At 36.1% G+C, this 57,671-nt stretch carries 60 protein-coding genes and 11 pseudogenes (2 of these 71 cut by a window edge); 15 read left to right on the top strand and 56 right to left on the bottom strand.

The genetic code is table 11. The features are described from left to right. Positions 1 to 1,487, bottom strand: partial view of a formate--tetrahydrofolate ligase gene (locus DN392_RS18500; RefSeq protein ID WP_012644371.1) — the 5' portion only. Its footprint begins 202 nt before the window's first position; 1,487 of the gene's 1,689 nt are visible here — the first part of the coding sequence; it begins with the start codon at positions 1,485 to 1,487; its stop codon lies beyond the left edge, outside the window. A gap of 94 nt (positions 1,488 to 1,581) precedes the next feature. Then, the gene (locus DN392_RS18495; protein WP_000160052.1) at positions 1,582 to 2,262 is read right to left on the bottom strand and encodes a class I SAM-dependent methyltransferase; all 681 of its coding nucleotides are present in this window, start codon (positions 2,260 to 2,262) and stop codon (positions 1,582 to 1,584) included. A gap of 204 nt (positions 2,263 to 2,466) precedes the next feature. Between DN392_RS18495 and DN392_RS18490 the strand changes: the two genes are divergently transcribed. Beyond that, on the top strand, positions 2,467 to 2,805 hold the full coding sequence (locus DN392_RS18490; protein WP_001253209.1) for a hypothetical protein: 339 nt from the start codon (positions 2,467 to 2,469) through the stop codon (positions 2,803 to 2,805). A gap of 30 nt (positions 2,806 to 2,835) precedes the next feature. Here DN392_RS18490 and DN392_RS18485 read toward each other — a convergent pair whose 3' ends face one another. The 4 genes from DN392_RS18485 to ytfJ form a co-directional block, all read right to left on the bottom strand. Continuing rightward, on the bottom strand, positions 2,836 to 3,048 hold the full coding sequence (locus DN392_RS18485; RefSeq protein ID WP_000798748.1) for a hypothetical protein: 213 nt from the start codon (positions 3,046 to 3,048) through the stop codon (positions 2,836 to 2,838). 69 nt (positions 3,049 to 3,117) lie between these two features. Next, the gene (locus DN392_RS18480; protein ID WP_000761183.1) at positions 3,118 to 3,438 is read right to left on the bottom strand and encodes a hypothetical protein; all 321 of its coding nucleotides are present in this window, start codon (positions 3,436 to 3,438) and stop codon (positions 3,118 to 3,120) included. Between the two features lie 51 nt (positions 3,439 to 3,489). Continuing rightward, on the bottom strand, positions 3,490 to 4,266 hold the full coding sequence (locus DN392_RS18475) for an oxalate:formate antiporter (RefSeq protein WP_071742734.1): 777 nt from the start codon (positions 4,264 to 4,266) through the stop codon (positions 3,490 to 3,492). Positions 4,267 to 4,426: 160 nt separating this feature from the next. Next, the gene (ytfJ, locus tag DN392_RS18470; RefSeq protein WP_000349987.1) at positions 4,427 to 4,852 is read right to left on the bottom strand and encodes a GerW family sporulation protein; all 426 of its coding nucleotides are present in this window, start codon (positions 4,850 to 4,852) and stop codon (positions 4,427 to 4,429) included. Between the two features lie 132 nt (positions 4,853 to 4,984). On the opposite strand from ytfJ, the pseudogene DN392_RS18465 reads away from it, so the two are divergent. The 7 genes and pseudogenes from DN392_RS18465 to DN392_RS18435 all read left to right on the top strand — a co-directional run. Then, positions 4,985 to 5,584 (top strand): annotated as a pseudogene (locus DN392_RS18465) (GNAT family N-acetyltransferase); the annotation flags it as partial. Positions 5,585 to 5,746: 162 nt separating this feature from the next. After that, positions 5,747 to 6,664 carry a tyrosine-type recombinase/integrase gene (locus DN392_RS18460; RefSeq protein WP_098063806.1) on the top strand — a complete coding sequence of 306 codons (918 nt, stop codon included), beginning with the start codon at positions 5,747 to 5,749 and terminating at the stop codon, positions 6,662 to 6,664. A gap of 140 nt (positions 6,665 to 6,804) precedes the next feature. Then, entirely contained in the window at positions 6,805 to 7,557 is a 753-nt protein-coding gene (locus DN392_RS18455) for a helix-turn-helix domain-containing protein (protein WP_149238094.1), read from the top strand. A 400-nt stretch (positions 7,558 to 7,957) separates the two neighbouring features. Then, positions 7,958 to 8,221: a hypothetical protein gene (locus DN392_RS18450; protein ID WP_149238093.1), complete on the top strand. Its 264-nt coding sequence runs from the start codon at positions 7,958 to 7,960 to the stop codon at positions 8,219 to 8,221. A gap of 86 nt (positions 8,222 to 8,307) precedes the next feature. Beyond that, positions 8,308 to 8,493 carry a hypothetical protein gene (locus tag DN392_RS18445; RefSeq protein WP_000444252.1) on the top strand — a complete coding sequence of 62 codons (186 nt, stop codon included), beginning with the start codon at positions 8,308 to 8,310 and terminating at the stop codon, positions 8,491 to 8,493. A 318-nt stretch (positions 8,494 to 8,811) separates the two neighbouring features. Then, complete coding sequence (locus tag DN392_RS31275) at positions 8,812 to 9,036, top strand: hypothetical protein (RefSeq protein ID WP_000210742.1); 225 nt, start codon at positions 8,812 to 8,814, stop codon at positions 9,034 to 9,036. Beyond that, positions 9,033 to 9,311 carry a hypothetical protein gene (locus DN392_RS18435; protein WP_149238092.1) on the top strand — a complete coding sequence of 93 codons (279 nt, stop codon included), beginning with the start codon at positions 9,033 to 9,035 and terminating at the stop codon, positions 9,309 to 9,311. The genes DN392_RS31275 and DN392_RS18435 overlap by 4 nt, the downstream gene beginning before the upstream one ends. Before the next feature lie 471 nt (positions 9,312 to 9,782). Here the strand turns inward: DN392_RS18435 and DN392_RS18430 are convergent, their stop codons facing one another. From DN392_RS18430 to DN392_RS18385, 11 genes and pseudogenes are all read right to left on the bottom strand, one after another. Then, positions 9,783 to 10,091, bottom strand: coding sequence for a hypothetical protein (locus DN392_RS18430; RefSeq protein WP_149238091.1), 309 nt, complete (start codon positions 10,089 to 10,091; stop codon positions 9,783 to 9,785). Continuing rightward, positions 10,088 to 12,283 carry a hypothetical protein gene (locus DN392_RS18425; RefSeq protein WP_149238090.1) on the bottom strand — a complete coding sequence of 732 codons (2,196 nt, stop codon included), beginning with the start codon at positions 12,281 to 12,283 and terminating at the stop codon, positions 10,088 to 10,090. The genes DN392_RS18430 and DN392_RS18425 overlap by 4 nt, the downstream gene beginning before the upstream one ends. A gap of 251 nt (positions 12,284 to 12,534) precedes the next feature. Next, positions 12,535 to 12,804 (bottom strand): hypothetical protein, encoded by a 270-nt coding sequence (locus tag DN392_RS18420; RefSeq protein WP_080609427.1) that lies wholly within the window; start codon positions 12,802 to 12,804, stop codon positions 12,535 to 12,537. Between the two features lie 45 nt (positions 12,805 to 12,849). Next, a complete protein-coding gene (locus DN392_RS18415; RefSeq protein WP_149238089.1) occupies positions 12,850 to 15,171 on the bottom strand; it encodes a hypothetical protein in 2,322 nt (773 codons plus the stop codon). A gap of 79 nt (positions 15,172 to 15,250) precedes the next feature. Further along, positions 15,251 to 15,529 (bottom strand): hypothetical protein, encoded by a 279-nt coding sequence (locus tag DN392_RS30900; protein ID WP_255448025.1) that lies wholly within the window; start codon positions 15,527 to 15,529, stop codon positions 15,251 to 15,253. 123 nt (positions 15,530 to 15,652) lie between these two features. After that, positions 15,653 to 15,799: pseudogene (locus DN392_RS31095) on the bottom strand (HGGxSTG domain-containing protein); the annotation flags it as partial. A gap of 100 nt (positions 15,800 to 15,899) precedes the next feature. Further along, positions 15,900 to 16,178 carry a hypothetical protein gene (locus DN392_RS18405; RefSeq protein ID WP_149238087.1) on the bottom strand — a complete coding sequence of 93 codons (279 nt, stop codon included), beginning with the start codon at positions 16,176 to 16,178 and terminating at the stop codon, positions 15,900 to 15,902. 192 nt (positions 16,179 to 16,370) lie between these two features. Beyond that, a complete protein-coding gene (locus DN392_RS18400) occupies positions 16,371 to 17,060 on the bottom strand; it encodes a hypothetical protein (protein ID WP_255448023.1) in 690 nt (229 codons plus the stop codon). A gap of 94 nt (positions 17,061 to 17,154) precedes the next feature. Further along, the gene (locus tag DN392_RS18395; RefSeq protein ID WP_149238086.1) at positions 17,155 to 17,742 is read right to left on the bottom strand and encodes an ArsR/SmtB family transcription factor; all 588 of its coding nucleotides are present in this window, start codon (positions 17,740 to 17,742) and stop codon (positions 17,155 to 17,157) included. After that, positions 17,743 to 17,985, bottom strand: a complete 243-nt coding sequence (locus tag DN392_RS18390) for a hypothetical protein (protein WP_149238085.1) — start codon at positions 17,983 to 17,985, stop codon at positions 17,743 to 17,745. 198 nt (positions 17,986 to 18,183) lie between these two features. Beyond that, positions 18,184 to 18,393 carry a helix-turn-helix domain-containing protein gene (locus tag DN392_RS18385; RefSeq protein ID WP_087950116.1) on the bottom strand — a complete coding sequence of 70 codons (210 nt, stop codon included), beginning with the start codon at positions 18,391 to 18,393 and terminating at the stop codon, positions 18,184 to 18,186. Positions 18,394 to 19,750: 1,357 nt separating this feature from the next. Here DN392_RS18385 and DN392_RS31270 point away from each other — a divergent pair. The 4 genes from DN392_RS31270 to DN392_RS18365 all read left to right on the top strand — a co-directional run bounded on the left by DN392_RS31270 (position 19,751) and on the right by DN392_RS18365 (position 21,878). After that, complete coding sequence (locus DN392_RS31270; RefSeq protein ID WP_149238084.1) at positions 19,751 to 19,972, top strand: helix-turn-helix domain-containing protein; 222 nt, start codon at positions 19,751 to 19,753, stop codon at positions 19,970 to 19,972. 173 nt (positions 19,973 to 20,145) lie between these two features. After that, a complete protein-coding gene (locus DN392_RS18375; protein ID WP_149238083.1) occupies positions 20,146 to 20,958 on the top strand; it encodes a MarR family transcriptional regulator in 813 nt (270 codons plus the stop codon). A 69-nt stretch (positions 20,959 to 21,027) separates the two neighbouring features. Next, on the top strand, positions 21,028 to 21,414 hold the full coding sequence (locus DN392_RS18370; protein WP_149238082.1) for an NUMOD4 domain-containing protein: 387 nt from the start codon (positions 21,028 to 21,030) through the stop codon (positions 21,412 to 21,414). 143 nt (positions 21,415 to 21,557) lie between these two features. Further along, positions 21,558 to 21,878 carry a hypothetical protein gene (locus DN392_RS18365; protein WP_149238081.1) on the top strand — a complete coding sequence of 107 codons (321 nt, stop codon included), beginning with the start codon at positions 21,558 to 21,560 and terminating at the stop codon, positions 21,876 to 21,878. A 36-nt stretch (positions 21,879 to 21,914) separates the two neighbouring features. Here the strand turns inward: DN392_RS18365 and DN392_RS18360 are convergent, their stop codons facing one another. After that, positions 21,915 to 22,298: a hypothetical protein gene (locus DN392_RS18360; RefSeq protein ID WP_149238080.1), complete on the bottom strand. Its 384-nt coding sequence runs from the start codon at positions 22,296 to 22,298 to the stop codon at positions 21,915 to 21,917. 168 nt (positions 22,299 to 22,466) lie between these two features. Between DN392_RS18360 and DN392_RS18355 the strand changes: the two genes are divergently transcribed. Continuing rightward, complete coding sequence (locus tag DN392_RS18355) at positions 22,467 to 22,712, top strand: BRO-N domain-containing protein (RefSeq protein ID WP_370512826.1); 246 nt, start codon at positions 22,467 to 22,469, stop codon at positions 22,710 to 22,712. 1,604 nt (positions 22,713 to 24,316) lie between these two features. Here DN392_RS18355 and DN392_RS18350 read toward each other — a convergent pair. After that, on the bottom strand, positions 24,317 to 24,565 hold the full coding sequence (locus tag DN392_RS18350; protein ID WP_080609445.1) for a polyprotein: 249 nt from the start codon (positions 24,563 to 24,565) through the stop codon (positions 24,317 to 24,319). Between the two features lie 213 nt (positions 24,566 to 24,778). Here DN392_RS18350 and DN392_RS18345 point away from each other — a divergent pair. Beyond that, a pseudogene (locus tag DN392_RS18345) lies at positions 24,779 to 25,012 on the top strand (GNAT family N-acetyltransferase); the annotation flags it as partial. A gap of 255 nt (positions 25,013 to 25,267) precedes the next feature. Here the strand turns inward: DN392_RS18345 and DN392_RS18340 are convergent. Then, positions 25,268 to 25,594, bottom strand: a complete 327-nt coding sequence (locus tag DN392_RS18340; RefSeq protein WP_064056643.1) for a hypothetical protein — start codon at positions 25,592 to 25,594, stop codon at positions 25,268 to 25,270. A 324-nt stretch (positions 25,595 to 25,918) separates the two neighbouring features. On the opposite strand from DN392_RS18340, the gene DN392_RS31265 reads away from it, so the two are divergent. Continuing rightward, the gene (locus DN392_RS31265) at positions 25,919 to 26,227 is read left to right on the top strand and encodes a hypothetical protein (protein ID WP_306419286.1); all 309 of its coding nucleotides are present in this window, start codon (positions 25,919 to 25,921) and stop codon (positions 26,225 to 26,227) included. A gap of 330 nt (positions 26,228 to 26,557) precedes the next feature. Here DN392_RS31265 and DN392_RS31260 read toward each other — a convergent pair whose 3' ends face one another. From DN392_RS31260 to esaA, 36 genes and pseudogenes are all read right to left on the bottom strand, one after another. After that, positions 26,558 to 26,830, bottom strand: a complete 273-nt coding sequence (locus DN392_RS31260) for an SH3 domain-containing protein (protein ID WP_306419288.1) — start codon at positions 26,828 to 26,830, stop codon at positions 26,558 to 26,560. Further along, positions 26,807 to 27,403, bottom strand: a pseudogene (locus DN392_RS18330) (glycoside hydrolase family 25 protein); the annotation flags it as partial. The pseudogene DN392_RS18330 and the gene DN392_RS31260, both read right to left, overlap by 24 nt. Continuing rightward, on the bottom strand, positions 27,403 to 27,843 hold the full coding sequence (locus DN392_RS18325; RefSeq protein ID WP_061672521.1) for a phage holin family protein: 441 nt from the start codon (positions 27,841 to 27,843) through the stop codon (positions 27,403 to 27,405). The gene DN392_RS18325 and the pseudogene DN392_RS18330, both read right to left, overlap by 1 nt. A 38-nt stretch (positions 27,844 to 27,881) precedes the next feature. Further along, the gene (locus DN392_RS30455) at positions 27,882 to 28,025 is read right to left on the bottom strand and encodes a hypothetical protein (protein ID WP_000852846.1); all 144 of its coding nucleotides are present in this window, start codon (positions 28,023 to 28,025) and stop codon (positions 27,882 to 27,884) included. A 20-nt stretch (positions 28,026 to 28,045) separates the two neighbouring features. Then, positions 28,046 to 28,477 (bottom strand): hypothetical protein, encoded by a 432-nt coding sequence (locus DN392_RS18320; protein WP_061672522.1) that lies wholly within the window; start codon positions 28,475 to 28,477, stop codon positions 28,046 to 28,048. Between the two features lie 12 nt (positions 28,478 to 28,489). Continuing rightward, positions 28,490 to 29,668 (bottom strand): BppU family phage baseplate upper protein, encoded by a 1,179-nt coding sequence (locus tag DN392_RS18315; RefSeq protein ID WP_061672538.1) that lies wholly within the window; start codon positions 29,666 to 29,668, stop codon positions 28,490 to 28,492. A gap of 28 nt (positions 29,669 to 29,696) precedes the next feature. Next, positions 29,697 to 30,743: pseudogene (locus DN392_RS18310) on the bottom strand (phage tail protein); the annotation flags it as partial. A gap of 96 nt (positions 30,744 to 30,839) precedes the next feature. Beyond that, complete coding sequence (locus DN392_RS18305) at positions 30,840 to 31,613, bottom strand: DUF3952 domain-containing protein (protein WP_061672523.1); 774 nt, start codon at positions 31,611 to 31,613, stop codon at positions 30,840 to 30,842. A gap of 176 nt (positions 31,614 to 31,789) precedes the next feature. Beyond that, complete coding sequence (locus DN392_RS18300; RefSeq protein ID WP_061672524.1) at positions 31,790 to 32,566, bottom strand: hypothetical protein; 777 nt, start codon at positions 32,564 to 32,566, stop codon at positions 31,790 to 31,792. A gap of 180 nt (positions 32,567 to 32,746) precedes the next feature. Next, the gene (locus DN392_RS18295) at positions 32,747 to 33,523 is read right to left on the bottom strand and encodes a hypothetical protein (protein ID WP_016088153.1); all 777 of its coding nucleotides are present in this window, start codon (positions 33,521 to 33,523) and stop codon (positions 32,747 to 32,749) included. A gap of 62 nt (positions 33,524 to 33,585) precedes the next feature. Continuing rightward, positions 33,586 to 34,359 (bottom strand): annotated as a pseudogene (locus tag DN392_RS18290) (hypothetical protein). 61 nt (positions 34,360 to 34,420) lie between these two features. Next, a pseudogene (locus DN392_RS18285) lies at positions 34,421 to 35,162 on the bottom strand (hypothetical protein). Positions 35,163 to 35,224: 62 nt separating this feature from the next. After that, positions 35,225 to 35,995, bottom strand: a complete 771-nt coding sequence (locus tag DN392_RS18280; protein WP_061672526.1) for a hypothetical protein — start codon at positions 35,993 to 35,995, stop codon at positions 35,225 to 35,227. A 62-nt stretch (positions 35,996 to 36,057) separates the two neighbouring features. Continuing rightward, positions 36,058 to 36,819, bottom strand: coding sequence for a hypothetical protein (locus DN392_RS18275; RefSeq protein ID WP_061672527.1), 762 nt, complete (start codon positions 36,817 to 36,819; stop codon positions 36,058 to 36,060). A 227-nt stretch (positions 36,820 to 37,046) separates the two neighbouring features. Then, a pseudogene (locus DN392_RS31255) lies at positions 37,047 to 37,140 on the bottom strand (DUF3952 domain-containing protein); the annotation flags it as partial. 92 nt (positions 37,141 to 37,232) lie between these two features. Beyond that, positions 37,233 to 38,051, bottom strand: coding sequence for a DUF3952 domain-containing protein (locus DN392_RS18265; RefSeq protein WP_061672528.1), 819 nt, complete (start codon positions 38,049 to 38,051; stop codon positions 37,233 to 37,235). 204 nt (positions 38,052 to 38,255) lie between these two features. After that, entirely contained in the window at positions 38,256 to 39,044 is a 789-nt protein-coding gene (locus tag DN392_RS18260; protein ID WP_061672529.1) for a hypothetical protein, read from the bottom strand. 81 nt (positions 39,045 to 39,125) lie between these two features. Next, entirely contained in the window at positions 39,126 to 39,413 is a 288-nt protein-coding gene (locus DN392_RS18255; protein ID WP_061672530.1) for a hypothetical protein, read from the bottom strand. Between the two features lie 94 nt (positions 39,414 to 39,507). Beyond that, a complete protein-coding gene (locus DN392_RS18250) occupies positions 39,508 to 40,305 on the bottom strand; it encodes a hypothetical protein (RefSeq protein WP_061672531.1) in 798 nt (265 codons plus the stop codon). Positions 40,306 to 40,367: 62 nt separating this feature from the next. Continuing rightward, the gene (locus DN392_RS18245; protein WP_046959251.1) at positions 40,368 to 41,150 is read right to left on the bottom strand and encodes a hypothetical protein; all 783 of its coding nucleotides are present in this window, start codon (positions 41,148 to 41,150) and stop codon (positions 40,368 to 40,370) included. 236 nt (positions 41,151 to 41,386) lie between these two features. Then, entirely contained in the window at positions 41,387 to 42,184 is a 798-nt protein-coding gene (locus DN392_RS18240) for a hypothetical protein (protein ID WP_088321660.1), read from the bottom strand. A gap of 27 nt (positions 42,185 to 42,211) precedes the next feature. Continuing rightward, on the bottom strand, positions 42,212 to 43,006 hold the full coding sequence (locus tag DN392_RS18235) for a hypothetical protein (RefSeq protein ID WP_088321659.1): 795 nt from the start codon (positions 43,004 to 43,006) through the stop codon (positions 42,212 to 42,214). 100 nt (positions 43,007 to 43,106) lie between these two features. Continuing rightward, positions 43,107 to 43,928, bottom strand: a complete 822-nt coding sequence (locus tag DN392_RS18230; RefSeq protein WP_064056640.1) for a DUF3952 domain-containing protein — start codon at positions 43,926 to 43,928, stop codon at positions 43,107 to 43,109. 152 nt (positions 43,929 to 44,080) lie between these two features. Then, positions 44,081 to 44,866, bottom strand: coding sequence for a hypothetical protein (locus DN392_RS18225; protein WP_064056639.1), 786 nt, complete (start codon positions 44,864 to 44,866; stop codon positions 44,081 to 44,083). Between the two features lie 463 nt (positions 44,867 to 45,329). Then, complete coding sequence (locus DN392_RS18220) at positions 45,330 to 45,968, bottom strand: hypothetical protein (protein ID WP_071742914.1); 639 nt, start codon at positions 45,966 to 45,968, stop codon at positions 45,330 to 45,332. Between the two features lie 12 nt (positions 45,969 to 45,980). Next, positions 45,981 to 46,244, bottom strand: a complete 264-nt coding sequence (locus DN392_RS18215; protein ID WP_061673124.1) for a hypothetical protein — start codon at positions 46,242 to 46,244, stop codon at positions 45,981 to 45,983. Positions 46,245 to 46,575: 331 nt separating this feature from the next. Continuing rightward, positions 46,576 to 46,893 (bottom strand): DUF4176 domain-containing protein, encoded by a 318-nt coding sequence (locus DN392_RS18210; RefSeq protein ID WP_000656387.1) that lies wholly within the window; start codon positions 46,891 to 46,893, stop codon positions 46,576 to 46,578. Between the two features lies 1 nt (position 46,894). After that, positions 46,895 to 47,155, bottom strand: coding sequence for a hypothetical protein (locus DN392_RS18205; protein ID WP_000363091.1), 261 nt, complete (start codon positions 47,153 to 47,155; stop codon positions 46,895 to 46,897). Positions 47,156 to 47,181: 26 nt separating this feature from the next. Next, positions 47,182 to 48,657: an alpha/beta hydrolase family protein gene (locus DN392_RS18200; protein ID WP_061673125.1), complete on the bottom strand. Its 1,476-nt coding sequence runs from the start codon at positions 48,655 to 48,657 to the stop codon at positions 47,182 to 47,184. A gap of 24 nt (positions 48,658 to 48,681) precedes the next feature. Further along, positions 48,682 to 49,485, bottom strand: a complete 804-nt coding sequence (locus DN392_RS18195; RefSeq protein WP_061673126.1) for a DUF3952 domain-containing protein — start codon at positions 49,483 to 49,485, stop codon at positions 48,682 to 48,684. Further along, positions 49,482 to 53,711: pseudogene (essC, locus tag DN392_RS18190) on the bottom strand (type VII secretion protein EssC); the annotation flags it as partial. The pseudogene essC and the gene DN392_RS18195, both read right to left, overlap by 4 nt. Then, positions 53,706 to 53,987, bottom strand: a pseudogene (locus DN392_RS31395) (FtsK/SpoIIIE N-terminal domain-containing protein); the annotation flags it as partial. The pseudogenes DN392_RS31395 and essC, both read right to left, overlap by 6 nt. A 39-nt stretch (positions 53,988 to 54,026) precedes the next feature. Beyond that, positions 54,027 to 55,226, bottom strand: a complete 1,200-nt coding sequence (gene essB / locus DN392_RS18185) for a type VII secretion protein EssB (RefSeq protein ID WP_000137022.1) — start codon at positions 55,224 to 55,226, stop codon at positions 54,027 to 54,029. 73 nt (positions 55,227 to 55,299) lie between these two features. Then, the gene (locus DN392_RS18180; RefSeq protein WP_001007572.1) at positions 55,300 to 55,551 is read right to left on the bottom strand and encodes an EsaB/YukD family protein; all 252 of its coding nucleotides are present in this window, start codon (positions 55,549 to 55,551) and stop codon (positions 55,300 to 55,302) included. 4 nt (positions 55,552 to 55,555) lie between these two features. Further along, complete coding sequence (essA, locus tag DN392_RS18175) at positions 55,556 to 56,059, bottom strand: type VII secretion protein EssA (RefSeq protein WP_000595665.1); 504 nt, start codon at positions 56,057 to 56,059, stop codon at positions 55,556 to 55,558. Further along, positions 56,031 to 57,671: pseudogene (gene esaA, locus DN392_RS18170) on the bottom strand (type VII secretion protein EsaA) (it continues 1,982 nt past the right edge of the window). The gene essA and the pseudogene esaA overlap by 29 nt, the downstream one beginning before the upstream one ends.

The raw sequence follows: 57,671 nt of genomic DNA, 5'->3' as shown, positions 1-57,671 counted from the left end.
TGTGTTTTAGCCATACAAATTGGTAGGTTACTCCATCCTTCTCCTTCATATTGAGCTAATTGCTTACGTGCTTTCGGAGCAAACTCAATATCTTTTGCACCATACACTTTTTGAGCAATTGTACGAATTTTTTCTTCTAATGGTAATTCTAATTCATAAAGTGGTGCGTAGTTGTTCTCACCTTTTTCGATTTCTTTTAATACTTTTTCAGCAAGGTCAACTCCGCCTTGGCCACCCTTTTCCCAAACTTCCGTTAAGGATACTGCATAGCCACGCTCATTGCACCACTCTTGTAAGTATGCAACTTCTGCATCTGTATCTGTAATAAATTTATTAATTGCAATTACGAAAGGTACACCGAAGCTTTGAATTGTTTCAACATGCTTCTGTAAGTTTTCCATACCTTTTGCTAATGCGTCTACATTTTCTTCTTTTAATTGATCTTTTGCTACGCCGCCATGCATTTTAAGCGCACGAATAGTCGCAACAATAACAACTGCTTCTGGTTTAATGCCAGCTGCTCGAGCTTTAATATCTAAAAACTTCTCTGCACCTAAATCAGCACCGAATCCAGCTTCTGTAATAACATAATCACCTAATTTTGCTGCCATTGTTGTAGCGATAACACTGTTACAACCGTGAGCGATATTCGCAAATGGTCCGCCGTGAATGATAGCTGGTGTATTTTCTAACGTTTGTACTAAGTTTGGTTTTAATGCGTCTTTTAATAATAATGTTAACGCACCTTCTACACCTAAATCTTTAACCGTTACAGGTTGATTTGCAAAGTTATAAGCAACTACGATGCGAGATAGACGTGCTTTTAAATCTTGAATATCTGTTGCAAGGCAGAATACGGCCATAATTTCAGATGCCACTGTAATATCGAAACCATCTTCACGTGGTACACCTTGAACTGGTCCACCAAGACCAATTACTACGTTACGTAGGGCACGATCATTTAAGTCAACACAGCGTTTCCAAACTATTTTACGCGTATCAATCCCAAGTGTGTTTCCTTGTTGGATATGATTATCAATAAACGCCGCTAACGCGTTATTAGCAGTTGTGATCGCATGAATATCTCCAGTAAAGTGAAGGTTAATGTCTTCCATAGGTACAACCTGTGAAAAACCACCACCTGCTGCTCCACCTTTTAGCCCCATCGTTGGTCCAAGAGATGGTTCGCGAAGTGCAATTACTGTTTTCTTACCAATTTTATTAAAAGCTTGACCTAAACCAACTGTTACTGTTGATTTACCTTCTCCAGCTGGAGTTGGGTTAATCGCTGTTACTAAAACAACTTTACCGTCTTTCTCGTTCTGTAAGCGCTTAAAAATATCAAGAGATAACTTACCTTTATAATGTCCGTATGGCTCTAATTCATCTTCTAAAATATTTAATTCAGCTGCAATTTCTTGAATCTTCTTCATACTCGCTTCTTGTGCGATTTCAATGTCGGATTTAACTGTTGTAGTAGTTGTCATATACCCTAGTCCCCCTTTAATTGGTTCTGATGATATTGTATCAGTTTTTTGTATTTTCTGCACTTATTTACCTCCTAAAAATTCTTTCATTTCTTTATACGTTTTTTAACATAAATACCCATAAGAATGTTAACGATTGTTGTAACTCGATAGGTAGTTGACCTAGCATCTTCTCATTTACTCCGCGCTTATATACACCGATGCCATCTACAACTTCAAAACCTTGTTCTTTCGCTAACTGTTCAAATTCCCAAGGCATCATCGTATTACAAACAACGTCTTTGCCGTATAAACGAGGATAGCTGTTCTCTCGAGGTTTTGCTGTCGGTCCTAAAATTGCAATACATGCATACCCATCGCTTTTTAAAATGCGCTTTATCTCATTTAATGCTCGTAATGGTTCCTCGGTCCATTCTAAAGAATTAATTGCCATAATTGATTCAAATTGCTCATTTTCAAATGGTAAGGAAGAAAGATCCCCTTTTATAAAAGATAAATTCGGTCCTTCTCCGCGCTCCTTCCCTTTTTGAATCATCACTTCTGATAAGTCTACTCCAACTGCTTTGTAGCCCGCTCGACTTAATTTATATGTACCGTATCCATCCCCACAACCAACATCGAGCACCTGAGCTTCTTTCTTCACATACTGTTCAAAAAATGGAATAATTGTACTCCTACTCCCGCTATCCCACATCTCCTGACTATTTTGAGTCCAAAATTCTGCACTACTATCCCATTTTTTCTCTGCTGATTCATGCCAATTAAATTTCGTCATACATTCCCCCGCCTTCACGTTTTATCACTCATTTCATTCTACATCATTTTCCAAAATTCCTGTTTATCTTCACTAGGAGATGTACAAGCTAATAATGGAATCTTTATTCTCCAATTTTTGCTTTACTTGGGTTTAACTCATACTCATGTTCTTCTCTTTATGTAAGATACTATAGGTACACCCAATTGAAAGAGAGGGATGTACATGCGAAGAAAGAGAAATCATCATTTTAAAAGTGGTGAAAAAAACGAAGAGTATGCAGCTGAAATATCACCAACTGGCATACCAATTAGACATAAGCGTAAAGAAATTGCAAATGAAATAGAAGGTACAAATACCGGTGCAATGGTAGGCTATGTCGCTTTATTTCTTTCGCTTTTCTCAATTGCATTTTATCCGGTTACACTCGGCTCTCTTGCGATTTTAGTCGGCTTATTAGCTGTCAATTTCGGCGCAAGAACACTTGGATATACAGCAATTGGTTTTGGTAGTTTTTCTGTTTTATTTACTTTACTCTATCCGCTTGCTTTGTCAGCGTTTTAAAAAAAACACACCAAGTTATACTTGGTGTGTTCATTCGTGGTACAACATAATATGACCGCATCCACAGCAATGTTTCGCTGTAATTTCTTGAAACACTGGATAATTTTCTTCATCCCGATGCTCAATAAACACCTTTTCAAATCGATACATATTTTGTGCATATGCCCAATCTTGTTTCGTACGGGCATACAAAGTTGAGGAAAAAAACTCCTCACCACCGCAAACGATACATGTATTCTTCATTACTACCCCTCCTATGCTTGTCTTACTTCATCTATATGAACATAAGCATAAGAAAAAGACCTTCTATTACTAGAAAGTCTTCTCTGAAACAAAAAGAAATGTACCAAACATTCCTACTCCGCTATATTCTTTCGTAACACCAGCTTCTGTTTTAAATGTTTGCTTTACAGTCATAAAAAATACACCATTTCGTGCATCTGCACTTTCAAATTGTAATCTTTCTTTTTTACCATCTACATTTTGTGTGCATTCAAAACTACTCTCATTACATTTCAATGCATACTTATCTTCTAGATACAATTTAAAATCTGATTCTTTCGGACAAGTTATAAGTAATATCGCCACGAGAATAATACTTACAATACCCACAATTGTATAATATTTCTTCATTTGTACTCCTTTCAAATGACAAGAAAACTTGACTGCATGCGCCAAGTTTTCTTAGTCCACAACCCATTGCCACTCTTGTTCTTTCTTATCAAAAATGAGCCAACCTGTCTCTGGTGCTTCTTCTTTCAATTCGTCAATATTATCTAGTACCTCATCCGTACTTTCATACGAACCAACTACATATACCGGAATTTCAAGACCTCTTCTTGACTCAATTTTCCCTGCTAGATCAATATAAAGACCATCTTCCATTAATGGAAGAAGCCCCATGATCACTTCTTTCGAAATTGCTGGGAAAATTTTTGATTTTTGGAACAAAGAAAAACGTTTCTTACCGAAAGCACCGAGTTTATAAGGAATGACTTTACTTAACATTCCTACAAAGTCAGCAATTCTACGATAATACACTTTGTTGTACCATCCGTCATCATGTGAAAAATAAACAAATCTATTTTTCAATAGCGGAAAGAATGTTCTTGCAAGTGGTTCTTTTTTGTGAGCCAAATATAAAAGCTCTGCAATTTCTTTTGGCTCTAATTCATCTAAATCGCTTGCATCATCAAAATCTACCCAACAAAATTCATCAAATTCATCAATCTCTGCTTGAATTAGCTTATGTATATTTTCTTCCTCAACATATTCAAATAAAGTATGATAATGAAAATCTGTCCATTCAAAGTTATGCTTCAAAAGCAACACTTGATGAAGCGGTGAAGGGATGTTACTTGCAAACTCTTTAAACGTAATTCCTGATGTAATAAAACAATGACCCCGACGATTACCATTAATATATATCATATTCTTTACTTGGTCAGATCCTCCAGACAAAGCACCTAGCCACCTTCGTTTTATATGTTTCAATTCTATAGCATATTTTAACATGAAAAATTTTAGAAACATAGAAAAAAATTCAAAAACTATTTACAATTTCATGTGTTTTATTACATAGTGATTACAAGAAAAAACACCTGCTCGTGAGCAGGCGTTTTTAAAGGATTTCATCTGGGTTTTGAGGATGATGATTTCCCTCTTTCTTTTCATCTTTTTGGAACATCGATTGAATTTTATCAATTGTTTGTGGAGCTAACTCAATCATTTTTTCTGCTAAATGTGTCGCATTTTGTAGATGCAGAATATTTACTCCATCTTTATTCACTACAAGAAATGCTACTGGTGTAATAGAAACACCACCCGCGCTACCGCCACCAAATGCAGGGTTACCGTTCGCTCTTTGTCCATCATTCGTTTGGAAATCAGAACCTCCTGCTCCAAACCCGAACGCTACTTTAGAAACCGTTAACACTACACCACCGTCAGCCGTTTGAACAGGCTCTCCAACAATCGTATTTACATCGACCATTTCTTTTAAATTTTCCATTGCCGCTTTCATTAACCCTTGAATTGGATGATCCACCGTTCATAACCTCCTTTGTCATATCTTTCCTAGTTTTTCCGAAAGTTTGTGAACTAAACATAAAATTTTATATTGATTTCAAAAAACTTAAGTTGTAATATTTAGAAAAATAAAAAAAGAGGTCGATTCGTTATGATGCGAAAATTAACAAAGAAAGATCATGAACAAGTATTCGCTTACCTAAAAGAAGAAGCAGCCATTAACTTGTTTATTATTGGAGATGTTGAAGCTTTCGGTTATGACACAGATTTTCAAGAATTATGGGGCATATTTAAAGAGAATGGAACATTAAAATCAATTTTACTCCGCTTCCACGATTCATTTATCCCCTATAGTAAAGAAGACTTTGTTACCATTGATTATGAGACACTTCTTTCCGCATATAAGCCGCTTAAACTCTCTGGCAAGTCAACTATTGTAGAAAGATTTGAAACTGCTCCAAGTCTACAATTAGGCGCCAAAAATGAAATGTATTTTTGCGAATGTCTAAATGACAACAACTTACCTAGCACACCAATTTATGAAACAATTAAACTTGCCTCACTCGATGATATAGAACGAATTATGCAATTAAGAAGTGACATCGCTGAATTTCCGACTACTAATGAATCAGAGAAAATATTAAGGCAGGCTATCGAAACAAATACAGGACGCACATACTATATTGAAAAAGACGGTGCAATCATCGCATCCGCCTCTACTTCCGCTGAAAATTCATTATCCGCTATGGTTAAACAGGCGAGTTGAAGCTACCGAGGCAGGACAAGCCTCACAAGGTGTTGCTGAATGGTTATCTATGACAGAAACAATATTCTCACAAGAGACCACTTTCTAGGTTACTCACAAGTAGCCTATGGAGGTGGTCTTTTTGTGCGTACTCAAGGAGGAAACTAAATGGCACTACTTAGATTTATGATAAAGGATTACCTAGAGGATAAAGAACTCAGTGGGCTAGCTCCTAGGACAATACAGAGCTACGGAGATACACTCAATGAGTTTTCTCACTGGCTCACTACCGAGAAGGAAATCATTAACATCGAGGATATCACTCCACAGGTTATAAAGAGCTACCTCCTCTACTGTTCCAAAGAGAGAGGAAACGCCGTAGTTACTCGTAATGGTAAGCTCCAGCACTTGAAGACATTCTTTAGATACCTAGAGGATGAGGACATTATAGAGATCCGTAGCAATCCCACTAATAAAATTAAGCCTGCTAAGACGGACAAGACAATCAAGGTGTACTCCGACGAACAGATAAAGCAGATGCTTAGATACTACAGGAGAATGCGCTCTCGGGAAAACACGTTGTATAGCTACAGAGGTCATACCGTGATAGTCGTCCTCGCGGGTACAGGCATAAGACTAGGCGAGCTGGTATCAATGAGGTGGGACTCTGTAGATCTACTCAATAAGACTATCACTATCTTTGGGAAGAATCGTAAGAGCCTGTCTACTCCATTAACAGATAAGGTGGCTCGGGAGTTGTACGAGTGGAGATTATTCTGCGAGAAGTACTACATTAAGTTGCCTGCTCATGTGTTTAATGACCACAGAGGTAACCCACTCACAGTGAATGCTGTCAAGTTAATGTTCACCAGGCTGTCAGTTCGTATGGGATTCAAAACTACAGCTCACATGTTTAGACATACCTATGCGAGTAACTGCTTGAGAGCTGGAATGGACATATACACCTTGAGTAAGCTGATGCATCACTCCCAGATAAGGACTACTGAGGTTTACCTACATGCTTTCGGTAACTCGTTAGCTGAATCCAACGATAAGTATAACCCTCTCAATAGGTTCGACCTATAAGTAAACACAAAAAGAGCCCTGCTCTAGTTTGGCGGCCAGACAGGACTCTTTCACACAAAATAACTATGGAGTTATTTGCTTATATTGTACTCTCCTAAGGTACACTCTGCAAGTAGCTCCTATTAAGGAGATTATTTACTATGAAGGAACTACGAAAATACCAATCTTTTAATTCAATTACTGAGATGGACAATTCTATTAGTGAATACCTGTCTGTGTACAAACTTAAAGAGTCAGAACGCACAGTACTATGGAAGATTGCTTGTTACTCATGCAAATTCATAGGAGTCAGCTACCTCAAAGTAGACTCTTTAGCTGACCTCACAGGATACTCTAAACGCACTATACAGCGTGCTCTTAAGGGTTTATCTGAGTTAGGAATCATTACTCGTATCAACCAATTTAAGCCTGTTAAAGGCGGCTATAGCGCTTCAATAACAGTGATCAATCCCTATGAGAGTCACCTCGCTAAGTCACCTTGCGAGGAAGCTGTAGAGCCTACTCCTGAGTGTGCTGAGGAGCCTCCATCTCCTACAGATACAATTAATTACAAAACTAAAAGCTCTAAAGATAATACATACGTAGCCGAGTTAGGCATAGACCACTTAGTAGCTGCTGGTGTTCCTACTGAGTTCGCTAGCTCGGCTATCTCCTACTTTGATGCAACTAAGGTGTACAAGCTATGGAGTCGTGTTCAATTGGCTGCTCGAAAGTATGCACCCGATCTAGTTGATACTGTAGAGGTGGCCGTCTCAGGGTTACGAGCTAGTGTGCTTGCCAACAAGGTTAAACGTATACGTGATTTCAATGGTTATTTCTATGGAGTTCTGGCTCAGAAGTTATCTACTGCTCAGCGATCTCTTAAGTGTAAGCTTTTCAACTTCCTTCAGTAGCATTACTGTAGGTAATAATCCCTACCATCTGGTTGCTGTCCTATAGTGCTTTAACACAAGAGGTGGCTCTATTTAACTATGCCTGATTGATTACTAGGGTGGCATTTCATCTGGTTCCTGTACGATTATCCAATTTAGGATAGTCCTCGGTGGGTTGTACCTGTAGAGCTGGCAACCGATTAGGTATATGCTCGATTGAATACCATATGATGTAAAAATAACAGCTCCATTTTTGAGTCACTCCATAAAACGAAACTCCAGATTTCCCTGTATGGAATTTTATCAGTCATCTTATTATGTTTGTACCTAAGTAGGTTATACCATGTGTACTGAGCTTGTACACACTCTAGAGAGCCCCCACTTATTTAGGCTGTCTCAGTTAATCAAAGGAGGAATACAAATGATTAAACGCATTGGTTCCCTGCTCATTATTGTTGGCCTTCTTAGCGCTTGCTCCCCTACTTTAATCAGCGAGGAGGAATATAACGCCATCCAAGTAGGAATGACTCAAGAGGAAGTAGCTGACATAGTTGGTGGTAAAGGTAAAGTCGAGGATGGAGCTATCGAGGATACAACTATTGTTAATTATGATGGAGAAGGAGATATTCAGTTTGCTGTATTGTTATTTGATAAAGGTAAACTGTGGGGTAAAGAAAGGGATTAAAAAAAGTTCCAGAAAAGTATTGACGGTTCTAGAACTTTTAATTAATATGTAATTAAGCCACTTAGGAAACGAGGTGAGCAAGACTATTGGAAAGTAAGCAACAAAAGTTTTATGGTAAAGTCAAAGACTTCTATGAGCTGGAATCCATCGAGGATGCTAAGAGGTTTTATACAGCTTTTAATCAACTCAACAAGATCAACACTGTAGATAAAGCTAATAAGATCGATAAAATGTTAACTCGTATGTACGCTGGTAAGAAGCTAACTGACTAACCTAAAACTACACAAAACAAAATAGCCCTACTCGGTAGTTATACTTTGGCGAGTATACCGAACAAGGCTACGCAATTCAGTCGAACCTATAAGGCTCTTTGCTCCCTATAGTATCACGAGCAGGAATAGCTGTAAAGGTTCGACTTCACAGGAGGCGAATAAGTTGAAACTTAAAGACTGGGTTAAGTCAACCTTGGTAGCTGGCGGCAGCATAGGCTTTCTTTACGCAGCTGGTTACATCGTTTCACTCATGATTGTACACCTGTAAGTATTACCTATCTCGTGTAAACAAATAAAAACTAAAGGGAGAGATTTTTTATGACAACAAATACTATTCAACCAACTAATTTAGATATCGCTATGGAGGAGATCGACACTTTAGTGTCCAACTTCCAAGACTCACTATCTCGTATCACTAATAAAGCTTGCAAAGTAGATACATTCCAACTAGGCCTTACGTATGTAGTTATCTTACGAGCTGGCAAAATCTCTAAAACTCTTAGTTTTAATTTAAACGAAATAACTGAGGAGGAATGTCAATGAAAAAGCGAGTAGTTGTTTTCCTGTCCAGCATTATCCTGCTGAGTGCCTGCAACAGTTCTACGATCTCCGAAGAAGAATACAACTCCCTAGAGGAAGGGATGACACTCTCAGAGGTTGCAGACCTTGTAGGAGGAAAAGGAGAACGTACCAGCTCTAACGGCTACATAGACGTAACCTACGATGGTGACGGAGAGGAAACTGGGGAAATTGACTTTGCAGTAATGATATTCGAGAAGGGTAAACTACTGGGTTGGGATCGAGAAGATAATAACTAAGGGGAAGAAACGAAATTCTCTAGGACACTCCCCTTCGAGCTGGCTCTCATTGAGTCGGCTCTTTTGTTTTCTTCCTCATTGATATCATTACGGTAATTGAAATTATAATTTATGCACTCGTTCGAACCAATCAGATAACTCTTGAACTTGCTGTTTTTCTAACACAAACCCCTTAGCCATCCCCTATGGACATAAAAAATGAGACAACCTAAAGCGGCTATCTCATAAGTATTCCTATTGTGAATAACATCGGGAGCAATAACGCTAAACTCTGTAGGCCAAACCATATAGAGCCAGCTAACACCATATACGTTAGAGCTATAAACAAGTATAATCTCCACCTGTGGGATCGACTCTCCAGGTCTAATTTACTTAGGCTTGATTTTTTCTGTGGTACACTCATTAATCTTACCTTCCTTTTTGTGTCTGTTTGTAACCCTTTAGGTGACCTATGAGAGCGCCACCTCTGTATTACAGTACTACATCAATTACAGCATAGAAATTACCGAAGCAACCTATCAAGACTTTCTTTCCTTTGTTCTCATAACCCTCGAAGGCGTATCTCTTTAGAGTCTCCCTAGCGTTATGAGTTAGCTTGATATTGACCATCGTAGGGACACCACCGAATGGATCTAAGTCCACTCGGATATCTGTCTCACTGTAGTCTGCGGGGATTTCTTCTGCTGTAGTTGCTACCATGATATTATTGTTTGTGTTAGCTCCCTGTACCTTGGTAGTTAATGCCTGTATAAACATAAGTTCATCTTGTTTCTGACTCATATGTTAATCACCTTCCTAGCACTGTGACTCATTTGTCCACCGTTAGACAAATCCATAGACCATGCCGTCTCAGTGTATACATCGTCTACAGCTAAGTTTTTGTACTTAAGCTTCATTGCGTTCATGTGTGTATGAGCTGGCATCAGTGCAGTCCTAAATTCTATCTTTCCATAAGCCTGACTAGCCTCAATAGCTACCCTTGCACAGTACTGATCCAAGTTACCTTGGTCGTCTATATTATCTACCTCTCTGTAGTCTACGATGTAGCGCCCTACGTTAGGAATGCTTGTTAGGCTACCTTCATTAGTATTGAAGAATCTAGAGTAGTATCGAATCCCATCAAAGTCCGCTTGTTGGGTACACACAAACACGTTAGGCGCGTCATAGATGTCATACTCTTCCTCGGCTTCTAAGTACATAACCGACATAGCATCATCCTCATAGGTCTTCGTAACAGGACGCTCGTTAGGCTTTACATAAGGGAGACAATTAATGACTCCGTTCTCGTCGGCAAATAACGCCTGGTAACCTATGCAGCTAGCTAAGTCGTTTAACACCTTGAGCCAACTCTCTCCTGCTTGATATATACGAGGCTTTCCTGTAGAGGATTTAGGGCTTAGGGGAACATTGACCTTACTCACGGGGAATGAGTAGCCAAACTTAACAGGGACTTGAGTGTCTGCTCCTGTGAGGATGTCTCGAATGACCTTACTCCAACCGTTAGTCACATCAGGTGCAATCGAGAAAGGATAAATTACTTTGGCTTCATCTAGGATACTCAGGAGATCGTAACCCTGTACGTCTCTGTAGACACGGCTACCTTTGTCCGCTCTCTTAGGACTATTCATCATGAACACTCCTAGAGGAGCTTCCTGCCAGGTGCCACCTTGGTTCCATCTCAAGTAAGGCTTAATTCTATTTGTACGATAATCAATTGTATCTTTTAGAGGAGGCTTCCCTTGTTCATCATAGGCTACCTCTATCTTAAGACTTGTCACACGAGCTTTGCTATCTCCTTGGCTGTACCTATTGTAGTGCCAGTTAGCTTCTATGAAGACGTTGCTTGCAGGTGTTCCTGCTGGGATGCCTGCTATAGTTTGACCACTTGTGTAGCTATTCCAAGCAGACCATGTGCCACTAGTCCCAATCTTCGTTCTCAGGTAGACCATGCTAAATGGAACGTAACACCCTGAGTCAGGGTTGTACTGCGCTATCGAGTTATCAAAATAAACCTTAGCAGTCTTGATTTTAGGGAAGACTCCGTTAGTCTGCTTCGTGTTATCTATATCGAATGTAGGCGAGTAGGCATTAAACTTGTAAGTAAAACCTGCTGTGCCGTAATCTCTCATATAGACACTGTCAATCCACATCTCATAAGGTGCTCCTCCGTCTTCATACCCTACTGCGAACCTAACAGCAGGCGCACTAGGGAATCCACTAGGCATTGTCCAGCTCCCTATCCAAAGTCTCCATCCACCTCCTAAGTCTTCGCTTGTGTGGTTAGTTGTTTCTACCTTCCCGAACCAACTATCCATAGAGCCAGCGTTACTAGGTACAAACCAAACCTTAGGAGTATGAGTCTGCCAAGCATCTAGTCGTTTCATACGAGTTATAAAAGAGTAATAATAAGTTCGCCCTACCACACGAGATAGCAGTCTGTCAGAGATGATGCCAAAGAACTTAAAAGTTTGATCTCCCTTGTAAATCCGTTGAGCATTACCTACTACACCTACCTCATTAGGGTCGTACGTTCGATTGAGTAAGTCAACGTGAGTAAATGTAGACCATCCCTCTCGGGTCTGATTCCCTATAACTTCTCCTTCCATCTCAGCGTTCCAACCTACGTAAGGAATTTCTTTTTCAGGCATTAACTGTCCACCACTTAGGATAACTCCTCGGTCATACGCCCAGTCCTTGTAAGGAAAATCTAACTGGGTGAACGTCTTCCCTGTAGTGATTGTCGTGAAGTTGTCCGCTACAGTGTTTTCTCTAAAGCGAAAGTCTGCTGTGCGGTGTATGTTGGCAAATGCTGAGTAGGAGATGTTTGCTGACTCTACATTGTCTAAGTTGCGAATAACATTGTAGTCTTTGTCTAGGAGTTCGTACCTAAAGTTAGTCTCACGGTAACCATTCTTAAAGTTTAAATCTGATATAGTGTTAACCCCCGAGTTAGTTGATGGTTTCTCAGCCATTGTGTTCGCCTCCCTCTAGTATCTTTAGTTCTTTGTTGGCTTCATAATATTTACGTGGCACCCTACAGGTCTTAACTCCTAGTACCTCCACATCGTCTACGTCTACCAGTGCCTCTGCGAGTTGCTGTCTCACTATTTTCTTAAACTTAGTTTGTACTAGAATAGGGTTACCATCCATAGGGAAGCACTGTTGAGTCATAAACTCTTGGTCATCCTCTATGTATCTTACATTTGCTTGGTAGTAGTTCATATTAGTAACCTGCCTTTCTCATGTTAAGATCTCGTTTACCACTAGGAGATAGTGCCTGTCTCTTGTATTCTATTTCGCTTACCTGAGTAGGCTCGGCACTAATGAACTGTGCATGTGTTACTTCGAATGCTTTTAAGTATGCCTTAGCGATTACCTGTGAGTAAATCTTCATAGCCTCGTTTATATCGGCAGGTGTCTCCATAAAGTGTTCTACCTCATAAGCCTCACCATGTTGGATATATCTAACTGTCACCTTAAAGTAATTGTTCATTAGTCATCTCTCCTTGTGATTTAATAACTAAGGAGCCGAAGCTCCCTAGAATTGTCTTACTGATTGGTTCATACTGCGGAAGTTGAACCCGTTTGAGTAGCCTGTCTCTGTAGTTGTCTGTCTCACAGTCTGATTAATCTGCGCTTGTAACTCTGAGCCGTCTACATCGACCGTACCTTTAATAGTGTGTTGATGGTTAACCGTCACTGTTGTGCGTCCTCCTGAGAAAGCCTCTAAACCTGTGCCAACTAGCGCTACGTCGGCTTGGTTAGCAACACCATCGAAAGCTCTACCCATCGATCTCTCCATTGAACTAACTTGAGTCAATGCAGCTTCATACCAAGTTGGGAAGAATGCCTTACCTGACTTGTCTAGGTCACTAAGTGGTCCCTTCTTAGCAGGTGAGAACGGTAAGTAAGAACGTACTCTACTCATACCTTCAGAGACAGCCGATACAGCTTTCCCAAAGCCTGACTTTATGCCATCAACAAACTCACTCAGTAGTCCTTTACCTGAGTTGTAGAACGACTTAGCGAAGACTTTAACCTGCTTGACCATGTTCTCTCCGCCTTTAAACACAGAGTCCACAGCCTTATTGAATCCTTCTACCACAGCATTCTTGAAACCACTGAGCATATCCTTACCGGCACTAGCCATTGAGCTGACCTTGTCTTTAGCAGCTTGAACCATATCAGAGAACTTCTGACGAGCATCACTAACCATACCTTGGAGACGATTAACTGCATCGTTCTTAAGCTCGTTGTATTTGTTCACTACAGAAGTCTTCATCTCGTTAATCTTGTTAGTTGCATCCGACTTGATTTGCTCCCACTTAGTACGAACATCGTTAACTAAGTTGAGTACCTTCTGTACCGCCTCACGTTTTAAATTCTCATAAGCAGCGACAGCTTTTACTTTCATCTCTTCAGCTTTGTTCTTAACAGTATCGACCATGTCATTCCACTTCTGTTTAGTATCATTCCACCAATCCTTAACTGATTGAATCATACCGTTGTAGGCATCTGTTACAGCTTTCTTTCCTTCCTCATATTTCTTCTTCATAGTGTCCCACATCTTTTTACACCAAGCTGTGATCTCGTCCCAGTTCTTATACAGGAGTACACCTACTGCGATAAGCGCCACTATAGCCGCTACTACCCAAGTGATCGGGTTAGCCCACAATGTAGCGTTAAAGAGTAACATAGCCCCACGAGCTAGCATCATTACCCCTTGAGTTATCTTAAGTACACTATTGATTGCTTTAAAGGCTGTGACTACCGAGCCAATAATTCCTACTAGAGATACAATACCCATGATAGCTTGGAAGGCAGCCCAAGCGCCTACTATGATAGGTACCAGCGTACTAGCGTTGTCTATTAGGAATTGCACAGCCGTACTCACAACATTAAGTGCCGTATCAAGAGCACCCGACTCCTCAGCCCACTTAAGGAATTTCGTACCTAGTTCAAATACTTGTACCCCTAAAGGAGCTAGCGCCATCATGATCTTCCATAATGTCTGTATTAGCTGCCCTATGAAGCCCATGACAACCGGCGTACTCGTTTGAACCATTGATACAAAGTCTTGGAATGCCTTGTTCGACTGTAATCCCGCTGCCCAGTTAGCGAACTTCTGAGTCAGGTCTACCATGCCTGCACCTAATTGCATCCCTAGAGGAGTGAATGCTATCATGATGTCTCCAAAGCCTTTAAGGATGTTCCCTGCTGACTTCATTACCATTTCAAACATAGGCACTGCGAAAGTGTTCATATGCTCGAAGAACTTATCAGCCTTACCCTGAGTGATCCCATCATTCATCTTCTTAATCATCCCCGCGAATGATTCTCCGACTCCTTGGAAAGAAGGGAACAACTTAGTCATTGTCAATCTGAGGAAGTCTGTAGACTCAGCTACGAGTTTTAACGTGGTAGGAGCCATTTTGTTCTCCATCTCCCGCCAGGCATCACTCAATTGATTTATTGCTATGACGGCTTTCTTCTCCTCAGCAGTTAAACTCTCCATGATAGCCTGCACGAGAGCCATCTGTTTGGCGTAACCCTTGGTGTCTCCTGCTATTAAGGCTGCATTCGCTTTGAGCTGGGCTTCTTCGAGATCGTTAGCTGTCTCTATAGTCTTACTTATCGTTGTAAATGCGAGAGCACCAAACCCTGCAGCGGCTATCCCAGCTGTCCCAAATAAGGAGACTACTGCTCCGAGTCCACCTATCAGGGGAACTAAAGCTCCTGAGCCTACTACTCCGATCGTACCTATGATAGCCGCCATCTTATTAGCTTCTACTGCTGTGCTTCTAAACTTATTGCTAGCTCTATCTTGAGCCTGTATGATTATGTCTATTACCGACGCCACTTAAGTTTCACCTTCCTTTATGTGAGAACGACAAATAAGCCCACCTGCAAAATAGGCAAGTCAGCGTCCTCATTAGTTCTTATTTACCGTCCATTCCATCAAACAAGGCATTCCAAGAAACCTTAGTTTCATTACTTGCGTTGTCGCGACTCTTACGGAACTTACAAGACATACCTAAGTCGTCTAGTAATCTAATCATACGAGACTCAAAGTCTGCCATACTAACTCGTTCATTAACCGCATAGTCCATTGATTGTCCATTCTTGCGCCAACTCTTCAATGTATTGATTAGAGCTAGGTCAATCTTCGAGATATCTAACGGATCTAAGTCCTCGTAGTTATCTTTGTACCACTGCATAGTATCGCTATACCAGCCCTTCTCTTCCTCTGTGAGTGTCGCTAAGAAGTCCTTCTGATATAGGCCATGAATAGGCTGTCTTCCTTTAGCTAAGTTTTCTTTCATCTTCTTCTTTCCCTCCTCTGTAGTTGCTCCTGTACTTTCGCTTCCGTGGTATCTGCATCGTAGGTTCTTCTCATTAGACGGCTTATTAACACAGACTGTATTGTTACCTTTGATAGCTCCACAGATACTATCCTCGGCTTTTAGTTTCTTCTTGATAGTTACCATCTCATCAGAGTCCTTTGTGAGTTCACCACTGAGCAGGCGATCTCTCACATCGTTTATGCACTCCCTGAGTCCGTCCGGTAGTTTCTTTGGTCTAGTCATATTATCGCTTCCTCTGTCCTAGCCCTAAGCCGGCTACGTATTTGTCGTAGTACTCTTTATCTTCCTTGCTCATCTCGATAGGACGTTCCTTCTTGCCAATGCTGATTAGATACTCATCGTATTCCTTTCGGAACTTCGCTTCCTCATTAGCCTTCTTCTGTTCAGCGAATGCTTGTCGCTCTCTCGTTAGTTGCTCGTTCATGTTGTCTAACTTCTCAGAGAACGCCTTGAATTTACGTTCCATTCTCAACTGTGCCATTCTGATATGTGTCTCGTTCATGTTAGTTTCCTCCTCCATTGTTTAATTTGTATAGGAAAGCCACCTTCTGAGTTACGGCTGTTACATTCGTCTTGTTAACTTTCTAGTGGAGACGATTTACCGAGTTAGCTTCCTCCACCTGTGTAGTCTGGTTTCAGCGGTCACCAACTCAGTACCCACCTCTAGGGTAATGCTATATAAGACCTATCCAACTTATAGGTTAGACAGGTTTCTTAACGATTGTTCTGTTAGTTTAATGTCGTGCTTCTCGAAGACTGCTTTGATAGCCTCTCCTATCTCTTTTCGAATCTCAGCAGTTTGTAAGTTAGCTAATGACTCGTCCTCATTGTTCATACCTACGATGAACTTCCAGTCATCCGAGCTAGACTCCAGTGAGTCCGTATGTCCAACCCCGTAAGCCACTCCTAAGTCGATACCATTCTGGTTGTGCTCAGCGTATAACCCACGAGCATCTCCTTGTTCGATACCAAACGCTCGGTTGAAGAAGTGACCTACAGCCATATCTCGTCTATTCTTTACGTTAGCCTTACGAGCCAATTCACCACGAGAACGGTATAGCTCTTTAACTGCTTCTTGCTTCTTAGAACTAACCTCTGCCAGTTTAACCTGAGTAGACTCAATCTCTTTAGCTAACCCTTCTAGTTTGCTGTTAGCTTTCTTCTGTTGAGCTAGGGCTTGTTTGTCTGTCTCATCAATCACTAAAGAAGCCTCGATAATATTCAACGCAGCCGATACTTTAGAATGACTTGATTGTGCGTTGCTTAGTTGTACTTGTAAGTCCGACTCATTAGCCTGTAACTTGTCGATTTCCTTTGTAGCTGCTTCCTCAGTTTTAACCTTTGTGTTCATTGCGAATAATCCTCTTAGTGTGTTCATCATCATTAACCACTCTCCTAGTTTTGTTTTAGTTTGGCGTCCTCATAAGGGACATGATTGTCAAATGAAACCTTTTGTGTTACTGTATATATGGGACAGTCTAGGATTGTTCTCTCAATTTCCCTAAGCCGTCCATCTCTCTTAGTGCTTCTGCTGTGCGATCTAATAGTGTTTCCACTACGTAAGTCGTAATGTGTGTCTCGTTGATGCCATCCTTGATAGTCACTACTCCTGAGATATCAGTACATCCATCCTCAAAAGTCATCTTCTCTTCGAACTTGATTGCCTTCTTGGGCTTCTTCTTGTTAGCCATATTAACTCCGATAAAATAACTGTTAGCATGTACTCCGCGTTTGATTGAGATATAACCCTTCTGAGCCAGCTCCTCAATGTGGTACTTAACAGTTCTAAGCGAATAGCCTGTTTGTTGAGCTATACAGTCATAAGTCATTTCTCCTCCTAGTGTAGCTACTAAGCGTACCGCCTCGAAAGTTGCTCTCACTTTGTCCTTGATAGTTACATCCTTGAATAGTTCTTCCGTCTCAGCTAATTCTTCCTTAGACATCTTCTCATCGTCTGTAGGGCTTCCTGTCTCTGCTAAGAACTCATTGTATTGCTCCTCAGTAGACAATCCCTTGTATCCTTTCTGAGAGCGCCAATCTAAGTAGCCCTGCCATTGTTTATCCATTTATATCGCCTCCTCGTATTTGTCTTTGTAGTGCTTGTACATCTCCTCGTTTACTTCCTCACAGTCAATGCTGATTAGGTGAGTGATGTCTGTGTTGTAAACCTGTCTGTATGTCTTTTCGATTAACTTAGCGTGCTTCTCTTGTTTGCCGTCTCCACACTTGGCTACATGGTAACCTTTGAGTATGACTCTTGTGTTAGCGAACTTCCAACGGATCTGATAAACCAAGTAGGCGTTTCTCATTTAGCCACCTCCATTGTTCTGTTCATTCTCTCTAGGTGATACTTAAGTTGTAAGTCTCTCAGGCTGCTCTCGTGGTTCATCCTAATTCTGTCCATCTCTAATTGGTGCTGTCTGTCTTGCATCTCGATTTTAACCTTGAATGATTTTCTCATTAGTCATCCTCTCCTTGGTTTGGTTGGTTAGTTGGCTTCCTCTGTGTTACTTCTTCATTACTCGAATGATTCTCTCTGGATCTTCAATCTTTAGTGCCGTAGCTATTGCGCTTATCGTCTCAAGTGTTCCTGACCCTGTAGCCTTAACCCGAGAGAGCGTTGCTCTTGTGACTCCCGACTCTTCAGATAACCGAGTCAGTGTCTTATCGTGTTGCTTACATAGGCTTTCTAAGTCGATGTAAAACATGATTGTCATATCGTTTCCTCCTCTTCCGTTTATCTATATAGGTGAGTCAAATTGTTTAAACAGTTATGCACACTCCCCAAAGAGGAAGCCGACTCGGTAACCAGCCAAGCCGACTCTATGGTATCACCGGAGAGTGACAATGAATTAATTAAGGAGAGAGTAACTTGCATGCTTCCCCAAAAGCGTTACTCCTGTTAAGACACCGCTAGGGGGTAGATGTCCTAAGAGCAATAACTCCGTTGCTTTTATCGCCTTCAATATATAGTAGACCTAACCAGACAACTCTCTTTTGCCGTCTCATATATATAGTACGTTTGCTGTGCTGTCTTACTAATATAGTAGCTTATCTATGGGGTGTTACTTATATAGTAGGTTCACCGTGAGTGATTCCTTTATCAGCCTATACTATATAGTACGGTTGACGTGACAATTTCCTTTTGCTGTCTCATATATATAGTAGTCTTACCGTATATCACCTTGTCTATCTCTCTATAAATATAGTAGTACTTTAGGGACAACCTCCTTAGCCAGTACCCTACAAGTTATATCCTAATAGCATTCCCTCCCTCGTTCCTAACTTAGAGACAGCCACAAAATGTGTACACTTTCTTGCACTCTGTACCTAATTTCGCTACCTCTAAACAGCTGTATCCCTTGGTACCACTAGGGTTAACCCCTATAGCCGGCTATCTCACAGGTGCTACAAAGGCTATACTCTAGAGACAGACCTAAAGAGAAGTACCTAGAGAGGATTACTATATAGACAAAACTAATAGATTACCTGTTAGTTAATTATTTAGATATTTAAAAGTCTACTAGAGGAGTATGTCTCTAGAGAATAATCTTTAAAGACTTACCTCTAGAGAAGTAATCTATAAGACTCTGCCTCATATAGTTCTTTTGTTTTTAAATATTTAAATACCTAAAACCTAGAGAAGGATAATTAATTAGAATACATATAAGTAATTCTCTAGAGATTAACTAATAGTCTGTCTCTGTATAGACTTTGTTTTAAATGATTTTAATAATTAAATACCTATAGAGTTAGGATCTAACTAGAATAACTAACAGACTGTCTCCTCAGTAGACTGCAATTAGATTAACCTTGAGATGGTAAGCTCTATAGAGAAGGTACAACTTAGGCTGTCTCTATGGTATTTCAGGATAGGATAACAGCATGATAAGGTTGAGGAGGATGGCTACCTAGTGTCACTTAGTATACCGTGTTGCTACTATGTTTATAGAGGGACAAAATGGAGCTGTCTGGTCAAGGCTACTTTATATATGAGACCCCATAGAGGAGCTACTATATTAGTGAACCAGTTAAGGCTGGCTGTTTTATTTACCAAGTTAGACATGCACATGAATGTATACCCCTAAAGGAGGAGTCAACATGGAAACTAACAATAAGAGAGTGTTAGAAAGGTTTAATACTTATGTGGAATCTAATGGAGTGTCTATGAGGTTTGTATCAAGACAACTCGGTCTCCATCACAACAATATTTATAAGTGGAGAGCTGATAAGATGCAATACAGTTTAGAAACCTTGAGACGGATTAGTGAGTACTTAGATTCTAAGGAGAGGTAGCCGAGGTAGTACACATAAGATATAAAGAAGGGTTTCACATAGCAAAACATGGTTGAGCCTTAGATTCCCAAGGGTTTGAGCCTGTTTTTATCGACGCATTTTTTGACCCATATTTGGAGAATCGACGCATTTTTTGACCCATCTATAAAGCACGATATAAGGAGGAACACTGAATGATTACAGTTAAGGAAGCCAAACAGGTATTACACGAGGCAGGATATGACACTTTATCGCCAGCTCAACAAGAGGCTAGAAAGGAGTTCGCTAAAATCAAGAAGGACAAGCACCACTACAGCAGAATGATTCTCGATAGGTACGATGCCATTAAGGAAAACCTAACACTACAGCAACACGGACTCCTACTCTACTTAGCAACTTGCATGAGTATCGGCCATGAAGGTTTCTTGTGTGACGACAGAGGAGATCGCATCAGTGTCAAATCCCTAGTGAATAAGCTAGGAAAGACTCGATCTCAGATTAATAAAGTACTATCAGAGTTGGAAGCTAACGGAGTAATCACACGAGTGACCGAAGGGAAAACAACTTATGTAGATATGAACGATGCAGTTTACATTTGTGGCAAGCTAGAAGGCGAATACAAAACAGTGAAACTATTCAAGACTCACCTCCACGAGAAGGCAAAGGACTTACCACTTAATACTCTAGGATTGTTCGCCTTGTTACTAACTCAGATGAATTGGAAGACAAACCTAGTAGTTGAGAATCCTAACGAGGCAGACACTAGTAAGCTTATTCTACTTAAACGATCTCACTTGATTGACACTCTAGGAATCTCAAAAAACACCGTTAAGAAATTAATGGACGAGCTTAACCGAGCTAGGTTAATCGTTGAAGTTAAATCAATTACAGAGGCTATCTGTTTAGATCCAAAAGCTGTGAGCAGGCAAGCTAAGAAGATTACTTTTGAGGAGCTACTGGACAATATCGAAAAGGCTTCTCTCTCTCGTAACAACTTTAAGAAGTAACCCCTACCAATAAACCTCGTGTTAACCCACACTAAACAAGACCTGCCTCTCAGGTCGAAGGAGACTACAATGACAAATGAATTATTCGAGTTATGGATGCCAGTTAAAGGATACGAAGGACTATACGAAGTAAGCGACCTCGGTAGAATCAAACGATTAGAACGATATGTAATCAATGAGTACGGCAACGAAGAAGTACTACCAGAGCGCATCCTCAATCAGTACAACGGAGAATACAAAACAGTCTCCCTCTACAGAGACGGCAAACAAGACTGGATTAGCGTACATCGCATCGTAGCACAAACCTTTATAGATAACCCTCATAGTAAACCTTGTGTGAACCACAGAGACTTAGACAAATGGAATAACGATGTAAGGAATCTAGAGTGGGTAACTCACAAGGAGAACACCCTACACTGGATGCAAGCAAGATCCTCTAAAATAATAGCTTCATAGGCTCACCCCTTGAGCCGAACCCGTTACACAATATGTAACACCTATAGAGCTGGCGGTCTCCCTAGACTGCCGACTCATACCTGCATAACTTGCAGACATAAACCGTCGGTTAAACCGACACTTAAACCCAAGGAGGAATACTAATGAAACTAAACGTATCGATGTTACCAATCAGCAGCCAAGTGAGACAGACAATTGAGAAAGCCTACACAGGCACAAGCCAAATGGAGATGCTGTCTCCTGCTGAGACGTGCCTGGAGGTGTTAGCCGAGATGAAGTATCTAGGTAAGCCGATCTCAGCAGGGTACTTGGAGAGAGAACGTCCTCAGTTGTACACAGCTCTAATGAGTCATTTTGACACCTTAGAAATGGCGGTCTCACAGGTACAGCTACCTAAGATTAAGGTGAAGAGTTTGGCTAAACAGGAACGAGAGCACAATAAGTATTTGCTTGGAGTATGCTAAGGAGTTAGCCTAACAGGTTAGCTCCTTTTCTTTTGTCTACCTCAAAGGGGTCGCTTTAATCGACACCCTCATTAGCCACAAATTAACAGCCATCCCATAGAGAACGCATCCATTTAGGTACAACTGTATAGCATCCTCTCCCCTATCCTTCTCTCTGGTAAGCCACCACTCTCTCATGGTACCGAACTTGTCTTTAGTAGAGTTCGTCCTATCGAAGAACTGCTGTAGCCCTCTAGGAGTTAGGACTCGTAGCTTGTACCCAGCAGGCATTTGTATGTATCCCTGCTCAGTGTCGTCTACCTTAGCTAACAGATCAGTCATACTCCTGTAGCCTATCTTGCTCATGATTATATCTTTGGCTATGTAGTTACCTTGGTGAGTACGGATACTGCCTAGTGGTGTCTCTATGGTCGTGAACATCTTATCCCTCCTCTATGGTTACCATTATAGGTGAGGACTGGGAGCCACCTCAATAGTAATTCTATATATTGCATATAGGTAATACTGTGGTATGACTGATGAGGAAGCTGTCTCGAGCAGGAAGTTCTAGGGAAAGGCTTTAAAGTTTATGGAACTGTGGAGGAACCATTGTTCCTAGCTAAGGATGTAGCTGAATGGATTGGACACACAAATTTGACTGTTATGATGAGAATGGTTGAAGAAGAAGACAAGGTACTAAACAATGTTTCGACCCTTGGAGGAGAACAGATATCAACTTTCATCACAGAGGACGGCATCTACGAGGTACTAATGCAATCTCGCAAGCCAATCGCCAAACAGTGGAAAAGGGAAGTGAAGAAAATTCTAAAGAACATCCGTCTCAATGGTACATAACGATAGAGTGATAGGGCCATAGATCTGGCATCCCGAATTGGGAAGTCAGATTAGGAAATGGCTTTACTAATAGTAAACTCGTTAGCGCCGTCTCTGTAGAATACCCTCATTTGAAGTGAGCCTATTAGTCAACACGAATAGTATTCGCCTTTGTATTTAAATATTTAAAAGTCAATTATAGGAGACGGCTATCAGTTATCTCTGTAGACAGTCTGGTGGTGAGTAAGGTCAATGTTAGAGATTCTAAAAATTTTATTCTGACGAGATAGGGACAAGTTGTCACCTTCTAAGTTTGTCTCGTGAGTAGTATCGATGTTGGGGAAACTTTTTATAATATTTCTAGGGAGGAGGTGGCTAAATAGGAGATGTCTGGGAGGTCGATTATGCGAGGGAGAAAAATTCTAAATGGTGTGGCTAGGGAGGAGGTGGCTAGAGGGGTCGATTTTTCTATATATATTCTACTACGTATGTCCACTACCGCTATACGCACACCCCCCTGCCGTCCTAAAAGTATGGGTACCCTTGAGCCAGCCACCTCTGTAGCTAGCGCCCTCTATAGCCCACTGGTGAGCCAGCAGCACGCAAGCATAACCTAAGTGTTAGCCGTCTCATAGGTAAGCGTACAGGGTGATCTAAGGAGGCATAGGCACATAGATAAATAAACACAATGCCATATGAGTACGCACAATATAGGTACTGTCTCTGTGTGTATCTAGTGAGGCAGGCTATATGTATAGCTATAGTGTATGTGCCTACGTGTGCAGCCTAGTGAGGCAGGTCTATGTAGTGTACAGTGAGTAGGCTGTCTCTATGTGTACTGTATAGTGTAGGCTATATAGGGAGCCTGTGTGCACGTGCTATATGAGGGGTCTACGAGGCTCTCTCAGAGGTGGGGATATATAGAGTGTACAATATGGATAGGCTAGTGTGTAGGGCTCAGGATAAGGCTAAGGAGAGGTGTCTTACTTTCGGCTACCTCATTAGTTCACTTTCAAGTTTGGCTAACAGTTGTAACCACATTAGTCACTTCCCATAAGACTGATTATGTAAACTGCAAGTATAGATCTGTAGGTATACTCTAGGGTATCTGCCTCCTTGGTACATCTAGGTTGGTTCTACCTCTACTAGTCCTTTGAATAAATTACTGTATGAGGTAGCGGGTCTGTTAGGGGTGACACTAGTGTATATCTACTCAGTCATATTCACTGGGAGGCAAGCTCACTAGTTGGTACTAAAGGGTTGCTGTCTCTGTAGGCTATGCAATTCCTCTGTAACTATACCTCTGTAGGTATACTGGTGGATAAGATATAAGGAGGCATACTCTGGAGGGGTAATACTTTCATGGTCATATGACCTCGAATAGTTCCTAACTCATATGCGGGAATAGTCAGTGCGTCGGGGTGGAGGTGTGAAACAATGGAGTCTTCCTCTGTAGTTGTAACCAATCGAGTAAAACTTTATCGTTCCCCCTGAGCTGGATGCCTCACTTCTTTTTAGGTACATCACTCCAAAGGAAGAACCAACTCCCTATAGCTACAACTAACAAGGCGACCGAGCCAGCAAACTACTTGCTCATTACTACTTCCATAAAATCTATCAGTTTCCTACCTCCCAGTTGCTACTTTATAAGTTGTTCTCTTGTAGGTACCCACATGAAACACCCTAAATCGTATATTCATTCCAGTTAATTTATTTTCAACATATAGAGTTTGGTATTTCTTATTAAAGTTAGCGACAAAGTTCCTTGCATCAGCACCTATGAGAACGACTCTATCGTCACCGATATAAAACTCAATAGCAGCCTGATCTAGGTTGTCGTGCCCGTTAACCCACTTCTTAAACCACTTAAACATTTTATATTCCTCCTCTTAGTTTTCATAAATAGTTATTCTATTTATCCCCAAATTTTTCCCTATCAATACCACCTGAGACGGCACCTACTTTTGTCGAATACTACCTCACAAGTTCCAGCTGAATAGTTATTGACTCACAAGTCTGTAACCTCTATAATTTTCCTAAACGAATAACTAAAAGAGTGGTCACTCATAGATAACACCTCATCAGGCTTAACATCCGCCTCTACTTCCGCTGAAAATTCATTATCCGCTATGGTAGTTGGTGTATGTACACACCCGAATTATCGTGGAAATGGCTACGCTTCACTCATACTACAAAAAATGATTCAGGACTTTACGAAAGAAGGCCGAACACTTTGTTTATTTTATAACAATCCAGCTGCTGGACGAATTTATAAACGACTAGGATTTAAAGATATCGGGATGTGGACGATGTATCGATAATAAGCAATCGTGTTCGCTTAATTACGATACTTTAGAGGTTGGAGACGTACAATGAGGAATGTTTTTGTTCAATACGGTTGTTGATACCGTTCACTCTTAACGATGTTTATCGTTATCCACATTTCACCCTACATCTTACTATTTGTACAAGCGGTAATATGTGAATTCCGTTAAATAAATACCGCAATAAATTCCGTATTCCGACGAATTTATCCACAAAAAAGACCGCCCTCTAAGGCGGTTTTCTTGTTGTATTCATTTTTCTTCCATCGCGTCCAATACATGCGTCTTCAAATATAAATACGCCGATATCTCCTCTTTCGTCATCCCTCTATCAGCACACACTCCGTCTAACAGAACCCATTCAGAATCTCCTACGAAATTCAAAAAGCGCTTCTTATCTTCAGCTACTACCAACATCATGGCTAACTCTTCAGTACTTGTTATCTCACGTTTCCGTCCTAGCTCATCGATATAGAATACGGATATTTCATTATCTGAGCGATACACCTCAAATTGAAACGTCTGCTTCCCTCGCTTCACTTCAATAGGATACCACTTTAGTTCTTCGTAACCTGGCATTGATGTTTCGTATTAGGGTGCGTGTCATATTTCGACTCCTTTTTCGTTATGTAATAACTACACAACTAAGTTTACCAAAGTTCCATTAAGTAAACGTTAAGCTAGCTTAACGTTTTTAATATACATTTACTCTATATCTATCATATTGTTAAATTTAAAGGTAAGTTTGTTATGGAATAAATAAAAAATTCCACACATATACAATTCCATTTTGTTGTTGATTTCACAAATTATCCCTATAAATATCAATATATCTATTTACTTTTAAAAGCCAATATTATAATGTACTAAAAGTAATACACACATAGGGAAGGAATGGAAAATATGTTAAAAAAACTAAAAAAGGTTATGTTTGTTGTAATTGCTGCTATTACGTTATCTACAGGGTTAGCAACAATCGCCCCAAAAGAAGCTTCAGCACATTGGGCAGATCCTCAAATGGATTGGGCTATTAGAAACTATGTCATTAAATTTGATATGAGAGATAGTCCGGCGTATCGAAAAGACTTTTGGATTATGATTGCTAATTATTCTCAAAGACGGTACAACTCTTACGATGAAGCGCGCCAGTATGTAATAAATCGAGGTATTTCTGACGGATCACGTGGAGCTGATCCGGATCACTCGTCATGAAGCGGTAGCCATGCTCTATCAAAAGCGTTTCAATAGCCCTGCATGGTCTCCTAAAGGCGGTTTCAGTAATTCAATTGCATGGGGAACAGGTCAAGGTATTTATGACGGTAGTCGTGGAAACGACTTTGCAACCAGAGCCGAAGTTATTACTATGTTATACAAATACACTGATAAGGGTAAGTGGGGCTAATCGTATATCGACTATGTCTCTAAGCCAGCATACATAGATATATAGATAAAAAAGAATGCTGTGTTTAAACTTGATGAACCGAACAAAAATAAAAGCCGCCCAACAGGACGGCTCTTATTTTTGTTAATCAAACTATTCTTTTATTTAAATGAACCCCAACTACTAACACGTTTTCCGTTTGAAGTTTCACCAGTTGTAATGTAACCATATCCGTTTGAACGTGGTTGACGTATCCATACATAACCGTCTTTTTCATAACCGAATGCATCATACTTTACTTCATCGCCTGCATTAAGTGTAGCGATAATTGGAGCATCAGTTAATGGTGCGGTACGAAGTTTAATAGATGTATTTAACTTAAATACACCGTCTTGTTTTGTAAACCAACTAGAATCATATTGACTATTTGCAATTGTTTCATCTACTCCAGTAAACCATGAAAGAGGTTTATCTCCTATAAGTGAGTTAAGATCACACTTACCAATGCCAGGTACATTTCCAGTTTCAGTGTACTGCCAAATATCACAAGGATACGCTGGCTTATTATCACCATATCGCGGAATCCATACAAAATCAGCTTGTATATTACGCGCTCCAAACGAATCATACGTATGATGCCCTACATATAACCCTATCTTTTTAGCTCCTAGTCGGCGTAGTTCATCGATAAACGCCTGTGTCCCACCTTGCATATCACTCATTGTTTGCACTTCAACATCAGCTACCCAAAACTTAGCTGATTTGTCACCACGAGCCCAAAAGTCTTGCGCTTCTTTCTTGGCATCGTTGATAGATACAAAACGACAAAATGCATAATTTCCAAAAGGAATATTCCTTGATTTCATCGCTTGTACATATCCATTATACAAAGGGTCTACATAATTCGAACCATCTTGCACACGTGCAATTACTAAATCTAATTGCGGTCCTGCTACATCCCAATTAATGTCTCCATTCCACTTAGAAATATCTGCAATATAACCCATTATTCAACATCTCCTTTTTTATTATCATATTCAGAGCTTGTTTTTTTGCTCTTACCACCTAAAACTTCTACTGCGTTTGTTAACGCTGAAGGTAACGGGATTCCCATACGCCCTGCATTTTCTAAAAGTGAAAGCAACTCATTTCCGATAAAGAAAAAGATTGTCGCTTCACGAATAGCACTATTACTTCCAAGTGCTGTATCTAACTGAATCGCGACTCCAACCAAAAGAAAAAGCACCACCTTTTTGGCGATGCCTTTAAAACCAACTTTACTTTTTAGTTCTCCGTTGTATCCTGCTGCTATCATGCCAGTTAAATAATCAATAACTGCCATCGTCACTAAGATTTTCAATGTTGCATCCCATCCTCCCAAAAAATACCCGCAGAATCCACCAAATGTAGCTATAAATGTTTTCAATAATACATCAATACGATCCACTTATTTACCTCCTTTTTTAAAAATAAAAAAAGCCCACTCTATTGCGCGCTTGTAATTAAGTCTTCTCTTCCATTTTCAGTTAAGTATTTATCGATTCTTTCTTTATATGCTTTCATCTTTGTGACGATAAATGTATACGTAAAAACTTCATCAATTACTCGTTGAGCCATGTACTCAGCCATGTTGCGTCAGCTCCTTTTTATTAGATACTAGAAATAATTAATTCATCTAAAGCTTGCTGCATTAATTCTTGTTGCTTTTTAAGCTTATCAAGTTCACTTGGTTGTGGTATTTGTGGCTTGTTCAACTCATCCAGTTCTTCTTGTGTGATTGTTTCAATCCACTTGCCATCTTTAAAAACAGGTTTCCAGTTTGGTTGTGGGAGGGGAATCTCTGTTGCATTATCAGGAATATCATAGACGTCTTTATACCCAATCACATCTTCCTCTTCATACTGCACTTCTTCATTCCCGTATATAGGGTACTTATAACCATCGGCTTCTTCTGTTCCGATAACCACCGTTTCAATTCTCGTTTTAGTAACCATACCTCTTATTTCTTCTTGTCTTGGAAAAATAACATCATCACCTATATAAGCTCCTGTGTCTTTGTTGTACAAATAAATATGTTTCATTGTTCAGCCTCCTTAAATGAGATACGTAAGTGTGAATGACCAGAATTTCAAAGGGGTACTTCCTTCGGATATCCACTCGCAATGGACCGAACCATCCGCACGAATGGTAATAATACCTTCAGCGGAATTTAGATCACTTTTTATATATGAACTTGAAAATCCCATATCACTTAACGGACGGAAAGTTGTTGGAAGTGTAGTAATGATTTGGTTATTTTTTACGCCTATAACATTAACAGTTAGGCAAACGGTATTTCCTGTTCTTTTTACCTTAGATGTTTTACCTGTTTGATTTGTTACTCCGTTTAGTAGAGTTAGGTTTGTCCAATCGGTGTCGTTCTTTGTTTTGAAATCAGCTAGTATACTGAAAGTTTTAGTTGCTGTATCGTGTTCGAAAACAGTGAGAGCATTTACGTTATCGTACAATCTAATCTTATTGGCGCTATTCATACCTAAATTAGTTTGGGCTACTCCATCTTTCGACCATAATATATCCCTAGCTGCCGTTCCAGTTCTGTCCAACGTTAAGTTTCCACTCATAGTATCTCCAGCTTTTTTAAGTACGTTTGTACCTGAAGCTAATATGTTAAACGCGTCAGTGTCATGGTTGTAAGCCCACGCTGTTTTAGTTCCTCCAGTGGAAGGAAAACCTTGAAGAGATGCGCCTGTTGCACTCATAGTCATTTGCCCTTTTTTAACTCCCCCAGCTGTCCACTGTAAGGTTTTGAAACCTCCAGTGATGTCCATGTCAAGATTACCTGTCATAGTGTCGCCACTACGTTTAACAACGTCTGCCTTATCGACCGCTATTTGCAAAGCATCTATCTGTTTCTTAAGCTTATCAAACTCTGCGATGTAATTTTCTATTGGGATGTTCCCTTGTTTCACATCGTTTCCTAACGAAATCCGTATGTCCTGTGTTGTAAAACGTTCAGTCCCTTTTTCAAAAGCAAAGTAACCAATCCACACTCCAGCACTTGATACAGCTTCTTTTGATACGATATACTCAAACACTCCGTCTTTTGCATTCGTAACAACTGCATCGTCACGAACGAAATTACCGTATGGGCTAATCGCTTCATACTTTACTACATAGCCCGTTAAATCCACTGGTTTCCCTCGTTCTTTCAGGTTAACAATAACCTTAAATCCGTTTCGATCATTCTCCCTTGAACTTATCGTTCTCGTCATGATCATGTTCGCTAGATCGATTAGCATCGTTTCCTAACTGTCCTAAAAGCGACAAAATACCTTTGATTAGTGCTTCGATTAATTTAACTCCTGCTTCTAAAAGCTTCGGTAGGTTTTTAATTATTTCGCCAACGAGAGTTATGATTAACTTAACTGCCGCTACTATTAATTGTGGAATCACTTGAAAAATACCAGCGATCAACGCTAGTAGAATGTTAACCCCTGCGCTTATAATCTGCGGTAAATTAGCGATAAGCGTCTCGACAATTTTAGCGATTAACGTTAAAGCTGCGTTAATTAACTGCGGTAATATCTGAACAATCCCATCTATCAACGCCATGAGTATCTTTACCCCTGCATCAATAATTGCGGGTAGATTCGCTAGAATTGTATCAGCAACTTTCGTTATTAAATTGACTGCTAAATCAATTAGCTGAGGTAACATTTGTACGATACCGTCTATTAACGTAGTCAATATCGAAATACCTGCCGAAATGATTGCCGGTAAATTCGCTGTAATCGCATCGATTAAAGTAGTAATAACCGTGATAATCGCAAGTACTATTAACGGAAGCGCTTGTGTAATACCTGTAATTAGCGTAGTCAATAAGTTAATACCTATCTCGATTAACTGAGGTAAGAACGATATCAATCCGTTGATAATCGTCTCGATAATCGTTACAGCTACGGGAATTAACGTAGGTATCATTTGCATGATTCCTTGGATTAGCGTAAGAATCAGCTGTAATCCCGTTTGGATAATCGTAGGTAGGACTTGTACAATTCCAGTGATTAGCGCCTGTAAAATTTGCATACCTACTTCAATTATCATAGGTAGATACGTAGCAATTGACTGTATAATCGTATTGATCACTTCAACCATCGCTTCTAGTATCGAAGGTGCCGCTTGGACCAATCCGTTTACTAGACTCATAATCATTTGCGAGCCAACTTCGATTAATTGCGGTAGTGTTCCCAATAGGAAAGCTGCTACTGAATTAAAGACATTCGTAATTACATCTAAAATAACGCCTTTGTTAGTATCGAGATAGTTGGCAATTGGGGCTACATATTTATACTCAAATTCTTTCCACTACAAATAGAGATATTTATGAAACATTCACCACACTTATGTCGCTATTATCTTTACATGCAAATGCCCTTCTTAATATTACTGCTTCTTATTATACTGTGCTTTCAAATCAATATATTCCTGTCTCGCATCCTGATTATTACCTTGGTGACTATCAAAAGATGTATGTATTTGTGATATATATTTTACTAAATTGCCCTCATCATTTCTCTTCTTATAATTCACTACAATACTTACTTCCAATATCTGCTTTGAACCATTTTTAGAATCAATATGCAATGCGATTGATCCACCACCATATTCATCAAATTGTATTTTCAACTTATCATTAATGATACTCTGAAACTCTAATTCAGTTAGTTTGTATCCGACAGTACTAGGCTGATCAAACTTTTTTATATCACCTCCGGGCTTCATCTTTAGTTTCCTTATTCCTTTTAAACGATTTACAATTAAGTTCACATATGAAACATCCAGGTTTGAATCCGGACTTTGTACCTGTCCATTTTGATACATAATATTGGTACTATAATTAACTTCTTCTTTATAATTTTTATTATCTACTTCCGAGGTAATTTCTTGTGTTGTATTTCCATATAAACTTTTATCTTTTATATTATATACACCTGTCGAAGTTTGGTAGATTGTTTTACTATGCTCTCCATCTTCTTTTTGTTCATATGTACTATATATACCTCTTTGTTTCACATACGCATATCCATCATCACTAGCGGACATAACCTTTTTCATGTCACCTTCATCCAATGCCTTAACAAATGGCTCATACTCTATCTTTTCTTCAAAAAAACTACATGCTTGTAGTAGGCTGATTGCTATTATGATAGGAATCATTTTAGAAACCTTTTTTGTGTTCATTTCATCATCACACTACACTCTCTATATTTTCGATCAGATTATCTTCTAATCACTTTAATCACCTTACATAAGTAAATTTTCTTTTTGTAGTTCAAATACTCTCCTATAAATTATTACTTTTTCACCATCAAAACTTACAATACACACTTTCTTTATGCCTTACGTTTCGATTTACCTTTTTTATTTTTCTTTCGATATCTTGGAGTCTCTCTTTTATGTTGCTCCCATGAAATGTTAAATGACGGAAATTTAAACCTGCAATATGCTAATAGCTGAAATTCAGCTGCTCCGATTGCTATCGTATACATTAAAAAGGTCCCTACTACATACATAAATAAATCATCAAACCCATAATCGTTATGAAAATATAGCAAAATAAGAATAGTTACTGCGTATAGTGTAGCCCACTTCATCATCTTTCCTTTTGTTTTACTAAAGAAAGAAGCAGACCTCTCATCCATACTAAACGCACCTTCACTCGCTTGTTTAAACGTATCAATTGTTGTCACGATATGAAAAATCACTGCTCCTAAAAGCAATAAACCCGCATACAGTATTGTAATCCAGTCAATTGAATTATTAGCCATTTTAGTAACAGTCAACGCAGTAGGAGCTATTGTTGCCATTTGGAATGCATATAATAATACGACAAGGGTTTGTAGTTTTTGAAATTTAAATTGAGCTATCGGAAATGAATAAATAATGAAAAGAATTATTTGTAGGCTGTACAATAACACTTCTAACTTAACAATTCCTATATTAAAGAGAAGCATACAGTAATCCCACCCAGCTGATAAAACAATAGAAAAAATAGTTATTGAACTAAATAGTATTCCTCCAAACATAAATCCTGTAGCACCTTCTGGACTTAAACGATCTTGACATGTCATCCGAAACTTATCTAAATCTTCTTCTTTTATATTCCACATCCTGACTCTTCACCCTCTATACAGTTTAAATAATTTTCATTCACTTCAATTCTATTTCACTCTTATTTACTTTTCGATTGGGATTTTGTATTTTGCCTTCAAAATCTCCCACGCATTCTATCATTCTCTTCCCACGTTATATTAAATGGCGGACATTTAAATTTATTCTGCCATTTCCCTTTATGCCTTACGTTTCGATTTACTTTTTTTATTTTTCTTTTGATATCTTGGAGTTTCTCTTTTATGTTGCTCCCACGTTTTATTAAATGACGGAAATTTAAATCTGCAATACGCTAATAGCTGAAATTCAGCTGCACCTATGGCTATCGTATACATTAAAAAGGTCCCTACTACATACATACCTAAAGTATCAAATCCATAATCGTTATGAAAATATAGCAAAATGAGAATAGTTACTGCGTATAATGTAGCCCACTTCATCATCTTTCCTTTTGCTTTACTAAAAAAGGAAGCGGATCTTTCATCCATACTAAATGCACCTTCACTTGCCTGTTTAAACGTATCAATTGTTGTCAAAATATGAAAAATTACTGCTCCTAAAAATAATAATCCTGCATACAGTAATGTAATCTGATCAATTGAATTATTAGCCATTTTAGTACCAATCAAAACTACGAGTAATATTATTGCCATTTGAAATGCATTTAATAATACAACAATTGTTTGTAGCTTTTGAAATTTAAATTGAGCTTTTGGAAATAAATATAGAATGAAAAAAATTACTTGCAGAGCATATAACAACACTTCCAGCTTAACAATTCCTATATTAAGGAGAACCATACAGTAATCCCAATCACCTGATACAATAATAGAAAAAACGGCTATTGAACTATAAAGTATTCCTCCAAACATAAATCCTGTAGCTCCCTCAGGACTTAAACGATCATTACATGTCATCCTAAACTTATCTAAATCTTCCTCTTCTATATTCCACATCTTGGCTCTTCACCTTCTATACGTTTCAATTATTTTTCGAACACTAAAATTATATTAATATATTATTTATTTTTCGTTTTGAATTTCTTATTTTGTTTTCGAATTCTTCCACACTTTCTCTCATTCTCTTCCCACGTCATATTAAATGACTTGAATTTAAATCTACAGTACACCAATAGTTGAAATTCTGCCGCTCCTATTGCTACTGCATACATTAAAATGCTCCCAACCACATACATTAGTAAAGCATCAAACCCATAGTCGTTACAAAAATAAATTAAAATCAGAAGGAGTGGTACGTATATCATTACTCCCTTCAGTACATTCATCTTTGTATTACTAAAAAATGATTTAGATCTCTCATCCATACTAAAAGCACCTTTACTCGCTTGTTTAAACGTATCAATTGTTGTCACAATATGAAAAATTACTGCTCCTAGAAATAATAAACTTGCAAGCGTCAATGTAAAAACATCAATCGAATTATTAGCTATTTCAGAAACAATTAAAGCTGTGAGCCCAATCGTTCCTAATTGAAATGCGTATAATAACACAACAATCGTTTGTAATTTTCGAAATTTATAACGAGCTTTTGGAAACGAATATAGTATTAAAAAAATGATTTGCACACTGTATAAAAACAGCTCAAACTTTACAATTCCCATTCCAACGAGAACCTTACAATACTCCCAACCACCTGATAAAACGATAGAAAATATAATTATTGAACTAAAGAGTATGCCCCCCATCATAAATCATGTAGCTCCCTCAGGACTTAACCGTACTCTACATGTCATTCGAAACTCATCCAAATCTTCTTCTTTTATATTCCACATTCAGTTTTTCACCTTCTATACGTTTCAATTATTTTTCGAACACTAAAATTCTATTAATATATTATTTATTTTTCGTTTTGGATTTCTTATTTTGTTTTCGAATTCTTCCACACTTTCTCTCATTCTCTTCCCACTTCATATTAAATGACTTGAATTTAAATCTGCAATACACTAAGAGCTGGAATTCTGCCGCTCCAATGGCTACTGCATACATAACAACATTACACATAACATAACCAAACATTGTGTTTAATGAGTAATTATTATTTATATAAATCAAAACAAGAAGAATTAACACATAAATTACAGCACCTTGTATAACATGTCCCTTTGTTTTACTAAAAAACGAATCTGATTTGTCCCCACTACTAAATGCACCTTCGCTTACTTGTTTAAATGTATCAACTGTTGTCACAATATGAACAATAATTCCACCTAATACTAATAGACCTACATAAACACGTGTATTGAGATCAATTGAATGCTCAATCATCCCAGAAAGAACAAATAACGTGCATCCGATAGTTCCAAGTTGAAATGCATATAATAATATAACGAGCTTTTGGGAATAAATATAGAATCAAAAACATTACTTGCAAACCATATAACACTAATTCAATCCTAACAATTACCTTATCAAACAAGGTAGTATAATAATCCATTCCTCCCACAAAAATAATAACCATAAATAATGAAGTATAAAATATCGTTCCAAGCATAAATCTCGTCGCACCTTCAGGACTTAAACAATCTTGACATGTCATTCGAAACTTGCCTAAATCTTCTTCTTTTATATTCCACACCCTAACTTTTCACCTTCTATACAGTTTAAATAATTTTCATTCACTTCAATTCTATTTCACTCTTATTTACTTTTCGATTTGGATTTTGTATTTCGCTTTCGAATTCTCCCACGCATTCTCTCATTCTCTTCCCACGTCATATTAAATGACTTGAATTTGAATCTACAGTACACCAATAGTTGAAATTCTGCTGCTCCAATGGCTACTGTATACAGTAAAACAATACCTACCGCATAAAGAACTAAAACATCAATTCCATAACCATTATGAAAATATATCAAAATAAACAGGATTAGCGCATATATTGTAGCCCACTTCATCACATCTCCTTTTCTTTTACTAAAAAATGAGATGGATCTTTCATCCTTACTAAACGCACCTTCACTCGCTTGTTTAAATGTATCAATTGTTGTCACAATATGAACGATAACTGCTCCTATAAATAATAACCCTACACAAATTAAAGTCATTCGATCAATTGAATAATCAGATATTCCAGGAAGAACTAACGCTGTAAATGTTATTGTACCTAATTGAAATGCATATAATAATACAACGAGCGTTTGTAACTTTTGAAATTTATAACGTGCTTTTGGAAATGAATATAGAATTAAAAAGATGAATTGTAAGCTATATAAAACAATTTCAGTTTTAACAATTGTTTTATCAAAATAAGTATGATAATAATCCAATCCCCCCATAAAAATAAAAAACATAAATACTGAAGTATAAACTATCCCTCCAATAAAGAAAACCATAGCACCCTCAGGACTTAAACGATCATTACATGTCATCCTAAACTTATATAAATCTTCTTCTTTTATATCCCACATCCTGGCTCTTCACCTTCTATACAGTTTAAATAATTTTCATTCACTTCAATTCTATTTCCCTCTTATTTACTTTTCGATTTGGATTTTGTATTTCGCTTTCGAATTCTCCCACGCATTCTCTCATTCTCTTCCCATGACATATTAAATGACTTGAATTTAAATCTACAGTACGCCAATAATTGGAATTCTGCCGCTCCGATTGCAACCGCATACATTAAAACAGTTCCTACTCCATACATAACAAAAAAATCAATTGAATAATCATTTTGAAAATACATCAGAAGAAGTAGTATTGATATATATATTATAGCCCCCTTTATCACAGCTCCTTTTGTCTTACTAAAAAACGAGGTGGATCTTTCATCACTACTAAATGCACCTTCACTTGCTTGTTTAAATGTATCTAGCGTTGCTGCAATATGGATAATAACTGCTCCTACAACTAGTAGCCCGGTATACATCCTACCAATTGAATTATCAGCCATTTCAGAAACAATCGAAACTACAAATAATATCGTTCCAAGTTGAAACGCATATAGTAATACGATTAGCGTTTGTAACTTTTGAAATGTAAAACATGCTTTCGGAAATAGATATATAATTAAAAATATAATTTGAATACTAAATAACACAATTTCAGTTTTAACAATTGTTCTATCAAAAAAATTGTTGTAGTAATTCAAATCACCTACAAAAATAATAAACATAAATATTGAAATATAAAATATTGTTCCAAGCATAAAACCCGTAGCACCTTCAGGACTTAAACGTCCTTGACATGTTATTCGAAATTTATCTAAATCTTCTTCTTTTATATTCCACACCTTGACATTTCACCTTCTATACAGTTTAAATAATTTTCATCCACTAAAATTCTATTCCATTCTTAATATTTTTAAGTACATAAATTTTTGTACAACTAAATTCAGATAATCTTTTAGGTATATCATTACCACATTAATTACCATAATCATATACTCAGAATGCTTTTTGATAGTTCAAATAGTATCCTTTCTCCTCAAAAGTTCCAAATATTCTTCTTTCAATTAAGTATAACCGTCTTCTTGTCACCTTCATCCAATGCCTTTATTAGACTCTCATACTCTATTTTGATTTACCAAAACTATACGCGCTCAGTAAAACATAACTGTTATCACAATAACTATTTTTTACTACCCCTTTACTCATATCCTCACAACATTTATCGTTCTCAAAATTCAATCAAAATATATTATTTTTAATTTATATACTCTTTTTCATAATTTACATATTCTTTTTTGGCACTTTGATTATTATCTTCTCTGGTATGATAATATGTTGAAATTTCTTGATTGCGTTTTATAAGCTTATCTTCTTTTCTTTCTTCATAATTTACCGATATTGTTATTTGTATTATTCTCATTTGATTTTCTTTTGTATCATTAGGCGTATTAAATTCAATCATCAATATTGCAGAATCAAATTTATCATATTTTAAATTTAACTTGTCATTTATTATGCTTTTAAACTGTAATTCAGTTAAATTATAGCTTATTATGCTCGGTTCACTACATCTTTTTGTATCTTCACTCGGTTTCAATTTACTAAGTTCATTTAATCCTCTAAACATTATTTTTACATATGAAACATCTATGCCTTGATTCTGGGCTATTGAACGAGATTTTTCATTTTTCAAATTTGTACTATAGACAGTTTCTTTTTTGTAATTTTGATTACTACCAACGTTTTTATCATTTTTTATATCAGTAGCAATCTTTTGAGTTGTTTTCCCATATAAGTCGTCTTCTTTCACATTATATACTCCATGGGTTGTTTGATATATTATCCTGCTATGTTCACCATCTTCTTTTTCTTCATAAGTACCTTCGCTAGTCTCTTCTTTCACATAAGCATACCCATCATCACTTGCAGACATTACCGTCTTCATATCACCTTCATCCAACGCCTTTACTAATCTCTCATACTCTATCTTCATCTCCCCAAAACCACATCCACTTAATAAACTTGCTACTATTGACAGAACTATCATCATCTTAGCTTTCTTCTTTAACTTCATACTGACACCCCGTTGATTTCTCTAGGCATTTTTAAATTCATTATGTTCCTTTTTGGAAAGTAATACATTTCACCTTTACTTATTGGTATTTATTTACTCATACAGATTATATTGAAGATACTTTAATTTTTAATAGCATCGATTTATATACAATCCTTAATTGCTTATATATTCTATTCGAATTTTCAGAAACCAAAACTTATTTTATTTCTTTGGCTTACTTTTTTCCCTCTCTTCATAAAGCTTTACCCTTTTCTGACGTTCCCTTTCGTGTTCCTCCCATGAAATATAAAATGATGGAAATTTAAATCTACAATAGGCTAATAATTGGAACTCTGCTGCCCCTATGGCTACCGCGTACATGATTAGAGTTCCTCCCGCATACAATCCTAAAATATTTAGTGTATAATCATTATGCACATAAATAAAAATGAGAAGAGTTAACACATAAAATACAGTACACTTTATTGCATTCCTCTTTGTTTTACTAAAAAATGAAGAGGATTCTTCTCCCGTACTAAATGCCCCTTTACTTGCCTGTCTAAAAGTATCAATAGTCGCTAAAATATGTAAAATGACTGCACCTAAAAATAATAACCCAACATACATTAATGTAATTTGATCAATTGAATAATTTGACATTCCTGGAATTATCAACATTGTAAATGTTATAGTGCCTAGCTGAAATGCATATAATAGTACCACAAGTGTTTGTAGTTTCTGTAATTTAAATGGCATCTTAGGAAACAGATAAATAATTAAAAAAATTACTTGAAGACTATAAAACACTAACTCAAGGCTAACAATTATTTTATCAAAGAGAGTCGGGTAATAACTCCAACCAAACCTTATTAACCCTCCAATAAGAAAAAACATTATTAAAGAAATAAAAAACATCGTTCCAAACATAAACCCTGTCGCCCAATCGGGACTTAAGCGATTCTTGCAAGTACTTTTAAATTCATTTAAATTTTCTTCTTTTATATTCCACATATAATTACACCATCTTTTCTAAAATCATGTAATAACCCTATATTTGTAAACAAACTAGGAATAAATAAATGTTTTGGTATTTCATATTAAACTAGCCTTTTTACTTTTTCTAATAAACATAAAATATAACAATAACATCGATATTAACCCTATCCCACCGCCCAACCCTCCTCCATATTCTTCTAGATATATGCAAAGAAATATACTAACAATAAAAAATATTATTCCAAAGATAACAATCCACTTCCCCAGAAACTCTGCTACTTTATATAGAATTAAAAAAATAAACATAATCCCGACAATAATAGGTGCTATTACACTTTCAAATAAACCTTTTTCTTTTTTTACAGCTTTAGAATCTTTATTCAAGATATTACATTCCTCCCTTTACTAGTTAATTTATGAATAATGTATTCATTCTATCTTCAATATAAGTTTACGAGTATCATTTATAACTTTCATTTCAGTTTTTGTTTCGCTTTTGTTCTTTCTCTCTTATTCTTTTTCTATTTGCTATAAATTCTTGGCGTTCCTTTTCATGTTGTTCCCACGTAATATTAAATGATGGGAATTTGAAACGACAATACACCAATAGGACGAATTCTGCTGATACTGCAGCGAATATATATAATATTATTGTTTGTGTCACATAAATTCCCATTTCATCAAATGCATAATTAAGGTTTAAAAAAATTAATACAAGTAGAACGATTACAATGATTGTCATTCCAATCAATAAATATAATTTCGTGTTAGTAAAAAACGAGACAGCCTTTCCTTCCAATTTATATCCTCCATGCTTTGCTTTTCTAAAAACATCGATCGTTGCTACAATGTGAGTACAGATTGCCCCTAATAGTATTAAACCAATATAAACCAATGTTTTATTGTCACATGGAAAGTCATATATTCCTTCAACAACCATAACTATGAAAGGTAATGTCGCTAACTGAAAAGCATAAAATATAGTTACGATCGTTTGTAGTTTCTGTAATTTAAAAGCAATCTTTTTAGACATGGATATTATTAAAAAAATGAACTCCAAAATATACAATTTCACTTCAGTTTGTACAACTATCTTCTCAAAAGGAGTTAGAGAAATCTTGTCACCGTTCAGTAAAAAAGCTAAAAACATAATAAGCATGGGTATAGAAGTATATGCCAAAACTCCCCCATAAAAGATTCTTATATAATCCGGACTTAATCTGTTTCTATTTTCAATTTCAAAAAGACCCATATCTTCTTCTCTTATATTCCACATTCAGCCTTTTCACCTTCTATATAGTTTAAATAATTCTCATACACTTAAATTCTATTTCACCCTTATTTACTTTTCGTTTTGGATTTTGTATTTTGCTTTCGAATTCTCCCACGCATTTTCTCATTCTCTTCCCACGTAATATTAAATGATTTAAATTTGAATCTACAGTACACCAATAGCTGGAATTCTGCTGCACCAACGGCTACTGTGTATAGTAAAACAGTACCTATTACATATCCAATAAAAGTATCAAACGCATAATCATTATGAAAATAAATCAAAATAAGAAGGATTAATACGTATATTAAAGCCCCTTTCATCATAGTTTCTTTTGTTTTACTAAAAAAGGAAGCGGATCTTTCATTCATACTAAACGCACCTTCACTTGCCTGTTTAAACGTATCAATCGTTGTCACAATATGAACAATCACTGCTCCTAAAAATAAGAAACCTACATATACTAATGTAATTCGATCAATTGTATAATCAGACATTCCAGGAAGAATTAGAGCCGTGAATAATATCGTACCTAATTGAAATGCATATAATAATACAACAAATGTTTGTAACTTTTGAAATTTAAATCGAGCTTTTGGAAATGAATATAGAATTAAAAAAATTATTTGTAAGCTATATAGCACAAGTTCCATTCTAACGATTGTTTTCTCAAAGAAAGTAGTATAATAGTCCCAACCAAACGTTACTAAAGTACCTATAAGAAAAAACATCATAACTGAAACGTACACTATTGTTCCTATCATAAAACCTAAAGCACCTTCTGGACTTAAACGCCTTCTACATATCATCCTAAACTTTTCTAAATTTTCTTCTTTTACATTCCACATCTAGTTACACACCTCTAGCTACTTTTTGGGTATATATCACTATGAATTACTTAATTTCTAAGTGAGATAGCTGACAACAACCAATCATCCTTTTTTACAATTTGAGTGATGCTTATTAAATTAAAAGCGATAATGCTTTATAGTGAACTTTCATAATCACTACCCCTTATACAATGTTTTAATTCTTCACAAATAGATTCTTCCACCATAAAAAAACAATCTATTACTATTATCATTTAAGTTTTTATTTTTCTTTTTTCTTTCTCTCTTATTCTTTTTCTATTTGCTATAAATTCTTGGCGTTCCTTTTCATGTTGTTCCCACGTAATATTAAATGATGGAAATTTAAAGCGACAATACACCAATAGGACGAATTCTGCTGATGCAACGGCAAATACATATAATATAATTGTTTGTAAAAAATAAAACACCATCGGCTTTAGCGCAAAACGAATACTTGCAAAGATTAATATCAATAGGACAACTATATAAATTACCATTCCAATTAACATCCAGAGTTTTGTATTAGTAAAAAATGAGACTGATTCCCCTTCTAACTTATAGCCTCCATATTTTGCTTTTTTAAAAGTATGGATTGTTATTACAATATGAGTAATTATCGCTCCTAATAATAATAGACCTACATAAAATACCGTTAGATTTTCACAAGAATATCCAAATATTGCTTCAATTAATACATACGCATAACCTACCGTTGCAACCTGAAACGAGTTAAAAACAATTAAAACGGCTTGTAACTTTTGTAATTTAAATCTTAATTTCGGAAATGAATAGATAATCAAAAAAAGGATTTGCAGAATATATAATGCTAACTCTACAGAAACAATTATTCGTTCAAAAGATTTTGGATAAGCCTCCCAACCAAGTTGTAAAAAACCCAAAACAATAAAAAACATCGGTAATGAAGCGTATACAAAAACTCCAACTAAAAAGGCCATTACACCATCAGGACTTAATCGGTTTTTATTTGTAATTTCGAAAAAACCTAAATCTTCTTCCTTTATTTTAAGCATTCATCTTTCCCCATTTCGACGCAAAACTTATTTTATTTCTTTAGTTTTCTTTTTTCCCTTCTCTTCATAAAGCTTTAGTCTTTTCTGACGTTCTCTTTCATGTTCCTCCCACGAAATATAAAATGACGGAAACTTAAATCTACAATAGACTAATAGTTGGAACTCAGCTGCGCCTATGGCCACCGCGTACAGTATAAGGGTCAATACAGAATACCAACCTATTTGCTCCATCGTATAATCATTATTAATATAAATTAAGATTAGGAGAGTTAATACATATAATATAGAGGCAATCATTAAAAAATCTTTTGTCTTACTAAAAAATGAAACTGAATTTTCCCACTTACTAAATGCGCCTTCGCTAGCTTGCTTAAAGGTATTAATTGTTGTAAAAATATGAATAATAAAAGCTCCTAACAATAATAAGGCTACATAAGTCAATGTAACACGATCATTTGAATAACCGAAAATACTCGAAACACCTACTGTTACAAATCCTATAGTCGCAAGTTGAAGTGTATATAACAATATAACCATAGCTTGTAACTTTTGTAATTTAAAACGAGCTTTTGGAAATAAATATACAATAAGAAAAATGATTTGTATGCTATACAAACATAACTCTATTTTAATAATTGTTTCATCTAGTAAACTAGGATATACGGACCAACCAAATTTCACCAAACCATAAATTACACCTAACATTATTAATGAGGTGTATATGATTGAACCTAACATAAAACCTACAGCAGCCTCAGGACTTAAACGATTTCTACATGTAATTCTAAATTCATCTAAATCTTCTTCTTTTATGTTCCACATTTGTTAACTCCACCTTTCCCCGAACTATAGTATATTACCAAAATATAGATGCAATTTTCTTAGTCACTGATTTTATACCTTTTTATTTTCATCGCCACTCTTAACCATCTCTTTTGTTGTACTGCGCCTTGTATTTTAAATATTCCTGTCTCGCATCTTGGTTATTATCCTGTTTTCTATTAAAATACGTTATTATTTGGAACATATTTTCTACTAATTTTCCATCCTCATTCTTTTCTTTAAAGTCTATATCTATCCTCATTTGCAAAATTTGTTTTGGATTTTTTGGGGCATCCAGGTGCAATACGATTGTTGCTCCATCAAATTCATCGTATTGTATCTTTAATTTATTATTAATAATATTTTTAAATTCAGATTCAGTTAGTCGATATCCCACTGAATTAGGCTGATCAAACTTTTTTATATCATCTTCAGGCTTCATCTTTAGTTTCCCTATCCCATTTAAACGATCTACAATTAAGTTCACGTATGAAACATCTAGATTTGAATCCGGACTTTTCACCTGTCCATTTTCATACTTAACATGAGTACTATAAATCGTTTCTTTTTTATAATTTTCATTTGTCCTTTTTCCCTTGTCTTTTTCTATATCAGTCGCAACTGTTTGTATCGCCTCTCCGTATAAACTTTTATCTTTTGTATTATATACACCTTCCGTAGTCTGACGAATTGTTTTACTGTGCTCTCCATCTTCTTTTTGCTCAAACGTACTATAAATACCTCTTTGGATCACATAAGCATACCCATCATCACTCGCAGACATAACCGTCTTCATATCACCTTCATCCAATGCCTTAATAAATGGCTCATACTCTACCTTTTCTTCAAAAAAACTACATGCTTGTAGTAGGCTGATTGTTATTATGATAGTAATCATTTTAGAAACCTTTTTTGTGTTCATTTCATCATCACACTACACTCTCTACATTTTCGATCAGATTATCTTCTAATCACTTTAATCACCTTACATAAGTAAATTTTCTTTTAGTAGTTCAAATACTCTCCTATAAATTATTACTTTTTCACCACCAAAACTTACAATACACACTTTCTTTATGCCTTACGTTTCGATTTACCTTTTTTATTTTTCTTTCGATATCTTGGAGTCTCTCTTTTATGTTGCTCCCATGAAATGTTAAATGACGGAAATTTAAACCTGCAATATACTAATAGCTGAAATTCAGCTGCACCGATGGCTATCGTATACATTAAAACAGTTCCTATTACATATCCAATAAAAGTATCAAATGCATAATCATTATGAAAATAAATCAAAATAAGAAGGATTAATGCGTATATTGAAGCAACTTTCATCATAGTTCCTTTTGTTTTACTAAAAAAGGACACGGATCTTTCATCCATACTAAACGCACCTTCACTTGCCTGTTTAAACGTATCAATCGTTGTCACAATATGAACAATCACTGCTCCAAAAAATAAGAAACCTACATATACTAATGTAATTCGATCAATTGTATAATCAGACATTCCAGGAAGAATTAGAGCCGTGAATAATATCGTACCTAATTGAAATGCATATAATAATACAACAAATGTTTGTAACTTTTGAAATTTAAATCGAGCTTTTGGAAATGAATATAGAATTAAAAAAATTATTTGTAAGCTATATAGCACAAGTTCCATTCTAACGATTGTTTTCTCAAAGAAAGTAGTATAATAGTCCCAACCAAACGTTACTAAAGTACCAATAAGAAAAAACATCATAACTGAAACGTACACTATTGTTCCTATCATAAAACCTAAAGCACCCTCAGGACTTAAACGGCTGCTACATGTTACTCGAAATCCATCTAAATCTTCTTCTTTTATGTTCCACATTCAGTTTTTCACCTTCTATACAGTTTAAATAATTTTCATTCAATAAAATCCCATTACATTCCTAACTTTTTAAGTACATTCATCTTTGTGTAACTATATTCAGATAATATTATCTCTATATTAATTACCGTACATAATCAGAATGCTTTTGATAGTTCAAATAGCCTTCTTTCTCCTCAAAAGCTCTAAATATTCTTCTCTCTTTCACTTAAGCATATCCCTCATACTCTATTTTTGTTTCCCCCGAAACTGCACTCACTTAGTAAAAACGTTACTGTCATCACAATTGTATCGAGATAATATAGCTCTTTAATTTTATCTTCAGAAAGGTGATAACCTCCCATCAACAATATGCTAGGAGGTTATTACAGTTATTTAAAATTTGTTTTTTATTTTAATGGATTCGATTTTTGCAAATAATAATGTTATTTAATTTGAGCAGCGAATATTAAAAACATGCTGCTTAATAACTCGTAATTAAGTCTTCCCCCTCATATCTAGGGTCTTTCCCAACTTTACCATCTTTTGTTTTGATAATTTTTAGTCTACCTAACCACTCTGCTCCGTTATATGTCTCTTCACTTACCCATACATTATGCTTTTTACCATCTACCTCAACTACTAATGTGGGGTGTGTAAACATGAATTCCTTCTCTACATGCCTACCTACAATTTCTGCATGTAATGATGTACCTTCTTCAACTAGTTTACTATTTTGATACCCTTCGATAATAGGTAATCCAATAAATACAAAGAATATCAGTCCAAATACGATTACTTTCTTCTTTGTACTCCATTTATTCTTTTCTTTCAATTCCTTCTGTCTCACTTCTCTTTCTTCGCGTTCATCCAAACTCTCATTTAAAGCATCTTCCCATGCCTTAACTTCCGCTTCGATTTCTGCTTCAGCTCTTGCTAGTTTTTCTAATTGTTCATCGGTTGCTACCATCTCATATGACTTATCTCTAACCAAACGAATTTCAGCACCATCTTCTTTTACTTTTCGCAAGTCTTTTTCTGTACAATTAAACTCTCGAATGATTTCCCCTTGTGTGTTTACCAGTCTAACGTAAATGTTTTTTTTCTCCTTCTTCTTAAACATCTGAACTCCCCCTTATTTGTTTCCTATCATAGATAACCCTATTGCAATTAAGAGAAAGAAAACGATAATAAGGAACGTCTTCCCTTTGCTTACCTGTGTTGTAGAACCTTCCAAGACAGCCCATATAAAAATTTGGAAAAGAAGAATACCTAGGAGAATATCAACTAACTTGTTGCTACTCTTCTTTAGTGGTTTTTCTTCTACTATCGGTTTTATCTGAACAGCTTCCTTTCTTATTTGTTTCGGTGTCTTTTTCTTGCGTCTATGATTCCCCAACTTACTCCTTTTAGAATAACTTTTTCCTAACTATAAAAATACCGAAATATCCCATTTTCATCGTATAGGATAAAATGATTTATTTCTTCACAAATAGATTTCCACCATAAAAAACAGTCTATGACTATTATTTACAAATGTTATTTCAACTTTTATTTTATTCTTTTTCTATTCGCTATAAATTCTTGACGTTCTTTTTCATGTTGTTCCCACGTAATACTAGATATTTAGATTCTTATTCAATCAAAAATAGACTTTCCTCTTTCCATGTTGGAAGAGGAAAGTCTATTTATTTCTAAATATATTATAGCCCTTGTTTTATTAATAATTGTTACTTATTATTTTCAGCCTTGTTCTTTATCGTTTTTACAAATTCATTTCGCCATATTTTAAAATTATGAGCAAATTTTCCTTCAATAGAATTTTTATACCCTTCAAATTTTACTTCTAAAATATCAAAGTCATTGAATAATTTATATGTCTCTGCCGTCAATCCTACTGGGTGTAATACCCCACCATAATCATAGAAAGTGTCTTCATCGAGAAGTATTCCTCTTGTAGTAATTACATACTCTACATCTTTTTCTTCCTCAGTACTCAACCTCACTACACTTCCTAAAGGCAAAACTTTCTCCATATAATCTTTCATATTAATTCACCGATCCTTTTAATACGATAATTTTCTCTTCTATTTTTTGTCGCCTTTTTTCTAATTGGCGGATACGATCAATAAAAGCATCACGTGTTTTACCTTGCAAACTATTATCAATACTACTTTCTAATCTTCTAATATCTCCTGTCAAGGATACAGCTGCTTTTTCAAGTTGCATAACAACGTTAATAATTTGATCTCGCCCACCACTGTCCGGAAATGTACTATGAACCCTCGACATTATCATATGTAAATCCATCCTCATACCCCCTTCCTTAACATTTATCAATAATAGGAAACCGAAGCTAACTCTTCATCTTTTGCTATCATAGAAATTACCGCATCTGTTACATCTTGACTTAACTCTTTTAAATCATTTGAAAGTTCGTTCACATCTCTGGAAATCTCTACTAATAATGAACGATTTAATCCTCTACTACCATCATTCATAAAATAGTTTAATAATGATTGGCGATGGCTTCTTACATAATCTCCAGCAATTGAAGCAATATTTGTATCAATTTCAAAGTCACCTTTAAATACATCTAAAATATCTTGAACAAGAGAAGATGCTACTTCTTTTGCAATTGCTATAATTTCATCACGGGATAAATAAAGAATGATGCATCCTACTAAAAAATCTACAGCTGCGTTAAATACTGATTCTAACACTTCAAGTACCTTTTCCTTACATTTTGCTAATTTATTCTCTATCCAATCCACAGCCGCATTCACCTGATTTCTAACTTCTTGTATAACTTCCTTACTAAATTTCAAAGCTTTTTTTCCTGTTTCTACACCTATACTTGCTATTTTTGTTGCTAGAGCACTAGTATCTCCCACTACTGTTATTGCAACTAGAATTGCACTGACTGGGGTTCCATTTACCACTAAATCCACTACAACTTCTTCTGTTGTACTTAATGTTTTTTTTCCAGTGATTCCTTTATATAGGTCCCCAGCAGATTCTGATATTTCTAAAAAACCAAATTTCCAATCAAATCCTGTTTCGCTAACCTTTTTCAATTTATCTATTGCTACATTCCCATTCCCAGAATAAAATTTTGGATCATATAAAAAAGAATGCCCTTCCCCATTTTCCATTTTATAAACCTGTCCAGGTATTACAAAATCTGCGGCTTTAATGGCGCCATACAAAGGATCATATTCATTTATAAGACTGCGGCAATTTTTCATATTGGTCCCGTATCCGTACTTAACCACATCTTTATTTAAAACAGGCGCAGGATTTAAAGCTAATACGTTTATATTATCTTCTTGATGTCTTAATGCAACTGTATTCGCTGCTCCGCCACCTAAAGAGTGCCCTAGTAAAGTTATCTTCTTTCCTTTATTATCCGCTTTGACTTTTTCATAAAATCTTTCCGCTTGACTATACTGAAACTCCGCTAATGACCCAAATATAGGTGAATTAGTTAAATTATGCAGTCCAATTGCTCCATCGGTTGCTAAATCGCCTATTTGACTCGGTTGCGTTCCAACGTAAACTATAAAAATTTCACCTGTATGGTTGTCTTTTAGAGCGTATGCCCCAAAACCAGTCTGAGGATGTTGATCATCCTCTGCTATTAGTTCGGCATCAAAGTTATCTTCTAGTCTTTTCTTATTTTTTCCTGAGTCTGGATTACTATAATCATCTTCTTTTTCATTAAAAGCATAAATATCAGCTGCTGCTAATCTTAATTTTCCTACATCACTGTTTATTTTAAATCTTTGGAGATCATTTGTACTATTCCCCACACTTATTCCCTCCTATTTTATACATTACCTATTATTCATATATTGTCTTTCATACTCCTCATATTTGTTTTTAGAATTTTCATTATTATCTTCTTTAGTATTTAAATAGATTGCTATTTTTTGATCATGTCTTATTAATTGACCTTCTTTATTCTTTTTTTCATACCCCATCGTTATGCTTATCGTAGTGAATTCCATAGGATTTTCTTTTGTATCTTTTGCCGAATTAAATTCCAATAATAATATTGCTTCATCAAATTTATCATAGTCCACCTTTAACTTATCATTAATTATTTCTTGAAATTCCGATTCAGTTAAGTAATATGTTACCTTGGATGGTTCACTAAATCTTTTTTTATCTTTTTTGGGTTTTAAACTATCTATTCCCTTCAATCTATCAAATATAAAATGAACATTCGAAACATCCAAACTTTGATCTGGACTTTTCAATTGATTATCTTCATATTTAATACTAGTTCTATATATAGTTTCTTCTTTTTTTTGCTCATTATTTAATGAACTAGCAATTTCTTGTAAAGTTGTCCCATAGAACCTTTTTTCTTTGATATTGTATACCGCTCCTGTCGTTTGATATACGACGTTAATGCGTTTATCATTTTCCGCCCAAAACGTACTATCCCTAACCTCTTCTTTCACATAAGCATACCCATCATCACTTGCAGACATAACAGTCTTCATGTCCCCTTCATCCAATGCCTTTACTAATCTCTCATACTCTATCTTTGTCTCCCCAAAACCACATCCACTTAATAAACTTGCCACTATTGACACGACTATCATCACCTTAGCTTTCTTCTTTAATTTCATACTGTCACCTCGTTAGTTACTCTAGGCATTTTTAGTTTCATTATGTTCCCTTTTTGATAGTAATACACTTCATCTTTACCTAATGGCGCTTCGTTGCTTATATATTTTATGTTGAAGATACTTTGATCATTTAATGGCATTGCGATAATTGCTGCTGTTAGCTTACTTCTCATTTTCATAGGTAGAGCTTCACGATTTCGGTCCATGTAGTCGTGGTGACCTGCTAATACAAAGTAAATACCTACTGTACGAGATAGATCAATTAAAGTCGCTGCATCCTCCATTTCTAAATAAACAAATTTACTAAACTCTTCAACATTTGTCATGATAATGAGTTGTTTTGTGAATGTAGGAATTTCTCTACCTTCTTGTCTTGCTTGTGCTAATTCAAAAGCTCGTTCGCGAATTACTTCCATCCAATACTTCGCATGCATATTTATTTCATTTTCGTCTACAATATAATGCGTCACATTATCTTTATATTGAACGAAACTATACTCTGCTGTATCCACTAACGTCACACTTTCAAAATAATCTTTATTCAATTGAGATAGGATGCTAGATACAATTTGTTTTCTCATACTATCATCTACACTATAAATCATTAAATGATCATTCACTGCAATATCATGAGCTACAACTTCTACGTTTGCAAAATCAAGTCCCATTGGAATTCTTGCTGCTTGTAGAGCTTTTGTAACGTCTTTATTTTTACGATAAGTAGCAATATCAATAATTTCTGGCATCATTGGAATTGCCTTCGGACGTTCTCCATCCCATTCTCGGTCCATATCATTTGCTTCTTGTTGTAATAATTGAATTTGTTGTAGTTCATCTTCTGCTTTCGTAGGCAATGCAGCCTGGAATAATGTAGGAGATTCTAGTTTTATTAACGCTCTTCCTGCTGTTTCTTCCACTTTTATATCAGATCTCCCTACAATACTAGCTACTTCACTTTGATCAATCATATATAGGCAAGTTTGGATTTTAATATTATTGTACAATTGAATTCTAAGTGCATTTTGTCGCCCTGCACTAATTAAGGTATGAATTCCTAAACTTGCACCATCTCGGACAATTTGCATAATTAGCATTTCAAAGCTTTCATAGAACTTCGCTTCTTTTACTGCATCATAATTATCAATTGCAATAATAATATGTGGTATTTCTTTCCCGCTTGCCTTTTCATACATTTCAATATTTGCAACGTCATATTCACTTAATAATCGTTTACGATTTTTCATTTCTTGAGTTAATCTTTCAACAAACTTTAAACATTTTTCTGATTCGTCAATTGTAATCGTATCCGCTACATGAGGTAATCCTTTTAAAGGTAGAAGACCATTTGTTCCAAGGTCCACTAAATACACATGCAAATGCTCCGGACTATGCTGACGAGCTACATCCATAATGACTGATTGTAAGAATGTTGATTTTCCGTAGCCTGGGCTTGAGAAGACCGCTACGTGTCCGTCTTTACTAATATCTAGTGTTAATGGTGTTTGTGATTGTAATTCAGGCTGATCTAGTAGACCAACTGTTGCTTTTAATGGTTTCTTTTCTTTCGTCCATGCTTCTTTGAACTGAATAGCGTGTAAGTCTTGTAAATATACGCTTTCTGGAAGTGGCGGTAACCACGGTCTAGCTAACGCTTCAATTTCATTTATTTCTGCGTAATCGTGAATGTAGTCAATAACAGCATCCAGTTCAGATGGTACGCTTATTACTTCTTTACTGCTACCAAGTCCACTTAAGTCTTCACTTAATATTTCATATTGTCCTAGATCATTTATTGCATAGATTGTTGCGTCTAAATGTTCTTTATCCTCTTTGTTTTCTACATAGTCTGCTCCGCTCCAAGCTGATTGGAATAGTTCATAAATTTCATTATTCCCAACTTGTAAGTACGCACGTCCTGGTAATGTAATTTCAGCAGCATCTGGTGTTTTTAAAATTTCATTACTATCTGATGTATTTTGCACTTTTAATGCTAATTTAAATTTCGAGTTACTCCAAATTTGATCATCTACAACACCGCTCGGTTTTTGCGTAGCTAATATTAAATGAATTCCGAGCGAACGACCGATACGTGCTGTTGAAACTAACTCTTTCATAAATTCTGGTTGTTCTGACTTCAGTTCCGCGAATTCATCACTAATTAAAAATAGATGTGGCATCGGTTCACTTACTAAACCTTCTTTATACAGTTTTTGATACTGATTAATATGGTTTACATCATTTTCCCCAAATAATCGTTGTCTTTTCTGTAATTCAGCTTTAATTGATGCGAGCGCTCTCATACTTTGTGCTCCATCTAAGTTCGTAATTGTTCCTAATAAATGCGGTAAGTTTTTGAATAAATTCGCCATACCGCCGCCTTTATAGTCAATTAGTAGAAAGGCTACTTCGTAAGGATGGAAATTGACTGCTAGAGATAAAATATACGATTGTATAATTTCCGACTTACCTGAACCTGTTGTACCTGCTATTAACCCGTGTGGTCCGTGTGCTTTTTCGTGTAAGTTTAAGTTTACGATATCTTCTTTACCACGTAATCCAAGTGGTACAGCTAAAGATTTATGTGCAGCATTTTTCTCCCAGCGACTTGTGATATTCAGTTCTTTTACTTTCTCAACACCGTACATTTCTAAAAATGTTACACTTTCTGGGATACTATTTTTCAAGTTTTGCAAATGATTTAACGGTGCTAATGCTCGTGAAACATCTTCTAAATTGAACCCTTTCGGTACGTGATTTAATTTAAATTGACGGTTTACAAGCTCTCCCTGTTCTAAGATGATGTTCCCTTGTTTTGCATCTCTTATGTCTATTACCGTTTTCACATGCTCTGGTAAACTTTGCATAACATCTTGTACAAATACAAGTGATACACCTAATTGACTCGGATCATCATTAAAGAATTCCATAACAACATGGTCTAGTATTAGTTTTTCATCTGTAATGAGAACGACATAGTGCGGTGCAAAGTACATTTTTTCATTCGTTGAACTTTTTTCATCTAGTTTTAATTTTCGTTCTTTTAATATTTGATACAAACTATTTAACACTTGATCACGGCTACGATCATGATATACAAATCCGCGTACATTTATATCGCGAACACTTCCATGAGGTAACCAGCGCATCCAATCCCATTTTTCTTTTTCTTCTTCAGGAAAAATAGTAATAAACTGCAAGTCATAATAACTATGGAATAATGCGGTTTGTACAACTAATAATTGTAATTGCTCTAACACTAAAGAGCGTTGTCCAATATAGCCAACCGGTCCATTTATCAAATCTGTTACAACAGGTACATCTTCCAATGATAGATAACGCTGTCTTAGTTCACGTGCTATATCAATTAATTCATCTTTCGTTTGACTAAATTCTTCTTCATTAAATTGGATTTCAAAACTTGTATTAGCTTGTCCTGTTCCAACGCTAAATGTTAAGAAATCATGATGTAGCATTGTTTTTTCATATATACGTGGATTTACTTGCATAGCCATATTACGTATCACTTCAACATTTGGATTATGATATTGTAATGCATGACGTTGCTTTTCACTTTCTGCATGTAAATCTTTCGTTTTTTGTTTGATATACTCTCTATAACTTTTATCACGTTCCACAATGTCAATTTTATATTGCTTTAAATTTTTTATATAAGATGTGACAGAAACAATAATCGTTACTAATGTCATCGCAATCGATGCAATAATAAACATTCCATATTTCATAAAGATAGCAAGTAATACTGTTACGACAATCATGACAAGAGATGGTGCAATGATTCTTGCCAAATGCTCAGTCGGTTTTGACGGCATACTTGAAGGTTTTGCAATTGTCATTTTCTCTTCTGGTTCACGGTAAATAATACGTGGTGAACGATGATAGTCTGGATAACCACTTTGATAATTCGTTTCTGATTCTACTAAAATAGGTAACGTAGATTTAATGTTCTCTTCTGAAGACAATACTTGAATATCTTCACTGCCTATCTCTACTAAAACACCATCAAAATATAATACGTCTCCTGCTTCTAACATAACGCTACCTTTTAACTTCGTATAATTATGAAATACATCCCCGTCATATACGTTCACTTTAAAAGAATCGTACAACGTTTCACGAGATAACATTAAATCCACATTCGTTCCGGTAATAGAAATATCATCATAACTGTTTTGACTCAATGTAAGAGAATGTTTCGTTCCGATATCAAACACTTTAGTTGTACCAATAATAGATATAAAGATTTTCAAGCTCACATCTTTAGTTTTTCCAATCTCAAATTCCTTATTGAACTCTATTAATTGATTTTGTACCATCCAAGCATTTACTTCATTATTCCACTTTAACTCTACTTCTTGTTCTAAACTTGGATTCGTAATATCATTTGTCCACTCTTTTCCAATCGACACTATTGATTGCTCATTTGGATGTAATGTGCACTTATATATTTTGTCTCCATAAGTCAATACTAATAGTTGCTCCATCCGTGTTCACTGCTCCTTTTCAACTGTCTCATCAAGTGCTTACTCTTTTTTCTCTGTGTTCGACGAGTCTTTATCGTTTGATGCATCGCCATATTTCTTTTTATACTCATTTAATTGTTGCTCATATGTTTTTAATTTTTGATCACGCTCTTCTCCTGATAAATCCGGATTATTTTTCAGTGATTCAATTTGTTTAACAAGGCCGTACATAATAAGCTGAGGATCATCAAGTATCTTAGCTAAATCTAATGATTTATCAAAATCACCTTTTCCGTTATACATCCAATACAACAAATACTTTTCATCACTTTTCAAACTAATATTTTTCATAATTGACTTCTTTTGATCTTCGCCTAGTTTTTCAGCTGTAATGTATGCAAATGCTAACTCATATTTAGATGCAATCGGTAATGATTCAAATTCCTCTTCATTTAATTGCGTAATTACTTTGTCATAATCAGTTGCTATGAAACTCACATTTGCTTCTAATAATTTATTTTGATAAGGAAATTTTATAAAAGTGAAATATATTAAAGGAGCAGCTAAAATAACTGTCGCCGCTATGAAGGAAAAAGCTAAGTATTTAAATGATTTATAGCTCTTTTTAGGTACTAACTGCATATTTTTTTCTGTTTTTGTTTGTTCCTTCTCAAAGCTGTCATCAAGAAACTGCAGTAATGCATCTAAACTTTCCATTTGAGCAACTGTCTGTTCAAATGTTGTTTCTTTTGCATCTTTTAGTAACCCAGCATATAAATCATCAAAATTGTGCTTTTCGGAGAATAAAGCAATAATTAGACACTTGTATTGCGTTAAAAATTGCTCTTCTAACAACGGGGTTGGTGGAACAATATCTCGAATTCCTCTATGTATAATACTTGGCATTAAATTCGCATTAAAAACTATATTGTCTGGATGTAAAAAGAACGTAATTCGTTTATTTAAATATTTACGAAATTGCGCAACATTTCGAAGCAGTCTCAATTTCTCATTTCTTCCAAAACGGCCAAGGTCGTCCCACTTATATAATTTTTTGTCGACTTGAAATAGAAACGTAAACATATCATCCATTTCTTCTATCGTTAATGGTACAAAGTCAGATGATGCGCCCGTAATTATATCGAATTGACGGAAGTCTTTTATACGTGTTTGAGATTTTGTCATCTCCAATTTCCAATTTTCTTTTTCTATTTGAAATTGATAGTTCATTGCATCAATTTGAATTGTTTTTTCCGTCATGTTTATCCTCTTCTCCTTTTCTTTATAACCAGTAATAACTTATTTTCAAAAAACTACAAGTAAGAAATATTCTTTATAAAACTTGTAAAATATCTCCGTCTGTTATTTGGTGATCAATTAAACGATCATTATCTGTTAAAACAATTGACTTATTTTTCACTTTCATTACAAAATGTGAACCTTCATGATTATCAATCTTTAACGTATCTAATAAGTTTTTCAATAAATATTTAATAGATTGATGATTCGGAATACGCAAATCATATGTATTTCCATTCCATTTACTAAAATCTACCGTTACATTAATATGCGTTTGTATTGCCATTACTTTACCTCCAACTTTTCCGAAGAACCGTATAAATACCGATGCAAATAAGTAAAACACTGCCGCCTAACAATATGATTATTGTTGTACTGATTGGCTTTTCATTCATTGTTTGATTACTCGCTACTTCATCAGCGCTTTTTCTTACAACGTATTCACTGCTAAATAAACTATTTTTCGTATCTTTAACACGAGTATTTTCTTTTTGTTTTATAAAAAGAGAATCTCTTAAGGATTCCATCTCTTTTTGTTCTTTCTTTTTCTTTTTTTGAATTTCTTCTTCTATATCTTTATTAAATAACTCAATTGATGCTTTATCTAATTCTGTTTCCTTATGTTCCTTTTTATTTTTTTCTTGGTCTTTATCTTCAAAGCGGTCTACTTTAAACTGAATCTTTCCATCATCACCAAGATAACTGTCCGCCGCGCTCCTAATCGGTAGCGCGACAAACAGTAAAAGGAAACAAATAAATGATAACTTAACCACTATGCTCCATTGTTTGATCATTTACTTCTTTTTCCTCCCATTTCTTGTGCCATACAAATAGATTACTAACTAATCCTATAATGGCAATTACAAACAATACGATAAAAATAACTTTTCCTGTATCTTTACCGCTAATAAAATCATTTAGAAAACCTTCTATATATTGAAGCGGTGAAAATTGACGCAATTTACCTACAGAAGACATTTGGTCTACTTTACTTCCAACTGCTTCAGTTAAAAATAGATACATACTTAAAAATACTAATAAGATAAACATCCCTACCATTTTTATTTGTCGTAGTAAGTATGTTGAAACTAATACGAACGCCATCATAATGATTGTGATAAATGCAATCCATAGTAAACTTTGATCCTGACCGAATTTTAAAAGACGGCCTGAAATGATTCCTATACTGATTCCTTCCACAATCGATATTCCAAATGCTACTACTGTAGTTGGTACATTCATATCAATTAAAGAGAATCTCTCTTCAAAATGATCTGATTGCGTTCGTTTCTTTTCTTGATTCGCAATTGCATATGCTGTAAATAACGCAACAATGAAACAAGTTAATACGATTAAGTATGGTGTAAAAGCATTACCAGCTACAATTACCCCATCATTTTGTTTCTGAACTGGACTAGATAAAAACTCATATAGCATCTCATTTTGACGATCTCCAATACGACTATTCGCCAAAATCTTCGTAAAGTTTTTCGAGAATGCTTTATCATCTTCCATTTTCTTCGTAAAATCATTTAATAAGGAATCTGCTTTCGAAACAATTGTCGTTCCGCTGTCTTGAATTTCTTTTGCTTGTCCATTAATTTGGTCAAATGTTTTATACACATCATCTGATGTCGCTAAACTATGCTTTGAACTCTCTACTAATGACTGAGTTTGCATCGTTAAAGATTTAATACCAGAGTCTAACGATAGTACAGCTGTTTGCTCACCTGCATTATTAGTCGTTAATACTTGTTGTTCTTCAGCTAACTTTAAGCTACTCTCACGCCATTTCGCTAAACCTTTTACATACTCTCCTAAATTTTGATTCATACTAGTTGCTTGCTGCATCGTTTCATTTAATTTCTCCGCTAGTAGCATTGAATTTTGATCTGCACTAGTAATGAGCTGTTGGTAAGAGTCTATTTTTTGTTTTAAACCTGTCATATCTTGCTTTACTTCACTCGTAATACTAGCTGAAACAAGATTTGAAATTAAGTCAATTAAGCTTTGTTTATTTAATACGTAATACAAAGATTGTTCAGTTGCAATTGTATCTAAACTTCCCTCTTCTAGCTTAGGACCTACATCTTTCGTTCTTAAATCAATCCCATAATACATTTCGTAAAGGCTCATTAAACCTTGATAACTTTCAACTGTATCTACTGCTTCTTTTATTAATACATTAGATATATTTTTTGTTAATACTTCTGTTTTTTGATGTACAACTTGATTCGTTGTACTTTCAATAGTTTTTGAGTTACCACCATTATCCGTTCCTGTTCCGCCTCCTGGATTTCCTCCTGGATCTGTTCCCGTTCCGCCTCCTGGGTTTCCTCCTGGATCTGTTCCCGTTCCGCCTCCTGGGTTTCCTCCTGGATAGGCTCGTGTTCCCCCTCCTGGCCG

It is taken from the genome of Bacillus sp. BB51/4 (genome assembly GCF_008368845.1).
GTDB classification, from domain to species: Bacteria; Bacillota; Bacilli; order Bacillales; family Bacillaceae_G; genus Bacillus_A; species Bacillus_A wiedmannii.
The sequence above is the reverse complement of the archived record's forward strand: the minus strand, read 5'-3'. Positions and strand labels throughout refer to the sequence as shown.

Bases quoted from the DNA above. Each gene is read 5' to 3' on its own strand.
- DN392_RS18495 (WP_000160052.1), bottom strand. From the start codon at position 2,262: ATGACGAAATTTAATTGGCATGAATCAGCAGAGAAAAAATGGGATAGT.
- DN392_RS18490 (WP_001253209.1), top strand. From the start codon at position 2,467: ATGCGAAGAAAGAGAAATCATCATTTTAAAAGTGGTGAAAAAAACGAA.
- DN392_RS18485 (WP_000798748.1), bottom strand. From the start codon at position 3,048: ATGAAGAATACATGTATCGTTTGCGGTGGTGAGGAGTTTTTTTCCTCA.
- DN392_RS18480 (WP_000761183.1), bottom strand. From the start codon at position 3,438: ATGAAGAAATATTATACAATTGTGGGTATTGTAAGTATTATTCTCGTG.
- DN392_RS18460 (WP_098063806.1), top strand. From the start codon at position 5,747: ATGGCACTACTTAGATTTATGATAAAGGATTACCTAGAGGATAAAGAA.
- DN392_RS18455 (WP_149238094.1), top strand. From the start codon at position 6,805: ATGAAGGAACTACGAAAATACCAATCTTTTAATTCAATTACTGAGATG.
- DN392_RS18450 (WP_149238093.1), top strand. From the start codon at position 7,958: ATGATTAAACGCATTGGTTCCCTGCTCATTATTGTTGGCCTTCTTAGC.
- DN392_RS31275 (WP_000210742.1), top strand. From the start codon at position 8,812: ATGACAACAAATACTATTCAACCAACTAATTTAGATATCGCTATGGAG.
- DN392_RS18435 (WP_149238092.1), top strand. From the start codon at position 9,033: ATGAAAAAGCGAGTAGTTGTTTTCCTGTCCAGCATTATCCTGCTGAGT.
- DN392_RS18430 (WP_149238091.1), bottom strand. From the start codon at position 10,091: ATGAGTCAGAAACAAGATGAACTTATGTTTATACAGGCATTAACTACC.
- DN392_RS18425 (WP_149238090.1), bottom strand. From the start codon at position 12,283: ATGGCTGAGAAACCATCAACTAACTCGGGGGTTAACACTATATCAGAT.
- DN392_RS18420 (WP_080609427.1), bottom strand. From the start codon at position 12,804: ATGAACAATTACTTTAAGGTGACAGTTAGATATATCCAACATGGTGAG.
- DN392_RS30900 (WP_255448025.1), bottom strand. From the start codon at position 15,529: ATGCAGTGGTACAAAGATAACTACGAGGACTTAGATCCGTTAGATATC.
- DN392_RS18405 (WP_149238087.1), bottom strand. From the start codon at position 16,178: ATGAACGAGACACATATCAGAATGGCACAGTTGAGAATGGAACGTAAA.
- DN392_RS18400 (WP_255448023.1), bottom strand. From the start codon at position 17,060: ATGATGATGAACACACTAAGAGGATTATTCGCAATGAACACAAAGGTT.
- DN392_RS18395 (WP_149238086.1), bottom strand. From the start codon at position 17,742: ATGGATAAACAATGGCAGGGCTACTTAGATTGGCGCTCTCAGAAAGGA.
- DN392_RS18390 (WP_149238085.1), bottom strand. From the start codon at position 17,985: ATGAGAAACGCCTACTTGGTTTATCAGATCCGTTGGAAGTTCGCTAAC.
- DN392_RS18385 (WP_087950116.1), bottom strand. From the start codon at position 18,393: ATGACAATCATGTTTTACATCGACTTAGAAAGCCTATGTAAGCAACAC.
- DN392_RS31270 (WP_149238084.1), top strand. From the start codon at position 19,751: ATGTATACCCCTAAAGGAGGAGTCAACATGGAAACTAACAATAAGAGA.
- DN392_RS18375 (WP_149238083.1), top strand. From the start codon at position 20,146: ATGATTACAGTTAAGGAAGCCAAACAGGTATTACACGAGGCAGGATAT.
- DN392_RS18370 (WP_149238082.1), top strand. From the start codon at position 21,028: ATGACAAATGAATTATTCGAGTTATGGATGCCAGTTAAAGGATACGAA.
- DN392_RS18365 (WP_149238081.1), top strand. From the start codon at position 21,558: ATGAAACTAAACGTATCGATGTTACCAATCAGCAGCCAAGTGAGACAG.
- DN392_RS18360 (WP_149238080.1), bottom strand. From the start codon at position 22,298: ATGTTCACGACCATAGAGACACCACTAGGCAGTATCCGTACTCACCAA.
- DN392_RS18350 (WP_080609445.1), bottom strand. From the start codon at position 24,565: ATGTTTAAGTGGTTTAAGAAGTGGGTTAACGGGCACGACAACCTAGAT.
- DN392_RS18340 (WP_064056643.1), bottom strand. From the start codon at position 25,594: ATGCCAGGTTACGAAGAACTAAAGTGGTATCCTATTGAAGTGAAGCGA.
- DN392_RS31265 (WP_306419286.1), top strand. From the start codon at position 25,919: ATGTTAAAAAAACTAAAAAAGGTTATGTTTGTTGTAATTGCTGCTATT.
- DN392_RS30455 (WP_000852846.1), bottom strand. From the start codon at position 28,025: ATGGCTGAGTACATGGCTCAACGAGTAATTGATGAAGTTTTTACGTAT.
- DN392_RS18320 (WP_061672522.1), bottom strand. From the start codon at position 28,477: ATGAAACATATTTATTTGTACAACAAAGACACAGGAGCTTATATAGGT.
- DN392_RS18315 (WP_061672538.1), bottom strand. From the start codon at position 29,668: ATGACGAGAACGATAAGTTCAAGGGAGAATGATCGAAACGGATTTAAG.
- DN392_RS18305 (WP_061672523.1), bottom strand. From the start codon at position 31,613: ATGATTCCTATCATAATAGCAATCAGCCTACTACAAGCATGTAGTTTT.
- DN392_RS18300 (WP_061672524.1), bottom strand. From the start codon at position 32,566: ATGTGGAATATAAAAGAAGAAGATTTAGATAAGTTTCGGATGACATGT.
- DN392_RS18295 (WP_016088153.1), bottom strand. From the start codon at position 33,523: ATGTGGAATATAGAAGAGGAAGATTTAGATAAGTTTAGGATGACATGT.
- DN392_RS18280 (WP_061672526.1), bottom strand. From the start codon at position 35,995: ATGTGGGATATAAAAGAAGAAGATTTATATAAGTTTAGGATGACATGT.
- DN392_RS18265 (WP_061672528.1), bottom strand. From the start codon at position 38,051: ATGAAGTTAAAGAAGAAAGCTAAGATGATGATAGTTCTGTCAATAGTA.
- DN392_RS18260 (WP_061672529.1), bottom strand. From the start codon at position 39,044: ATGTGGAATATAAAAGAAGAAAATTTAAATGAATTTAAAAGTACTTGC.
- DN392_RS18250 (WP_061672531.1), bottom strand. From the start codon at position 40,305: ATGTGGAATATAAGAGAAGAAGATATGGGTCTTTTTGAAATTGAAAAT.
- DN392_RS18245 (WP_046959251.1), bottom strand. From the start codon at position 41,150: ATGTGGAATGTAAAAGAAGAAAATTTAGAAAAGTTTAGGATGATATGT.
- DN392_RS18240 (WP_088321660.1), bottom strand. From the start codon at position 42,184: ATGCTTAAAATAAAGGAAGAAGATTTAGGTTTTTTCGAAATTACAAAT.
- DN392_RS18235 (WP_088321659.1), bottom strand. From the start codon at position 43,006: ATGTGGAACATAAAAGAAGAAGATTTAGATGAATTTAGAATTACATGT.
- DN392_RS18230 (WP_064056640.1), bottom strand. From the start codon at position 43,928: ATGAACACAAAAAAGGTTTCTAAAATGATTACTATCATAATAACAATC.
- DN392_RS18225 (WP_064056639.1), bottom strand. From the start codon at position 44,866: ATGTGGAACATAAAAGAAGAAGATTTAGATGGATTTCGAGTAACATGT.
- DN392_RS18220 (WP_071742914.1), bottom strand. From the start codon at position 45,968: ATGTTTAAGAAGAAGGAGAAAAAAAACATTTACGTTAGACTGGTAAAC.
- DN392_RS18210 (WP_000656387.1), bottom strand. From the start codon at position 46,893: ATGAAAGATTATATGGAGAAAGTTTTGCCTTTAGGAAGTGTAGTGAGG.
- DN392_RS18205 (WP_000363091.1), bottom strand. From the start codon at position 47,155: ATGGATTTACATATGATAATGTCGAGGGTTCATAGTACATTTCCGGAC.
- DN392_RS18195 (WP_061673126.1), bottom strand. From the start codon at position 49,485: ATGAAATTAAAGAAGAAAGCTAAGGTGATGATAGTCGTGTCAATAGTG.
- essB (WP_000137022.1), bottom strand. From the start codon at position 55,226: ATGACGGAAAAAACAATTCAAATTGATGCAATGAACTATCAATTTCAA.
- DN392_RS18180 (WP_001007572.1), bottom strand. From the start codon at position 55,551: ATGGCAATACAAACGCATATTAATGTAACGGTAGATTTTAGTAAATGG.
- essA (WP_000595665.1), bottom strand. From the start codon at position 56,059: ATGATCAAACAATGGAGCATAGTGGTTAAGTTATCATTTATTTGTTTC.